General features: G+C 50.6%; 36 protein-coding genes and 3 tRNA genes (1 of these 39 only partly in view). 7 read left to right on the forward strand and 32 right to left on the reverse strand.

Going from position 1 to position 41822, the window contains the following annotated elements; genetic code table 11:
• From lon to ACO0LL_RS17700, 7 genes are all read right to left on the reverse strand, one after another.
• On the reverse strand, positions 1-2304 hold the 5' portion of the coding sequence (gene lon / locus ACO0LL_RS17670) for an endopeptidase La (RefSeq protein ID WP_422952147.1). Its footprint begins 114 nt before the window's first position; only the first 2304 of its 2418 coding nucleotides appear in the window; the start codon lies at positions 2302-2304; its stop codon lies beyond the left edge, outside the window.
• A 236-nt stretch (positions 2305-2540) separates the two neighbouring features.
• A complete protein-coding gene (gene clpX / locus ACO0LL_RS17675; protein WP_422952148.1) occupies positions 2541-3806 on the reverse strand; it encodes an ATP-dependent Clp protease ATP-binding subunit ClpX in 1266 nt (421 codons plus the stop codon).
• A gap of 268 nt (positions 3807-4074) precedes the next feature.
• Complete coding sequence (gene clpP, locus ACO0LL_RS17680) at positions 4075-4701, reverse strand: ATP-dependent Clp endopeptidase proteolytic subunit ClpP (protein WP_162040873.1); 627 nt, start codon at positions 4699-4701, stop codon at positions 4075-4077.
• 17 nt (positions 4702-4718) lie between these two features.
• Positions 4719-6068, reverse strand: a complete 1350-nt coding sequence (gene tig / locus ACO0LL_RS17685) for a trigger factor (RefSeq protein WP_422952149.1) — start codon at positions 6066-6068, stop codon at positions 4719-4721.
• Positions 6069-6096: 28 nt separating this feature from the next.
• A tRNA-Leu gene (locus ACO0LL_RS17690) sits at positions 6097-6183 on the reverse strand.
• Between the two features lie 317 nt (positions 6184-6500).
• Positions 6501-9599: an efflux RND transporter permease subunit gene (locus tag ACO0LL_RS17695; RefSeq protein WP_422952150.1), complete on the reverse strand. Its 3099-nt coding sequence runs from the start codon at positions 9597-9599 to the stop codon at positions 6501-6503.
• Positions 9596-10807, reverse strand: a complete 1212-nt coding sequence (locus ACO0LL_RS17700) for an efflux RND transporter periplasmic adaptor subunit (protein WP_422952151.1) — start codon at positions 10805-10807, stop codon at positions 9596-9598. The genes ACO0LL_RS17695 and ACO0LL_RS17700 overlap by 4 nt, the downstream gene beginning before the upstream one ends.
• A gap of 200 nt (positions 10808-11007) precedes the next feature.
• On the opposite strand from ACO0LL_RS17700, the gene hpnC reads away from it, so the two are divergent.
• On the forward strand, positions 11008-11817 hold the full coding sequence (gene hpnC / locus ACO0LL_RS17705) for a squalene synthase HpnC (protein ID WP_422952152.1): 810 nt from the start codon (positions 11008-11010) through the stop codon (positions 11815-11817).
• A gap of 350 nt (positions 11818-12167) precedes the next feature.
• Here hpnC and ACO0LL_RS17710 read toward each other — a convergent pair whose 3' ends face one another.
• Entirely contained in the window at positions 12168-12410 is a 243-nt protein-coding gene (locus ACO0LL_RS17710; RefSeq protein ID WP_422952153.1) for a hypothetical protein, read from the reverse strand.
• Between the two features lie 9 nt (positions 12411-12419).
• On the opposite strand from ACO0LL_RS17710, the gene ACO0LL_RS17715 reads away from it, so the two are divergent.
• Positions 12420-13124, forward strand: coding sequence for a M24 family metallopeptidase (locus ACO0LL_RS17715; RefSeq protein ID WP_422952154.1), 705 nt, complete (start codon positions 12420-12422; stop codon positions 13122-13124).
• Positions 13125-13226: 102 nt separating this feature from the next.
• Here the strand turns inward: ACO0LL_RS17715 and ACO0LL_RS17720 are convergent, their stop codons facing one another.
• Positions 13227-14075 carry a hypothetical protein gene (locus ACO0LL_RS17720; protein ID WP_422952155.1) on the reverse strand — a complete coding sequence of 283 codons (849 nt, stop codon included), beginning with the start codon at positions 14073-14075 and terminating at the stop codon, positions 13227-13229.
• Between the two features lie 236 nt (positions 14076-14311).
• Positions 14312-14488: a hypothetical protein gene (locus ACO0LL_RS17725; protein WP_422952156.1), complete on the reverse strand. Its 177-nt coding sequence runs from the start codon at positions 14486-14488 to the stop codon at positions 14312-14314.
• A gap of 16 nt (positions 14489-14504) precedes the next feature.
• On the opposite strand from ACO0LL_RS17725, the gene hpnD reads away from it, so the two are divergent.
• A complete protein-coding gene (gene hpnD / locus ACO0LL_RS17730) occupies positions 14505-15338 on the forward strand; it encodes a presqualene diphosphate synthase HpnD (RefSeq protein ID WP_422952157.1) in 834 nt (277 codons plus the stop codon).
• Positions 15331-16701, forward strand: coding sequence for a hydroxysqualene dehydroxylase HpnE (gene hpnE, locus ACO0LL_RS17735; protein WP_422952158.1), 1371 nt, complete (start codon positions 15331-15333; stop codon positions 16699-16701). The genes hpnD and hpnE overlap by 8 nt, the downstream gene beginning before the upstream one ends.
• Here hpnE and radA read toward each other — a convergent pair.
• The gene (gene radA, locus ACO0LL_RS17740) at positions 16698-18083 is read right to left on the reverse strand and encodes a DNA repair protein RadA (RefSeq protein ID WP_422952159.1); all 1386 of its coding nucleotides are present in this window, start codon (positions 18081-18083) and stop codon (positions 16698-16700) included. The two genes, hpnE and radA, sit on opposite strands and share 4 nt — an antisense overlap.
• A 189-nt stretch (positions 18084-18272) precedes the next feature.
• Between radA and lplT the strand changes: the two genes are divergently transcribed.
• Positions 18273-19535 carry a lysophospholipid transporter LplT gene (lplT, locus tag ACO0LL_RS17745; RefSeq protein ID WP_422952160.1) on the forward strand — a complete coding sequence of 421 codons (1263 nt, stop codon included), beginning with the start codon at positions 18273-18275 and terminating at the stop codon, positions 19533-19535.
• 63 nt (positions 19536-19598) lie between these two features.
• Here lplT and ACO0LL_RS17750 read toward each other — a convergent pair whose 3' ends face one another.
• From ACO0LL_RS17750 to tsaB, 4 genes are read right to left on the reverse strand one after another with little or no spacing between them, the layout of a single operon-like run.
• Positions 19599-20549, reverse strand: a complete 951-nt coding sequence (locus ACO0LL_RS17750; protein WP_422952161.1) for a DUF1853 family protein — start codon at positions 20547-20549, stop codon at positions 19599-19601.
• 5 nt (positions 20550-20554) lie between these two features.
• Entirely contained in the window at positions 20555-21496 is a 942-nt protein-coding gene (locus ACO0LL_RS17755; RefSeq protein WP_422952162.1) for a uracil-DNA glycosylase, read from the reverse strand.
• Positions 21483-21959: a ribosomal protein S18-alanine N-acetyltransferase gene (gene rimI, locus ACO0LL_RS17760; protein WP_422952163.1), complete on the reverse strand. Its 477-nt coding sequence runs from the start codon at positions 21957-21959 to the stop codon at positions 21483-21485. Before rimI ends, ACO0LL_RS17755 begins: the two co-directional genes overlap by 14 nt.
• An 11-nt stretch (positions 21960-21970) precedes the next feature.
• Complete coding sequence (gene tsaB / locus ACO0LL_RS17765; protein ID WP_422952164.1) at positions 21971-22681, reverse strand: tRNA (adenosine(37)-N6)-threonylcarbamoyltransferase complex dimerization subunit type 1 TsaB; 711 nt, start codon at positions 22679-22681, stop codon at positions 21971-21973.
• Between the two features lie 133 nt (positions 22682-22814).
• On the opposite strand from tsaB, the gene ACO0LL_RS17770 reads away from it, so the two are divergent.
• Positions 22815-23213 carry a thioredoxin family protein gene (locus tag ACO0LL_RS17770; RefSeq protein WP_422952165.1) on the forward strand — a complete coding sequence of 133 codons (399 nt, stop codon included), beginning with the start codon at positions 22815-22817 and terminating at the stop codon, positions 23211-23213.
• A 98-nt stretch (positions 23214-23311) separates the two neighbouring features.
• Here ACO0LL_RS17770 and ACO0LL_RS17775 read toward each other — a convergent pair.
• The 15 genes from ACO0LL_RS17775 to paaA form a co-directional block, all read right to left on the reverse strand.
• Positions 23312-23388 (reverse strand) — tRNA-Arg (locus ACO0LL_RS17775).
• A 207-nt stretch (positions 23389-23595) separates the two neighbouring features.
• Positions 23596-23672 (reverse strand) — tRNA-Arg (locus ACO0LL_RS17780).
• Positions 23673-23729: 57 nt separating this feature from the next.
• Positions 23730-25613 (reverse strand): potassium transporter Kup, encoded by a 1884-nt coding sequence (locus tag ACO0LL_RS17785; RefSeq protein WP_422952166.1) that lies wholly within the window; start codon positions 25611-25613, stop codon positions 23730-23732.
• A 192-nt stretch (positions 25614-25805) separates the two neighbouring features.
• Positions 25806-28631: an ATP-binding protein gene (locus ACO0LL_RS17790; RefSeq protein ID WP_422952167.1), complete on the reverse strand. Its 2826-nt coding sequence runs from the start codon at positions 28629-28631 to the stop codon at positions 25806-25808.
• A 236-nt stretch (positions 28632-28867) separates the two neighbouring features.
• The gene (gene paaZ, locus ACO0LL_RS17795) at positions 28868-30925 is read right to left on the reverse strand and encodes a phenylacetic acid degradation bifunctional protein PaaZ (protein ID WP_422952168.1); all 2058 of its coding nucleotides are present in this window, start codon (positions 30923-30925) and stop codon (positions 28868-28870) included.
• Positions 30926-30974: 49 nt separating this feature from the next.
• Entirely contained in the window at positions 30975-31574 is a 600-nt protein-coding gene (locus ACO0LL_RS17800) for a phenylacetic acid degradation protein PaaY (protein WP_422952169.1), read from the reverse strand.
• A 15-nt stretch (positions 31575-31589) separates the two neighbouring features.
• The gene (gene pcaF / locus ACO0LL_RS17805; protein ID WP_422952170.1) at positions 31590-32792 is read right to left on the reverse strand and encodes a 3-oxoadipyl-CoA thiolase; all 1203 of its coding nucleotides are present in this window, start codon (positions 32790-32792) and stop codon (positions 31590-31592) included.
• A gap of 37 nt (positions 32793-32829) precedes the next feature.
• A complete protein-coding gene (gene paaK / locus ACO0LL_RS17810; RefSeq protein WP_422952171.1) occupies positions 32830-34158 on the reverse strand; it encodes a phenylacetate--CoA ligase PaaK in 1329 nt (442 codons plus the stop codon).
• 60 nt (positions 34159-34218) lie between these two features.
• Complete coding sequence (paaI, locus tag ACO0LL_RS17815; protein ID WP_422952172.1) at positions 34219-34713, reverse strand: hydroxyphenylacetyl-CoA thioesterase PaaI; 495 nt, start codon at positions 34711-34713, stop codon at positions 34219-34221.
• Between the two features lie 26 nt (positions 34714-34739).
• The gene (paaG, locus tag ACO0LL_RS17820) at positions 34740-35531 is read right to left on the reverse strand and encodes a 2-(1,2-epoxy-1,2-dihydrophenyl)acetyl-CoA isomerase PaaG (RefSeq protein WP_422952173.1); all 792 of its coding nucleotides are present in this window, start codon (positions 35529-35531) and stop codon (positions 34740-34742) included.
• Positions 35532-36608: a 1,2-phenylacetyl-CoA epoxidase subunit PaaE gene (gene paaE, locus ACO0LL_RS17825; protein WP_422952174.1), complete on the reverse strand. Its 1077-nt coding sequence runs from the start codon at positions 36606-36608 to the stop codon at positions 35532-35534. It lies immediately after the preceding gene.
• Positions 36609-36642: 34 nt separating this feature from the next.
• Positions 36643-37158, reverse strand: a complete 516-nt coding sequence (paaD, locus tag ACO0LL_RS17830) for a 1,2-phenylacetyl-CoA epoxidase subunit PaaD (protein WP_422952175.1) — start codon at positions 37156-37158, stop codon at positions 36643-36645.
• 8 nt (positions 37159-37166) lie between these two features.
• Entirely contained in the window at positions 37167-37922 is a 756-nt protein-coding gene (gene paaC / locus ACO0LL_RS17835) for a 1,2-phenylacetyl-CoA epoxidase subunit PaaC (RefSeq protein ID WP_422952176.1), read from the reverse strand.
• 47 nt (positions 37923-37969) lie between these two features.
• Complete coding sequence (gene paaB / locus ACO0LL_RS17840) at positions 37970-38254, reverse strand: 1,2-phenylacetyl-CoA epoxidase subunit PaaB (RefSeq protein WP_110252930.1); 285 nt, start codon at positions 38252-38254, stop codon at positions 37970-37972.
• 28 nt (positions 38255-38282) lie between these two features.
• Entirely contained in the window at positions 38283-39272 is a 990-nt protein-coding gene (gene paaA / locus ACO0LL_RS17845) for a 1,2-phenylacetyl-CoA epoxidase subunit PaaA (protein WP_422952177.1), read from the reverse strand.
• A 197-nt stretch (positions 39273-39469) separates the two neighbouring features.
• Between paaA and paaX the strand changes: the two genes are divergently transcribed.
• Complete coding sequence (gene paaX / locus ACO0LL_RS17850) at positions 39470-40390, forward strand: phenylacetic acid degradation operon negative regulatory protein PaaX (protein ID WP_422952178.1); 921 nt, start codon at positions 39470-39472, stop codon at positions 40388-40390.
• 84 nt (positions 40391-40474) lie between these two features.
• On the opposite strand, the gene ACO0LL_RS17855 is transcribed toward paaX, so the two are convergent.
• Positions 40475-40909 (reverse strand): VOC family protein, encoded by a 435-nt coding sequence (locus ACO0LL_RS17855; protein ID WP_422952179.1) that lies wholly within the window; start codon positions 40907-40909, stop codon positions 40475-40477.
• 703 nt (positions 40910-41612) lie between these two features.
• The coding region (locus ACO0LL_RS17860; protein ID WP_422952180.1) for a hypothetical protein at positions 41613-41822 on the reverse strand (210 nt) is incomplete at its 5' end.

A 41822-nucleotide genomic window follows, 5' to 3' on the forward strand; every position in this document is an offset into this window, starting at 1 on the left:
TTCCAGGACCTTGTCTATCCAGCGTACCGGGATGATTTCCAGTTTGTTTTTGACATTGTCCGGGATCTCAGCCAGATCCTTGGCGTTTTCCTCAGGTATCAATACTGTCTTGATACCACCACGGTGGGCAGCCAGCAATTTCTCTTTCAAGCCACCGATAGGCAATACCTCACCACGCAACGTAATCTCACCTGTCATGGCAACATCAGCACGAACCGGAATACCAGTAAACACTGAAACCAGAGCCGTCGTCATGGCGATACCAGCAGACGGGCCATCTTTTGGTGTTGCGCCTTCAGGTACGTGGATATGGATATCACTCTTCTCGAACACATCTGCCTTGATACCCAGGCGCTTGGCGCGGCTGCGCACAACAGTGCGGGCTGCCTCTATCGATTCTTTCATGACATCGCCCAAAGTACCGGTACGGATGACACCACCTTTACCTGGCATGTTGACAGCCTCGATGGTCAAGAGATCACCACCAACTTCAGTCCAGGCTAAACCAACTACCTGACCGATCTGGTTATCCTTGACGGCGACACCAAAGTCATAGCGGCGCACACCCAGGTACTTGTCCAGATTTTTTGAATTGACCGTGGCTTTTTTCTCGGTCTTTTTGAGCAAGAGCATTTTCACGACCTTGCGGCAAATCTTGGAGATTTCCCTTTCCAGCGAACGCACGCCAGCTTCACGGGTGTAATAGCGAATGATGTCGCGTATTGCACTCTCAGCCACAGTGATTTCGCCTTCTTTCAAACCATTGTTCTTGATTTGCTTGGGCAACAGATAGCGTTGTGCAATGCTGGTTTTTTCATCTTCGGTATAACCTGACAGACGAATAACTTCCATCCTGTCCAGCAATGCTGGCGGGATATTGTAGGAATTGGACGTCGCTACAAACATCACATCGGACAAATCGAAATCGACTTCGATATAGTGATCCGAGAAAGTGTGATTTTGCTCAGGGTCCAACACCTCCAGCAAAGCCGATGAAGGATCACCACGGAAGTCAGCTCCCATCTTGTCCACTTCATCCAACAGGAACAAAGGATTACGCACACCAACCTTGGACAGGCTTTGCAAAATCTTGCCTGGCATGGAACCTATGTAGGTACGGCGATGACCGCGAATTTCTGCCTCATCACGCACGCCACCCAAGGCCATGCGCACAAACTTGCGGTTCGTAGCGCGGGCAATGGATTGCCCCAGCGAGGTTTTACCCACACCTGGAGGACCTACCAGACACAAGATAGGCGCTTTGAGCTTGTCGACACGCTGTTGTACTGCAAGATATTCCAGGATGCGTTCCTTGACCTTATCGAGGCCAAAGTGTTCGTCTTCCAATACTTTTTCGGCATTCGTCAAATCATTATTGACCTTGGATTTTTTCTTCCATGGCAAATTAACGATAGTGTCGATGTAATTACGGACGACAGTAGCTTCTGCCGACATAGGCGACATCATCTTGAGTTTTTTCAACTCATTCTGTGCTTTGTCGCGGGCTTCTTTAGGCATCTTGGCGGCCAGGATTTTTTTCTCCAGCTCGTCAATATCCGCACCTTCTTCACCCTCGCCCAGCTCTTTCTGTATCGCCTTGACTTGCTCGTTCAGGTAATACTCACGCTGGGATTTTTCCATCTGACGTTTGACGCGACCACGGATGCGCTTTTCAACCTGCAGGATATCAAGCTCACCTTCGAGCTGACCCAGCAAATGCTCAAGACGTTTTGCCACACTGAAAATTTCCAGGATGACTTGTTTTTGTTCCAGCTTCAAAGGCAGGTGCGCGGCGATGGTATCAGCCAGGCGACCAGCATCATCAATGCCGGACAGGGATGCCAGAATTTCTGGTGGAATCTTTTTGTTCAGTTTGACGTATTGGTCAAATTGCTGAACGATAGTACGGCGCATAGCTTCGACTTCCGACTCATCACCTTCATCGACGGCGATAGGTGTCAGGTCGGCAAAGAAATGCGATTCAGAATCATGGATCTTGCTGATGCGCGCACGTTGCGCACCTTCGACCAGCACTTTGACAGTGCCGTCGGGCAATTTCAGCATTTGCAAAATATTGGCAATACAGCCAATTTCATAAATATCATCTGCCGAAGGTTCATCCTTGGCAGCGGCTTTCTGGGCGGCAAGCATGATGCTCTTGCCCTGATCCATGGCGGCTTCTAAGGCTTTAATGGATTTGGGGCGGCCCACAAACAGGGGGATTACCATGTGCGGGAATACAACGACATCACGCAGTGGCAACAACGGCAATTGGGTTTGTTCGGTAATCAGAGTAGTCGTCATGGCGCACCTTTCATAAATACTGGTTAACAATGTTGGCGCACTGGGCGGAAACACAAGCCCATTCTGGAAAAAAACAATAAAAAAAGCCACTCAGAGAGCTTCTCCGGGTAGCTTTACGATTGAAGCCAGAATCGTTTTGTTAATCCATTGTACTTCGAATCAAATTAAAACGAGGCAAAATAAATAAAAATGGGGAGCTAAGTCCCCATTTTGTTACTTCGCAGCAAACAATACCATCAGGCGCCTGAAACTTTTGGTTGCTCATGGTAAATCAACAATGGTTTTGCGCCGTTAGTGATCGTACTTTCGTCAATAACAACCTTCTCCACATTCTGATGGCTAGGCAAGTCATACATGACATCCAGCAAGGCGTGCTCGAGGATGGAACGCAGGCCACGGGCACCGGTTTTACGCATGATCGCTTTCTTGGCGATGGCTTGCAAGGCAGCCGGACGAATTTCGAGCTCAGTGCCTTCCATCTCTAGCAATTTTGCATATTGCTTGATCAGGGCATTCTTAGGCTCAACCAGAATCTGGATCAGGGCAGCCTCGTCCAGCTCATTCAAAGTGGCGATAACAGGCAAACGACCAACCAGCTCGGGAATAAGACCGAACTTGATCAAATCTTGTGGCTCTGCATCTTGCATCACTTCGCTAGCACTCTTTTCTGCCTGGCTCTTGACGCTGGCGGAAAAACCTATGCCACTGCGCTCAGAACGGTCAGAAATGATCTTGGCCAGACCATCAAATGCACCACCGCAGATGAACATGATGTTGGTGGTATCGATCTGTATGAAATCCTGATTCGGATGCTTGCGACCACCCTGAGGCGGCACAGATGCCATGGTACCTTCAACCAGCTTCAGCAAAGCTTGCTGCACGCCTTCACCAGAAACATCACGGGTAATGGATGGATTATCAGATTTACGGGAAATCTTGTCGATCTCATCAATATAAACGATACCTTTTTGCGCGCGCTCGACTTCATAGTTGCAATTTTGCAGCAATTTTTGAATGATGTTTTCTACGTCTTCACCGACATAACCAGCTTCAGTCAGGGTAGTCGCATCGGCAATAACGAAAGGCACGTTCAACATGCGTGCCAGTGTTTGCGCCAGCAAGGTTTTACCTGAACCAGTAGGGCCAACCAGCAAGATATTACTCTTAGCCAGCTCGACATCGTCTTTTTTACCCAAGTGCTTAAGGCGCTTGTAATGGTTATATACCGCTACCGCCAGAATACGCTTGGCACCAAGCTGACCAATGACGTACTGATCCAGCAAGTCAGTGATTTCTTGCGGCGTAGGCAACTCAGTTTTCGCACTGGCAATATTATCAATCTCTGACACTTCGTCACGAATGATGTCATTGCACAAATCGATACACTCGTCGCAGATGAATACGGATGGCCCAGCTATTAATTTTTTAACCTCATGCTGACTCTTGCCGCAAAACGAGCAATAGAGCAACTTTTCTCCGCTGGAGGATTTTTTATCGGGCATGATACGTATATGAAATAAACAAAATTAATCTATAAACTGATGATTACACGCTGACTGGACAGAGTCTGGACTCAGGCCTCGGCCACGCATATTAAGCATTAATAATCTCAGCTTCTTGGTCTTGCATATTACCTGCAAAAACGTCTTTCGTCATGACATCAATATGCAACAATGGGAAGCAAAGAGACATTATAGAACAGAATAAAAAAACGCCCGGACCGTCATGGAACAGGCGTTTTTCTTTTGATAAGCAATGTGCTCGGAGGATTTAAGCGCGATGCGCCAGCACCTTATCGATCAGACCATATTCCGCAGCAGCATCTGCTGACATGAAATTATCACGATCTGTATCTTTGGCAATTTGTTCCAGGCTGCGGCCAGTTTTTTCAGCCAGTATGCCATTCAGGCGCTCACGCAAATACAAGATTTCACGTGCCTGGATTTCTATATCAGATGCCTGGCCTTGGGCGCCGCCCAGAGGCTGGTGAATCATGATACGGGAATTTGGCAAAGAGAAACGCTTGCCCTTGGCACCTGCTGCCAGCAAAAAGGCACCCATGGATGCCGCCATACCGGTACACAGGGTAGAAACGTCAGGTTTGATGAATTCCATGGTATCGAAAATCGCCATACCAGCAGATACCGAACCACCAGGAGAGTTGATGTAAAGTGAAATATCCTTATCAGGATTTTCACTTTCCAGGAACAGTAACTGTGCAACAACAAGATTGGCAGTCTGATCATTGACCGGACCCACCAGGAAAATCACACGTTCCTTGAGCAAGCGTGAGTAGATGTCGTATGAACGCTCACCCCTGCCGCTTTGCTCAATCACCATAGGCACCATGCCCAGCATGTTTGTGTCCAGTGCCGAATTACGGATGATGCCTGTCATGTGTTTTCCTTTATTTGTTACGCTTGTGCGTTGTTACCCATCAATTCGTCGAAAGGCAGAACTTTGTCTGTGACTTTCGCTTTACCCAGCACATAGTTAACGACGTTTTCTTCTAATACAAGGGCTTCAACTTCAGCCAAACGGTTGCGGTCGCTGAAATAATATTTAACGACTTGCTGCGGGTCTTCATAGCTTTGAGCAAAATCTTCAACTTGCGCTTTGATTTGTTCAGTTGTTGCTTGCAGATTGTTTGCCTTGACCAGTTCAGCCAGGATCAAACCCAGGCGAACGCGACGCTCAGCTTGTGCATTGAACAAGTCTGTAGGGAAAGGCACGTCTTTGACGTTCATGCCGCGTTGCGCCATGTCTTGACGTGTCATTTCTGCCAAACGTTCGCTGTCTTGCGTTACCAAAGTTTTAGGTACGTCAAATTCAACAACCTTGACCAATGCGTCCATGACGCTTTCTTTAGTCTTGGATTTAACACGGCCGCGTACTTCGCGTTCCAGATTGTCCTTGATATCTGCGCGCATTTTGACCAGGTCGCCATCTTCCACGCCCAGCATTTTGGCAAACTCGGAATCTACTTCAGGCATATGCGCCCATTCCAGTTTTGTCAAAGTGATCGTGAATTCTGCAGTTTTACCTGCAACATCCTTGCCATGATAATCTTCAGGGAAAGCCAGTGGGAAAGTCTTGGACTCACCAACTTTCAGACCGATAGTTGCTGTTTCGAACTCAGGCAACATGCGGCCTTCACCCAGTACGAAGGCGAAACCATCAGCTTTGCCGCCAGCAAATTCGACGCCGTCGATTTTGCCTACGAAATCTACTGTAGCACGGTCGCCATTTTGTGCGGACTGGTCTGCACCGCCGTCACCGTGCGCGCCCTGCTCACCTTTAACGTGGAAATGCACGCGTTGCTTGCGCAGGATATCGATGGTTTTATCGATTTCGGCATCAGTTACGTCAGATTTGACTTGCTCAACTTCAGCAACAGTCAAGTCACCAACGGTGATTTCTGGATACACTTCAAAAGTTGCATCGAATGCCAAGCTGCCTTCAGCCACGTCTGATCCAGACTTTGGCTCTATGCTTGGGTAACCAGCAACACGCAATTTGTTTTCATTTGCTGCAGCAGCAAAAGCCTGGCCGACTTTGTCGTTCAGTACTTCCGTTTCTACTTGATAGCCATATTGCGCAGCTACCATTTTCATAGGTACTTTACCAGGACGGAAACCAGGCGCTTTTGCTGTGCGTGCGCGCTGTTTCAAACGCTTTTCAACTTCCGATTGCACATCAGCGACCGGGAAGGAAATCGTCAAACGGCGTTCCAATTTATCTAAAGTTTCGACTGCAGTTGCCATGAAAATCGTCCAAATAGTAAAAATTCTGTGGTGCGAGGAGGGGGACTCGAACCCCCACACCATTGCTGGCGTCAGGACCTAAACCTGGTGCGTCTACCAATTTCGCCATCCTCGCGGGATGTATGTTTATGTTCACCGGCGCAATGCCGCCACACGTTCTGCACGGCCGTCACAAAAGCAAAGGGCGACCCGAAATTCAAGCGTCGCCCAAAACTGATGTATGTGGCATTACAACTCCAGCCCGATATTCTACTGGATTTTACCGGCATGTGCCTTATTTTTTTAAATACAAGCCCAATGCAGCAGCGGAAACACCATAAAAGGCTATAAAACACTATGTAGGGGCAGTATTGCGCGGTTTATCCAGCGATTCCGCCCCTGTCAGCATAGCTGTCCTGACAGGGGTGGAACCCCAAAATATCCCAGATACTCTTAAATACTGGTCTTCTTGACCCTGAACCATGCCGCATATAAAGCTGGCAAGAACAGCAAGGTCAGAGCAGTCGCAATAATCAACCCCCCCATGATAGCGACCGCCATCGGCCCCCAGAACACGGAACGGGACAAAGGTATCATCGCCAGCACTGCCGCTGCTGCCGTCAGGATGATAGGACGGAAGCGGCGTACTGCCGATTCCACAATCGCATCCCATGGTGCAGCGCCCTCACCTATATCGTGCTCGATCTGGTCAATCAAGATCACCGAATTACGGATGATCATACCGAACAGGGCAATCACACCAAGTTGTGCGACAAAGCCGAATGGACGTTGCAATATCAACAAAGCCATCGCCGCCCCCGCCACACCCAGAGGGCCGGTCAGGAATACCAGCAAGGATCTGGAGAAGCTATGCAACTGCAACATCAGCAAAGTAAAGATGATGAAAATCACAAATGGAACATTGGCTGCAATCGATTCCTGCGCCTTGCCACTATCCGCTGCTGCACCTGCCAACTCTATCTTGTAACCTGGCAAGAGGCTGGCCCTGATCTGATCCAGTTTTGGTGATACCTGGCTTGATACTGTCGGACCCTGTATGCCATCAACCACGTCAGACTGCACCGTCACCGCCCACTCACGGCCTTCACGCCAGACCACACCCGGCTCCCATACCAGATTGATACGGGCAACCTGAGACAAAGGCACAAATTTGCCACTGCCGGTTGGTACATTAGCATTACCCAATGCCTCTATCGTCGAACGCTCATCGACTGGCTGACGCACGACAATATCAATCAGTTTATTACCATCACGGAACTGACCAACGGTAGTACCCGTCAGTATGGTATTCGCAGCACGCATGACAGCTTGCGATGTAATACCCAAGGCACGCAATTTATCCTGATCCAGATCAATACGCACTACCTTGACTGACTCGTTCCAGTTGTCATTCACACCCACCGTATTTGGGTTAGCACGCATGACTTCTTTGACACGATCTGCAATTTCCCTGACCTTGTTCACTTCCAGACCCGTAACACGGAACTGCACCGGATAAGGAACTGGTGGACCGTTAGGCAAGAGTTTCACACGACCACGCACCTCAGGAAAATCTTTCTTGAAGGCTTCGATAATCGCCAGTCGCAAATCTCTACGCGCATTCAAATCCTTAGGCAAGACCACGATCTGCGACACGTTGGTTTGTGGGAAAATCTGATCCAACGGCAAATAGAAACGAGGACTACCCGTACCTACATAGCTGGTCACGCTTTCCACACCTTTCTGTTTTTGGATGAAGGCTTCAAACTTTTTAGCCTGCGCTTCTGTTGCCTGGAAGGATGAGCCCTCTGGCAACCACAACTCCACCATCAATTCAGGGCGGCTGGAGTCAGGGAAGAATTGCTGCTCAATGAACTTGAATCCATACACACCCAGCATGAACACGCCAAGCGTAATGACTATCGTCGTCTTGCGCCAGGTCACGCACCAGTTCACCAGCGCACGAAAGCGCGAGTAAAACGGTGTGTCAAAAATCTCATGCTCACTACCACCGCCACCTGCATGCGGCTTAACCTTCAACAGCAGGTAACCCAGATAAGGCGTAAAAATAACCGCAGCCAGCCATGAGATCAGCAAAGCCAGGGCATTTACCGAGAACATCGAGAAGGTATACTCACCCGCTGCAGATTTTGCCAGACCGATAGGCAAGAAACCTGCTGCCGTAATCAACGTACCTGTCAGCATGGGCATGGCAGTAGAAGTATAGGCAAAGGTTGCCGCATCAAAGCGCGAGAAACCTTCTTCCATTTTTCTGACCATCATCTCAACCGCGATAATCGCATCATCGACCAGCAAACCCAGGGCAATGATCAGAGCTCCCAGCGATATCTTGTGCAAATCGATATCAAAGATGCGCATGAACAGGAAGGTAATTGCCAATACCAGCGGTATCGTCAAACCAACCACCAGGCCAGGCCAGATATCGAGGCGGAAAGGTTTGGTATGCAAACCCAAGGCCAGGAAGCTGACTGCAAGAACAATGACGACCGCTTCTATCAGCGTACGGATAAATTCACCAACGGACGACTTCACGGCATCCGGCTGATTGGTCACCTGCTCCAGCGTAATACCTACTGGCAGTTTTGCCTTGATCTCTGCAACATCAACTTGCAGATGTTTGCCCAACTCTATGATATTGCCGCCCTTTTCCATGGAAATACCCAGGCCGACAACTTCTTTGCCGTTGAAACGCATTTTGTCTTGTGGCGGGTTCTTGTACTCACGTTTGACCGTGGCAAAATCACCAAGGCGGAAAGTCGTGCCATTAGCGCGCAACTGCAAATTCTCCAGCTCTTTCACCGTCATCAGCGCGCCAGAAATACGGACTTGCAGATTGTCTGTGGAGGTCGTTAACACACCGGTAGTTTCAACACCATTTTGCGAATTGATTTGCCCTACGATGGCATCAAAAGGCACGCCCAGTTGTGAGAATTTCTTTTGCGAGAATTCAATATTGATTTTCTCGTCCTGCACACCAAACAGTTCAACCTTGGATACAGAAGGGATACGCAAAAATTGCTGACGCACGAAGTCGGCATATTCCTTGACCTCTTCATACTTGAAACCATCGCCAGACAAGGCAAAGATGGAGCCATAGGTATCGCCGAATTCATCATTGAAGAAGGGACCTACGACACCCGGCGGCAAAGTCCCGCGTATATCGCTGATCTTTTTACGCACCTGATACCAGGATTGCGCCGTATCTTTAGGCGGCGTCGATTCGCGCAATTGCAGGATGATTAAAGTTTCACCAGGTTTGGAGTAGCTGCGTATCTTGTCTATGTAAGGCGTTTCCTGTAACTTTTTTTCCAGCTTGTCGGTCACCTGATCAGCCATTTGCAAAGCGGTGGCACCTGGCCAGATAGCCCGCACCACCATGGCGCGGAAAGTAAACGGCGGATCTTCGTCCTGCCCCAGTTTGCCATAGCTTAGTATACCACCCAGCAAAAGCACGACCATCAGATAGCGCGTCAGCGGAATATGCTCCAGCGCCCATCTGGATAAATTGAAACCACGTGAAGAATCACTCATTTGGCCGCTCCTGCGGCTGCCGCTGGTGCTGCCGGGGTGGCAGATGCTGCATCACTGGCCGCTGCCACAGACTTGGCCGGGGCTGGAGCAGTTTCCACACCGAGTATGGTCACTTTCTGACCATTTTTGAGCAGATTGGCACCCGCCGTCACCACTACCTGACCTGGCTTGACACCACCAGCCAGCAAGGCTTCTTCGCCAGAAGAACCGGCCACCTGAACCGGCACCAGCCTGACCACGCCAGACTCAACCACCCAGACTGAAGAAATATTTTTTTCCTGGAACAAGGCAGTCAAAGGCACTTTGATTGCGCTATTCGGATTTTTCGCATTGAAGCTGACATAGGCCGTCATGCCCAGTTGCACATCTTTGTTATCACCAGCAAGGCTGACCTTGGCAGTATAAGTGCGGGTGACTGGATCAGCCATAGGTGACAATTCACGCAATTTGCCAGGTATGGTTTGGCCGGGATTGGCCCACAAACGTACGTTGACATCCGTCAATTGACGGATGGAATTGACCTTGTCTTCTGGTACACCTACGATAACATCCATGGCCCCCAATTGGGCTACACGCACGACCGGTGTACCCGCTGCAACCACCTGCCCTACCTCGGCATCAATACCAGTTACCACGCCATCAACATCAGCCACCAGGCTGGTATAAGAAGACTGGTTGGACTGGTTTTTATAAGCTGCCAGCGCCTGTTCATAAGTTGATTGCGCCGATTTGTAGGCTACTTCTTTGCCATCCAGTACGGCAGCGGCCACAAAATTCTTGGAGCGCAACTCCTGATAACGCTTCAATTCAGCCTTGGCCAGATCACGGTTACTCTCAGCCGCCGTCAAGCCCGCCTTGGCCTGAACCTGTGCCAGCGCCAGGTCCTGAGGGTCAAGCTGCATCAATACCTGGCCGCGCTTGACCAGGGTACCGGCATCCACTTTACGGGCAACGATTTTGCCCGGCACGCGAAAACCCAGGCGTGACTCTATGCGTGGACGCACTTCACCGGTCAGCTCGGCATTGATATCTATATTGCTGCTGGCCAGGGTAATGGTTCTGACCGGGCGTATGTCTTCGGTTTTCTCGGCAGGTTTGGAGCAAGCCAGCAATAGTGTTGCAGATGCAAGGATGAAGGCAAATGGGACAGCGCGCCTTCCAGCAAACTGCCTCGCTTGAGGATGGATGGTAGTTTCTGGTGTTAACACAGGAGTTTTCCTTTACTATGCTGGCTTTCCGGGCCGGAACAAAACGGGCAAAAATGACAATGCGATTTTATTAATATTTAATATTGACTGCGTGCTACTATCAAGTAACTGACTTTGCGGTTAGTAATTATAGTTAAGCATCTTGTTTTTGCCAATGACTTTTCGGTCATTAAGACTTTTCATGGAATTTAGCTCAATAAATGTCGGTTAACCATTACGAAAACTTCCCTGTTGCCTCCCTCTTGCTTCCTGCCCGCTTAAGGCCAGCGGTCAAGGTCATCTATGCTTTTGCCCGCAGTGCCGACGACATTGCCGATGAGGGGGATGCCAGCCCGGAGCAAAGGCTGGCGCAACTGGCAGAATATGAACGCGAACTCGATAACATAGAGAAAAATAGTAGCAGCGAATCACAACTATTCAAGGCACTGGCTGAGGTGATACGTGAATATAAGCTGCCTTTGCAAAGCTTTCGCGATTTGCTGTCGGCATTCAAACAGGATGTTGTCACTACCAGATATGCAGACTTTACCGGACTGCTGGATTATTGTGCCCGCTCTGCCAATCCGGTCGGCACACTGATGCTGCACCTGTATGAACAGGCCAGTACTGAGAATTTGCGCGATTCAGATGCCATCTGCAGTGCACTGCAACTGATCAATTTTTGGCAGGATGTCACCATAGACTGGCAAAAACAAAGAATTTACCTGCCGCTGGATGACTTGAGCCGGTTTGGCATAGGAGAACAGCAAATTGCCAGTGGTATGCAGAATGAGGACTGGCGCAATATGATGCGCTTTCAGGTGGCACGCGCCAGGAATATGATGCAATCAGGCAGCGGACTGGCAAAACGCCTGCCCGGCAGGCTGGGATGGGAATTGCGCCTGGTAGTACAGGGCGGTTTGCGCATACTGGAAAAAATTGAAGCGGCGAATTACAACGTATTTCAGCACAGGCCCAAATTGACCAAGACCGACTGGATCAGGCTGGCATGGCGGGCAACACGTATGTGAGGTAGGTTTGTGAGGTAGGTATGTGAGACATGTGAGGCATGTAAAACTGAACGCGAAGTCCGGCTGATACAAATCAATACAGATCAATATAGATCAATCGCCTCACCTGGCAAACGTTTGCCCGCACCCGCTGTGTCTGCAAATTGCAGCAACATGTAAATCATTATTGTTTTTGACCAATAGCAATAGGAGATACGTGGGATTGAACTTAAAATCAATCTATCAATCACACCAACAGCAAACCCATGGCGACTCTTTCATGAGCAAGCGGGTCTGCACAGGATTCTGGAGTTTGAATGCGAACTTGTATAACTTGTATATATCGATGTGTTTTCCTACTATCTTTATTGTCACTCAACGGCTGCACCGTCATTGCGATTGCTGATGCCGCCGTCTCGACTACCGTTAAAGTCGGCAGTGCCGTCGTTGGCACCGCAGTAGATGTCACGCGCGCTGGCGTAAGGGCAGTCACCAGCGATAGTGATGACAGCAGTGGAGACAATCAGGACGGCGATAGCGGCAATACCGACAACGAATCCTCCAGCAAGCACCATAAATAATAGATAAGCTCCCGCATTTTGTACGATAGCCAACTCAATATCATGCCCACAGCATTGCAAATTGCCAAGCACAGGGAAATACAGGCAGCTGCCAAGACGGTACTGGCACGTCTGGCTGGCATGATCACTGCTGAAGACACAGAACAAAGCATCGCCGACAAGGCCTATTCCATGTTGTGCGAATCAGGTTACTCCAAAACGTGGTACCACCAATGCCCTGCCCTCGTGTTGCTAGGGTCACGCAGTTGCGTTTCCATCTCTGGCAGCGACTATCAACCCGGCAAGGAAACCGTTGGCAAAGCCAACCTGATTACCGTGGATTTGAGTCCGGTCCACGATGAATACTGGGGAGATTGCGCACGCTCCTTCCCGGTTGAAAATGGCAGGGTAACGCACACACCGCAATTGCTGGAGTTCCGTAACGGGCTTTGCTTCCAGCAGCACCTGCATGCGCAAATGCTGGAAACCGTGACACCCAAAACCACGTTTGGTCAGTTATTTGACTGGGCCAATTTACGAATACGGCAAAATGGCTTCGTGAACCTGGATTACCGCAACAATGTCGGACACAGCATCGTCACAGACCGCGACCAGCGCCAATACATCCATTCTGATAACAGCCAGGAGTTGGGAGAAGTCGCCTTTTTCAGCTTTGAACCCTTCATACGCCTGAAAGGCGGCAAATGGGGCTTCAAGCATGAAGGGATTTTCTACTTCAATGAGCAGGGCAAGCTGGAAGAAATATAAAAGCGAAGGGAGCTTGCATGCCTATGCAACTGGCCTTGCAAGTAAAAAAGCTGGACAGATGTTAATCTGCCCAGCTTTTTCATTTATATCAACTACCTGCTATCAAGTCTTGGCGCAATCTACCACTGCATTTCTTGAGGCAGCAGGATTAGACGCATCGACCACACCAGTACCATTAGTGACCTTGCAAGTCTGACCGGTAGCCTGGGTATCAACCGTGATATTGAATGGCTTGCCACTCAACCAGCTCCAGTTAAACTGATAATTACCTGGTGCACTGACGGCAAATTTATCAGCAAAACCATCTACTGTATTCACCATGGTCAACACGGTGCCTGCTGTCAGGCCATTGACGGTAAATTGAACTGGCACGGCAGGTACACAAGACACCAGGGCCGTCAGCGAAGCTGCAGGATTTGCGTTATTGACCGTACCAGTGCCGTTAGCGACTGTACAGTACTGCGATGCGGGCGGGATACCTACAGTCACTGCAAACGGCTGGCCGCTAACACCATAAGATGCAAACTGGAAGCTGCCATTGGCCGTCACCGTAGTAGTTGCCAACAAATTATTGAGCAATACCATGGAGCTATTGTCAGCCATGCCAGAAACCGTACCACCCACTGGCACATTCGGCACACAGGTTACGGCGATGTTCTTGACTGCTGAATCACTGGACATCTTGCCTGTGCCATTGACAACCGTGCAGTTCACAGAATTTGGTTGGGTCAGCACAGTGATGGAGTAAGCACCATTGCTGGCAACATTGAATGAGAAAGTACCATCTGCCGTCAGCGTCTGGGTGTAATTGGCTTCATTGCGCAAAACCAGAACATCACCAGTACCCAGACCAGTGACATTACCGCCAACTGTCGTATATACAAAGCCACCACATCCAGCGAGGACTATGCCTGCGCCAACGATCAATGCTGCAAATTTCGATTTATTCAAGATATTCGTCCGAATGAGTAATTATTTTCAATGCCGCGCCGATTTTCCATGGCGCTCTATCGCTCTATAACGCGCCGCCTATTATACGTTTAGTCCCGGATAAGAAGGCAGTTCTTCGTTTTCATTACAATATGTTACGATAAAACAGACTAATCCCGGCATCAAAATACACTTCTTATACAAAACCCATGGCTTTGCCTATCCAGCAAAAAAACGGCCTTAGCCCATCTACTGACTCACTTTATTAATAATAATTTCATATTTCTACTGTAAACTGCGTAGAAATCATCCTTACTGGCCACACAATAAAGCGCAAGAGATTTGTGAGCTTTGCCACAGTTTGTTAACATAGCTACTTTTTTGGCTTTATTTTGGGCCTTAATTTTGGCTTTAATTTTGGCTTTATCCGCCACTTCTTACTCATTCAGCATGTCTCCAGACGAATATTGCCAGCAAAAAGCTGCACAAAGTGGCTCCAGTTTTTACTATAGCTTCCTGTTTTTGCCCCAGGCCAGAAGGCGGGCAATCACCGCCCTGTATGCATTTTGCCGCGAAGTCGATGATGTTGTGGATGAAAGCACTGACGATATGGTGGCCCGCAGCAAACTGGGCTGGTGGCGCAAGGAAGTGCAGGCGATGCTGGCGAATCAGCCTACACATCCGGTGACCAAGGCTTTGCTGCCGCACATGGCAGACTATCAGCTGGATGGAGCACACATGCTGGCGATTATCGATGGTATGGAAATGGATTTGAACCAGACCCGCTACCTCGACTTCAATGCGCTGCAAAAATATTGCTGGCATGTTGCTGGCGTCGTCGGCATTTTATCAGCCAGTATTTTCGGCATCACCAATCCGCAAACCCGTGAGTTTGCTGAGAAACTGGGCCTGGCTTTTCAGATGACTAATATCATCCGCGACGTCGGTGAAGATACACGCAAAGGCAGGATTTACCTGCCCGTCAATGAGCTACAGCAATTCAATGTCACTGCAGCCGATATTCTGAATGCCCGCCATAGCACGCAATTTGAAACCCTGATGCAGTTCCAGTATGAGCGCGCACAAAAGCTGTACGAAGAAGCCTTTGCCCTGCTTCCGCCGGAAGACCGCAAGGCGCAAAGAACTGGCCTGATCATGGCGGCAATTTATCGCGCCCTGTTGGTGGAAATACAGCGTGACGGTTTCCATGTACTTAATCAGCGCATCTCGCTGACACCGATACGCAAACTCTGGCTGGCCTGGAAAACCTACGTTCGTGGCTAAAAAAGAGGCGCTGAAAAACAAGTCAGTCGCCGTCATCGGTGCTGGCTGGGCTGGTTGCGCGGCTGCCTGTGAACTGGTACAACAAGGTGCTACTGTCACATTATTCGAATCCAGCCGCAATCTGGGTGGACGTGCGCGTGGTGTCACCGTGCACGGGCAAGAACTGGATAATGGCCAGCATATTTTGCTGGGCGCCTATACCCAGAGTCTGCGCCTGATGCGACTGGTTGGTGTCGATCCTGAAACAGCGCTATTGAATTTGCCGCTGCAAATGGTGTATCCCGCGCTGGAAGACGGCATGTCATTCATTGCCCCTCGCTTGCCTGCTCCACTGCATCTGTTACTGGCCCTGATCAAATCCAGTGGCCTGAGCTTTGCTGACAAAATGGCGCTGGCCAGGTTTTCATCCACCGCACGCTGGATGGGCTGGCGTCTGAATGAAGATTGCAGCGTGCTGGAATTACTGGAACGTTTTGACCAGACACCGCGGCTATGTCGTTTGATGTGGATACCACTCTGCATCGCCGCCCTGAATACCCCGCCAGAACGTGCCTCAGCCCAGGTATTCTTAAATGTGCTGCGCGATAGTCTCGGAGCAAAACGAGCAGCATCCGACATGCTGATACCCCGGCTGGACCTGAGCAGCGTCTTCCCTGAAAAAGCGGCTGCATACGTACGCGCACACGGCGGGCAAGTCTTAACAGCCCATACCGCAATAGGCCTTGTGCGAAATGAAGATGGCAAATGGCAAGTACAACTGAAGCAGGAAGAAGCACAACTATCGCTCTATGATGCAGTCATACTAGCCTGCGATTTTGCCAATGCAGACAGGCTATTGTCCACCTTGCCAGCCAAAGACCAGGCAGTACCCTTAGCTACAATGACTTACGAACCTATCACTACCTGTTATCTGCAATATGGGTCAAACGTCAGATTTCCACGCGCCATGCTGGCCCTGCTTGACGATGTGACTCAGAAAAAATGGGGACAATATGTATTTGACCGTGGTCAGTTGCAGCCAGATCAGGCGGGCTTGCTGGCAGTGGTCGTGAGTGTGTCGCAAGCTGCCACGGAAATTGACAGACATGAACTGGCAATGGATATTGCCGCACAACTGGCGCAGAGTCTGGGCATGCCAGAACTGGTGCAGCCCATCTGGCATCAATGCATCTCGGAAAAACGCGCCACTTTCAGTTGTGCGCCTGGTCTGAATCGGCCAGACAATCACACTGCTTACACTGGCCTGTATCTGGCAGGTGACTATACCAAAGGCGACTACCCTGCCACGCTGGAAGGTGCAGTACGCAGTGGCATAGCAGCCAGCCAAGCTATCGCCAAAGATTTGAAAGCGTCAAAAATCTAATCCGGGATTTCACTATCCACATCGCGAATTCTGGACAGGGCCTCTTCTATCCTATCGACCCCTATGATGGTCAGGCCTTCGATTTTTTGCTTGGGTGCATTTGATTTGGGGATCATGGCGATGGAAAAGCCCAGCTTGGCCGCTTCGCGCAAGCGCTCCTGCCCGCGTGGCGCTGGGCGTATCTCACCCGCCAGCCCAACCTCACCAAATACCACCAATCCACGGGGTAAAGGTTTATTGCGCATGGAAGAGTTAATCGCCAGCAGCACAGCCAGATCGGCGGCAGGCTCGGCAATTTTGACACCGCCCACTGCATTGATAAAGACATCCTGATCAAAAGCCGCCACACCGGCATGCCTGTGCAGCACTGCCAGCAGCATGGCCAGCCGGTTTTGCTCCAGACCCACTGACAAGCGGCGTGCATTGGGCGCATGTGAACTATCAACTAAGGCCTGTATCTCTACCAGCAAGGGCCGCGTGCCCTCTTGCGTAACCATGACGCAAGAGCCGGCGACCTGGGTATCATGTTGCGACAGGAACAAGGCCGAAGGATTGGACACCCCTTTCAAACCTTTTTCCGTCATGGCAAACACACCAAGCTCGTTGACGGCACCAAAACGGTTCTTGATGGCCCGCACCAGGCGGAAGCTGGAATGAGTGTCCCCCTCAAAATACAAGACCGTATCAACGATATGCTCAAGCACCCTTGGCCCGGCCAGTGCACCTTCTTTAGTAACATGGCCGACCAGTATCATGGTGATGTCCATGGTCTTGGCAACACGCGTCAATTGTGCCGCACATTCGCGCACCTGGGCAACTGAGCCAGGCGCAGAACTCAGGGCATCTGAATACATGGTCTGGATAGAATCAATGACCACGACCTGTGGCTTATGTTCAGCAAGGGTATTGAGAATTTTTTCCAGTTGTATCTCAGCCTGCAATTGCAAGTCTTTGGCATCCAGTGACAGGCGCTTGGCGCGCAGGGCGATTTGCGCGCCCGACTCTTCACCACTGACATACAAGACCTTTTTCTTTTGAGCCAGATTAGCCAGAGCCTGCAACAGCAAAGTAGATTTACCGATGCCGGGGTCGCCGCCTATCAATACGACACCGCCTGCTACCAGTCCACCACCCAGCACGCGGTCGAATTCATCTATGTCCGTACCAAAACGTGGCACATCGAGTGCTTCAATCTCTGCCAGGTTCAAGACCGGTGCAGATTGCGCCAGCCCCTGGGGTTTGGCACTAAAGCGATTGCCAACTGATTCAACGATGGTTTCGACCAGGGTATTCCATTGGCCGCAAGCCGGGCACTGCCCCGCCCACTTATTAACAATACCACCACACTCGGTGCAGGTAAAATTGGTTTTTGCTTTTGCCATCGTCAGACCTGAAGAAATTTTAAAAACATGCAGCAGCGGAAACTGCATGCATACCAGCCATAAAAACACTGATATTTTAACCAGTATTCAGCAATTAGCTTGCCTTATTTCACTAATTCCGCACAATTTTCATGGTATAAAGCTGCCAGTGACATTTTGTAGCAGGTAGACATAGAGCATGAATAAAGCATGAAGAGCGGTTTTTATACGATCATGGCGGCGCAGTTTTTTTCTTCGCTGGCCGACAATGCCTTACTGATAGCCGCAATGGCACTGTTGACGTCCATGCAATCTCCAGAATGGATGTCGCCGCTGTTGAAGTTGTTTTTTGTGCTGTCCTATGTTTTGCTGGCCCCCTTTGTTGGTGCCTTTGCTGACTCCCTGCCCAAGGGCAAGGTCATGCTGATTACCAACATGATTAAAGTCGGTGGCTGCGCCCTGATGTTTTTTCATGTACATCCCTTGATCGCCTATGCCGTCGTCGGCTTTGGTGCTGCAGCCTACTCCCCTGCCAAATATGGCATCCTCACCGAACTATTGCCACCAGAAAAACTGGTAGCCGCGAATGGCTGGATAGAAGGATTGACCGTTTCATCCATTATCTTTGGTACGGTATTGGGTGGTGCGCTGGTGAACTCAAAAGTCTCGACAGTGTTGCTCAACTTTGACTTTCCTCTCATCGACTTTAATATCACTACCCCGTCCGAGGCAGCGCTGTGTGTAGTGACTGCCTGCTATGCCACGGCTGCATTATTCAATATGCACATCCCGGATACTGGCGCACGTTACAAGCACCAGCAGCGCAATCCTGCCAAGCTGGTGACTGAATTTGCCGAGTGCGTGACTATTCTGTGGAAAGACAGACTCGGTCAAATCACACTGGGCGTCACCACTTTGTTATGGGGCACTGCAGCAACCTTGCAATTCATCGTCTTGAAATGGGCTGAAAAATCCCTGCACATGACGTTGGACAGAGCCGCCATCCTGCAAGGTGTAGTTGCCATCGGGGTTGCTCTGGGTGCCGTTGCCGCAGCCCGTTTTGTACCGTTGAAAAAATCCCTGAGCGTCATGCCTCTGGGGGTAGCCATGGGCCTGGTAGTGATCACCATGATCTTTGTACATACGATCTGGATCGCTTATCCATTACTGATACTGGTGGGTGCACTGGCTGGCTTCTTTGTGGTTCCCATGAATGCCTTGTTGCAGCATCGCGGCCACGTATTGATGAGCGCAGGACATTCGATTTCTGTGCAGAACTTCAATGAAAACCTGTCTGTCCTGACCATGCTGGCGCTGTATACCTTGCTCAACTCCATGAAGATAGACATCATGGTCATCATTGTATTGTTTGGCCTGTTCGTTTCCAGCACTATCTATGCCGTCATACGCAAGCACATGGCCAATCAACGCGAGTACGATTCACTGGCACTGATAGGCGAGCACAAGCACTGATCAAGCGAAGGGCGATTACAGCCCTGCTGCATGTGCTTTTGATTGAGCGTGATGAGCAGTGCGCTAAGGAATGCGCTTCAGCTTAACCATGTCGGCCTGTATAAACCAGTCATCCGGCACCACCATACCCCGGCGGTATTCCTGCATCAGCCCCTGGTTTTCTTGCATCAGGGCGAGCATGAGTGGCGCACTGGGAGTAGCAAAGTAAGTTTGCATGTCATTCAGTATGCTTCCCTTTTCCTGCACTGCATTCTTGTCTGACTGTGCGGGTGCCAGCCACTCCAGCCTGTCCAGCAACAAGGCATGTTCAAAATCCAGCGACCGCACTTCTGCTTGCGTCCATATCGCTCCACGGCAGTGATTCTGTGCCAGCCTGATGCTAAAGCTATCAACTGTTTGTTCGTCGCGGTAAAACAACCAGCCCAGTATCAGGGCTTGCGCACTTTGCACTGCCCCAGGCAAGACTTGCTGTGCCAGCGGATGTGCTGACAATTGCAATTGCTGCCCCATGATCTTGTGCAGCTTGGCACCCAGGCTGTCTGCCAGATTGGGGCCAAGATAATCATATAAATCTGGTACCCCTGCCGCATCGGTATGGAACAAATAAAATTTTGTTGCCAGCTCCAGATGCTGCAGACCAGCCTTGGTCTGCAATAGAAAATCAAACTCCCCTATGGTGCTGGCCCCTTTGTTATGTACCTGCAAACCGTGGGCAGCTAACAAGCCGTGCGCAGTTAAATAGAATTCGTAGAGCCTCTCCGCATACAAACCGAGCCGGCGTGAGGGATGGCGCTGCAACAAGTCCAGCAAAGGGGCAGGATTAGCGTCAAGCTCTGCCAGCCATTGGGGCAATACTTGAGCATCAGAAAAAACTGCGCTTGCCAGTTTACCTTCCCAGGAAACATCATGGGTATCCAGCAGACCCGGCGCTGTCAGCATCCATGCCAGTGCCCGCACATGAGGATTGTGGAGATGCTGCCATTGCCGGTGAAATGCAGCTTGTGCGCTCTCCATATGGCTCAATGTGCTGGCAGTGCTTTAATAGCGAGACACAAATCTGCCCAGGCTTTGGCCTTGTCCGCAGGTTTGCGCAAGAGATAAGCCGGGTGATAAGTCGCCACCACCGGTATGCCATTGAATTGATGCACCTTGCCACGCAACTGTCCCACCGGGGTTTCAATATCCATACCCAGCAAAGACACGGCAGCAGTCTTGCCTAGTGCGACAATGATTTGCGGTTTGATCATGGCGATCTGTCTGTGCAGGTAAGGCAGGCAGGCAGCGATTTCATCGGCAGTCGGTGGCCTGTCCTTGCCTTGTGCATCTGTCGGACGGCATTTGACGATATTGGCGATATAGCTTTGCTCACCACGTGGCACGCCCAGGGACTTGAGCATATTGTCGAGCAACTGTCCGGCAGCACCTACAAATGGCAAACCCTGCAAATTCTCGTTATAGCCCGGTCCTTCACCGACAAACAGCCATTTGGCTTGTTTGTCACCGGTGCCAAATACGGCTTTTTTCCGGCCCTGGCACAGGCCACACTGACGGCAGCTTTCCACCATGGGCTGCAATTCATCCCAGGATAAAGTAGCGATCGCAGGCTCACTATCGAATGACGGGACAGGCTGCACTTCTTGCGGCATCCAGTCATCTGCTTCAGGCGGGCTTTCAAAAGCCTGGGCTAAAGACGGGGCTTCCGGCGGGTGTTTGTGCGGCACAATCTCTGTTTCAGTCCACGCCGTATTTACGGCTGGGGCTGGGGCTGGGGCTGGGGTTACTATTATTGGCTCGGCAGTTTTCGCAGCAACAGACCCAGACTCAGGATCAGGCCCGACTTCAACTCCAGCCTCCAAGGCAGGTACAAGCGCAACTTGCTCTGCTTCGCGCAATAACCACATCGGGCCCAAACCGAGTTCATGCAAGGCTCTTTGCCTGTTATGACTGTCAAACGTTTGCATCAATAAGCCTCCGCATTACGATCGCATCTTCGCGCTGATTATCATGCGCGGGGTAATAGCCCTTGCGCACACCGATAGCGGCAAATCCAGCGCCTTCATACACAGAAATGGCGCGCGCATTGCTGCGCCGTACTTCGAGCAAAATCGAGGCATGGGCCTGCTCTCTGGCATAAGTGAATAGTTTGTCCATCAATAATTTTGCATGGCCTTGTCCCTGATATGACAGATCGACTGCAAAATTCAGCAAATGCAGCTCATCCAGTATCGGCATCACGACAAAATAGGCAAACAAATCCAGTTCTGCATTCCTGAAACCAAAAGCTTCATAGCCACTGGAAAAAGAGTCAGTAAAATTCCCACGTGTCCAGGGATGCGCATACACCCGTTCTTCTATGCTGAGTATGCTATCGACATCAGCAAACCCCAATTTGCCATAATGTGGTGTGATCAATTTCAAATCCATGACCAACTCCATTACACAGGCGCCTTGGCTGCCTGGAGTTTAACTTGTTCACGCTCAGCGGTAGTCAGGGCAATTTTATTGCGCAGGTACAGGGGCTGCGCCTGGTCTGCAGGCAGGCTAAGACCAGCGGCGAAATCCAGTTGTCCCAGTATGCCGACTTGTTTTGCGTGCGGCATACATAGCACCACTTGATATTTTGCCTGCTCAGACTCAGGCAAAGTCAGGCCATTGCCCAGTACCAGCTGCGGGTTTTCCAGCGTGATGGCCGCCAATGCAGCATCCAGCCCTATCAGCGCGGGAGCACTTATTTCTGTCCAGCCAGCCACGTCATCAAAGCGGTATTGTGCCCAGTACACTTCATTCATGCGCGCATCGAGTATGCAGACAAATTCATTTGATGTTGCCTGCTCGCGCGCGGCTTCAGCCATGGCCAGCAGGCTCACCACGGGCATCACTGGCAAGTCTGCACCATAGGCCAGACCCTGCACAATGCCGCAAGCTGTGCGTATGCCGGTAAAAGCACCGGGGCCACAGCCAAAGGCAATAGCATCGCAATCCTGCAAGCGCACACCCGCCTCGGCAAGCAAAGCCTGTATGGCAGGCAAAATACCCTGGGAGTGTGTCTGAACACCGCTGAGTTCGCGGACAAATATGCCACCATCAGTCAAGATGGCTGCGGTGGCGAGCTCGGTAGAGGTTTCAATTGCTAAAATTCTGGTCATACGCGTATTTTACCGTGTTCCACCTGTTTCAAGACTGGCTGTTTGCCAAAGCTTATGCCTTGGCCATGCCTGGTCATGCCTTAATTACGCTTCAGTTCATCACTTGGTTTAAAATTACGTGATGAATACCATCATGAATACCGAAGATATTTCCGCAATAAAGGCTGACCTGGCAAATAAAGACTGGTTAATCGCCTGCCTGTGCGCCGCCTGGTGCGATACCTGCAATTTTTACAGGGCGTCTTTTGACGAACTGATGATTAAACATCCTGACAAATGCTTTGCCTGGATAGACATAGAAGATCAGGCGCATCTGGTGGATGAAGTGGATATAGAGAACTTTCCTACCATCCTCATACAGCATCGCGACCAGGTGATTTTTCTTGGCACTGTATTGCCAGACGCAGCCCAGTTGCAACGTCTGATTCTCTCCATGACAGAAGAAACGCCAGGCCAGCAAGTCAAGCGCAGCGCCTTGAACCAGGCAGCCCCGGAAGACTGGAACATACGGGAACTGATACTCGCAAGCTAAGCATATGCCGCGATCTGCTGTAATCAGGCAGATCAAGTCAGTTTGTTTCCATCGCAAAAAGACAAAAGGGACTAGATTTGCATCTAGTCCCTTGAATCTGGTGCGGCTGGCAGGAATCGAACCCACGACCCCTTGGTTCGTAGCCAAGTACTCTATCCAGCTGAGCTACAGCCGCGAAAAACAAGATTATAGCCGGACTGGTGCAAAATGGAAAGCCCCTAAAGCCAGATTATTTTTTAGCTTAATTAAAAGGCATTTCCTTGAAGCCAAGCCGGATACCAAGCCTGATATCCCCACGTCTCTGCCATATTTCTATGGAGATATCAAAAATCGCGAATAAAAAAGACAAAAGGGACTAGATTTGCATCTAGTCCCTTGAATCTGGTGCGGCTGGCAGGAATCGAACCCACGACCCCTTGGTTCGTAGCCAAGTACTCTATCCAGCTGAGCTACAGCCGCGAAAGACCGAGAGTATAGCACAGGCATTTTGGTTTGATAAGTGCCCGTGCCAAGTTTTTAGATTTCGACCTGAGAACCCACTTCAATGACACGATTACTCGGTATCTGGTAAAAGTCAGCCGCATCACGGGCAATACGGGACATGGCAACGAATACGCTCTCACGCCACATCGCCATACCACTGCCAGGGCTGGAAATAATGGTTTGACGAGAAATAAAGTAAGAAGTTTCCATAGGTTCAAATGTCAGACCAAAGGGTTCGCATAAAGCCAAGGCACCTGGAATATCCGGCTCATTCTTAAAGCCGTAGAACACGTCAATTTGGAAGCAGGCATTCCCCAGATCAGCAACCTTGACACGCTCTGAAGTGGCTACCCAGGGGATTTCGCGGTTATGCAGGGTCAGGAAAATCACTCGCTCATGCAAAATCTTGTTGTGCGACAGATTATGCAACAAGGCATGCGGTACACCATCGGCCTCGCCACGCAAGAATACCGCTGTTCCTGACACTCTAATCGGTGCAGAGACAAACAGGGATTCAAGAAAATCTTCTAATGGAATTGCATGCTTTTTCAGATTATCAAAGACCAGTTCGCGACCACGCTTCCAGGTCATCATCAGGGTAAACATTACTACACCTAATATCACCGGGAACCAACCGCCTATGCCGTGGAATAATTTAAGTACGTTGGCAGAAAACAATGAGACATCAATGAACAAGAAGAAACCGGTTGCAAGGAAACACAATACAGGATTGTATTTCCAACCATAGCGTATAACGAAAAAAGTAAGCAGTGACGTCACTAACATAGTTCCTGTCACGGCAATACCATAAGCAGATGCCAGGCTTGATGATGAGCCAAATCCCACCACAGCAGCCACGACAGCAGCAAGCTGCAACCAATTGACTGCAGGAATATAGATTTGCCCTATTTCTTTCGATGACGTATGGACAATTTCCATCCTTGGCATGATGCCGAGGGAAATCGCTTGTTTGGTCATGGAGAACGTACCTGAGATCGTGGCCTGTGAGGCAATCACTGTCGCCACCGTGGATAAAATAACCAATGGGTAGATGCTCCAGGCACCAAGTTGCTGGTAAAACGGATTGCCAACTGCATCTGGATTTGCCATCAGTAATGCCCCTTGCCCAAGATAGTTTAAACCCAAAGAAGGGAAAACGATCATGAACCAGGCGGCACGAATGGGTTTGCTGCCAAAATGCCCCATGTCTGCATACAGTGCTTCTGCACCCGTAAATGCAAGCACAACAGCGCCCAAAGCCAGAAATGCCAGCCCCTTGTTCAAGGCCATGAAAGCAACGGCATGCATAGGATTGAGCGCCCATAAAATGCCGGGCATTTTAGCAATGTTATAAATCCCCATCCCTGCCAGCACAAAAAACCAGACGACCATGATGGGACCGAACCACTTGCCTATCCCTGCAGTACCCTTGTATTGCACAGAATACAAAAGTAAAAGCACGACTAGCGTAATCGGTACTACGTAGGGTGTGAATGCAGGCGTGGCCACCTCCAGCCCTTCAATAGCAGACAACACCGAAATCGCTGGCGTAATAACGCCGTCGCCATAAAACAGGGCCGCACCAAACAAGCCAAGAACGAGTAAAGTGAAATGAGATTTGGCAGATTTGCCAACAGATTCTAGCGCTAAAGCAGTCAGCGCCATGATACCGCCTTCACCACGATTGTCAGCTCTTAGTATCAGGGTGACATATTTGACCGCAACGATGATGATCAAACCCCATAGTATCAGGGATACGACACCAAAGATATTCGCCTCATTGAGTGCTAGACCATGCTCTTTTGAAAACACCTCTTTCATCGTATAAAGAGGACTCGTACCTATATCGCCATAAACGATGCCGACAGCAGCCAGGGTCAAGCCCGCCAGGCTGCTTTTTGTGTGTTGATTAGCCAATTGTGTACCTTGTTATTATTGGTGCATTGCACAATAGGTGAATTCGTTCAGATTTTCAAGTAAGTGCAACAAAAAAAGGATACTTGACAAGGATCAAATTCAAGCGTTGATTTTTTCTAAAGACCTGACTTTGTGCATACTGTTTTTAACAATTATTGTTATTTCACAAACTCAAACAAAATTCAAAAAAATTCAAACAACGAGAGGCAAATCCAGATAAAAACTGGTGCCACTTCCAAGACTACTTTTAACGCTGAGTTGTCCGTGCAAAATCGAGGCAGTGATGTTGTAGCAGATATTCAGCCCAAGTCCGCTACCTCCCTGCCCCAGTTTGGTGGTAAAGAACGGGTCAAAAATCCGTTTCTGGTTTTCTTCGGGTATGCCTTCTCCATCATCGCTAAAGACGATCAGGACGCGCTCTCCATCTACCGTGCTGACATTGATTTCCATGTGGCCCGCCTGCCTCTTGTCAAAGGCGTGCAAGATGGAATTTTCCACGAGATTGCTGATCACCTGGCCCAAAGAGCCTGGATAGCTGTCCATATGAATGTTGTATGGCACGTTCACTTGTATGCTGTGACCAGTCTGGGTAATGCGAATGTTGAGGGTGGCGATAATATCGTGCAAGACCTGGCGCAGATCAAAGCTGCGCCTGTGCTCAGAGGTGCGATCTACCGCCACCTGTTTGAAACTGCTAACCAGTGTCGCAGCACTGCTCAGGCCACGCATTAATATTTCTGACGAGGTTTTAACCTCTTCACAAAAATTATTCAAGTCTGAGCGGCGCAAGGTTTGCCCTGCCAGTTTGCTGCTGAGGAAGCGGCTACCATCCTGCAAGGTGCTGGCAACCAGCAGGCAATTCCCAATCGGCGTATTGAGTTCATGCGCAACGCCCGCTACCAGCGAACCCAGGGCCGCCAGTTTTTCCTGCGCCAGCAAATGCTCCTGGGTTTTTTGCAAGCGCATATAAGCATCCGCATTACCGAGAGCAATCGCACCATACGCGCATAGCGAACGGAAAATCATTTTTTCCCTGTCGCCATACACATGCTGACGCGAAGACTGTATGGTCATCGCACCGAGTATCCTGTCGCCTATGATCAGCGGCGCAAACAGCATGCTGTGTACCATTTCCGTACCAGGTATCAGGCCGGGCAATTCGTCCTCGGCAGCCAGCTCAATGGCAACTTCACGGCGCTCTTTGACGCAGCGCACAGAGTTCGACACGGGGCTAGACATGTAAACGGTATCTGGCTCTATCGGCATACCATTTTCGACACCAAAAGCCGAGGTCATGCTTTGCTGATCATCATCCATCATGTAGATGACAAAGGCGGTCACATGCAGCAAGTCGTGCACGTGGCGATTCAAGGCTTCAAAGACTGCCGCAGCATCCAGGCTGGCAGTAATTTCTTGCCCTATGGTTCCCAATTTTTCCAGCACGATGCTGGTTTGTTGCAAGACTTTGGCACGTTGCGCTTCTGCTGCTGCCAGCTGACGCAGATGCTCACTCTCAGCCTTCATGCGCTCAGTCTGCTGGCTCAGTTGCATGGCATTGAGCCGGTTCGCAGAAGCAAGCTTGTTACTTTTTTCGCGGGCAATGAGTGCCAGTTGTCCAAACTCATAGGCCTGGCGAAAATTGTCGGCAGCCGCATAGGCATGGGCAATTTCTTCATACAGGTCTGGCGGTATGGTAAACCCGCTGATATTGTCAGCGAGGTCAAGTGCCATGCGCAGATAATGCAAGGAAGCGCTGGCAGCTTGCATTTGTGCAGGTTCAGGCAAGCTATGGCGCGTGTATAAAGCGGCGAGCACACGCAAGACTTCAATATGCCGGTAGCCATCAGTACTCTGGCGCGCCAGCGTCAATGCTTCAAGCGCGACAGCCAATGCCGCCTTGGCCTGTCCTTGCATGGATAAGGCATTGGCATAACCACGGCGTGAGCCTATACGAAAATCCAGATGATTCTTTTTATCCGCCCAGGAAATCAATTCATGAAAAGTGGTCAGCGCAGTTGCATAGTCACCCATGTCCAGTGACAAATCACCGAGATAACGCAAGGCCAGTAAATGGGCGCGTGCCCCTACCACCTTCGCCAGTATGGGCAAGGCATTTTCAAGCATCTGCTTGGCAGCATCCAGACGGCCCAGCCTGCGCAGGGTCTCTGACATCTGCACCAGGCAACTGGCTATGCTGTTGGGCCATCCGGCCGCTCTGGCCAGATCAAGCCCATCCTGTATCCAGTGCAAGGCAGACTGATGATCACTCATGCTGTTAAAGGCATCACCTATATTGCTGGCAGCAGTGATCATGCGACGCTTTTGCCCATAATTTCTGGCGAATTCAAATACCTGTATGCCACGCCCTGCGGATGCACCAAAGTCGCTGGTGAGGGAATAGGTATACATTAAAAATTCGTTGATATAACTGCGCAGGAAAAGATCGCTACTCTGGCTTTCAGGATTGCGGCGTTCACCCCAGCGTTCAAGCGCCAGAGGCAAGTTGCGCAACACCAGTTGATTGGCCAGCAGGGATTCTGCGGCGGTTTCGCGCATCTTGTCTTTTGCCACAAGGGCAAACTGAACAGCCAGGCCAATTTCTGCTTCAACTACTGGCACCTCGCCTTTTTGCAAATTAACACTAGCAAGCAAAAAATGCGCATCTGCAGTACAGCACGCAGCCAGGTCAGAGTCATTACCAGTTGACAGTTCCAGAGATTGCACAGACAACTGTGCCGCCTGATCAAACTCGCCAAACAACCATGCAGCTTCAGCACGGATCAGCAGCAAGCGGGCGCGTATGAGCCGTGCAGCGCTGCCTGCATCACTATCATCAGAAGGAAACAATTCGCCAGTGAGATTTTCCGTGGCCTGGGCCAGCTTAAGTGCCCTCAGAGTGTCACGTTGGCGCAAGTGCCAGGCAAGCTTTAGCTGCAGGTCCAATAATTCCATCCCACGCAAACCTGGCAATTCGCGTTCCCACTGCTCTACTTCGTCATTGGTAACGAATATGTCCATGGGGTGAAATTAAGGAGGTTGGATGATTTTGACGGCTTGGGTATTGAAGAAATAGTATCAGATCAGGCAAAAATTTGAAGATAATCCCGAAGCCAGAGTAGCGCATTTGAAGAATATTGACAAAACCTTACACCGAAAAGTAACACAGGCTGGTATTTCAAATGAATTTCTCATTGAAATACCAGCCTGCTCATTAGCTTAAAGATAATTTATTAAAATTCAAACAATCTTTATGTCTATGCGACTGCCGTGTCTGATTTTTTGGCTACCAGAGTCAAAATATCATAGGACGCCACCAGTTCATTATCCTGATTAGTCACTTCCACATCCCAGGCCACCACCCCCTGCCCTACACCCTTGGCATCTTTCTTTTGCCTGTCTATCTTGCGCTTGCAAGTCAGGCGTGCACGGATGGTGTCACCTATGCCTACCGGTTTGATGAAACGCAGGGTGTCGAGGCCGTAGTTGGCCAGTACAGGGCCAGGTGCAGGAGACACAAATAAACCGGCAGCAGCCGACAACACAAAATAACCATGCGCAATACGCTTGCCGAAAGGGCTTTCTTTGGCAGCGATCTCATCGAAATGCATGTAGAAAAAGTCACCGGACAAACCACCAAAGGCAACGATATCTGCTTCACTGACAGTACGCCTGTGTGTCAGCAAGGACATGCCAATCTGCAGGTCTTCAAAATAGCGGCGGAAGGGATGGACATCAGATTCCAGTACAACCGCTCCACGTACGTGCTCTGCCGTCACTGCGGCCAGCATCGTAGGTGATCCCTGCACAGCGGCTCTTTGCAAATAATGTTTGACTGCCCTACTACCACCCAGTTCTTCACCACCACCGGCACGGCCAGGGCCGCCATGCTTCAATTGTGGCAAGGGTGAACCATGGCCAGTTGATTCTGGCGCTGATTCGGCATTCAAGATCATCAGGCGACCATGGCGTGCCGCCATATGCGGTATCGCCATGGCGGCGATATGCGGGTCTTTGGTGACCAGGGTAGCTACCAGGCTGCCGCAACCTTTTGCCGCCAGCGTCAGAACCTCCTGCATATCCTTGTAAGGCATCAGGGTCGTCACCGGGCCAAAGGCTTCAATCTCGTGTACTGCCGAATTTTCCATAGGCTGGCGGCAAACGATCAGGGTCGGTGCAACGAAAGCACCCTGTTCGAGCCCTTCCCCTTGCAATTGCACTGGCACAGCACCGCCGCAAATGATTTGATTGCCTGCTGCCAGTTGTTGAATACTGGCGAGTACATCGTGCTGCTGGGCACGACTGGCAAGCGGCCCCATGCGTACACCTTCGAGACGGGGGTCACCTACTATTGTTTTATCCAACCTGGCGCGTATTTTTTCTGCCACCACATCCAGTTGCGCAGCGGGCACCATGGCCCTGCGTATGGCCGTGCATTTTTGCCCGGCCTTGGCTGTCATTTCACGCACCACTTCTTTGACGTACAAATCCAGTTCCTCATCACCTGCTTCAATATCCGGCCCCAGTATCGCGCAGTTCAGTGAATCAGCTTCGGCATTGAAGGGGATGGAACGGCGCACGATATTTGGATGCACCTTCAATTGCGCTGCCGTGGCCGCAGAACCGGTGAAGGTGACAACGTCAGTTTCTTCCAGCAGATCAAGCAAGTTGCCAGTGGAACCGATGATCAGTTGCAAACTACCTTCAGGCAGCAAACCACTGGCATGAATTTGCCTGACCAGTGCCTCGGTAAGATACGAGGTCGCAGTTGCCGGTTTGACTATGCAAGGCATGCCCGCCAAAAAACTGGGCGCAAATTTTTCCAGTAAACCCCAGACGGGAAAATTGAAGGCATTGATATGCACTGCCACACCCTGACGCGGAACCAGAATGTGTGTGCCTGAAAAATGCCCCTGTTTGCCTAAAGGCATGGCCGGGCCTTCATGTACCACATTCGCGGACGGGAATTCATTCGTGCCTATGCTGGCGTAGGCAAATACGGTACCTGCGCCACCTTCTATATCTATCCAGCTATCACTGCGGGTTGCGCCTGTGTGGGATGAAATTACGTATAACTCCTCCTTATGTTCAGTCAGGTATTTGGCCAGAGTGCGCAAAATAGAAGCACGCTGCTGGAAGTCCAGCGCAAGCAAGTTTTTCAGGCCAATCTTCCTTGCATAAGTCAACGCTGCACCAAAGTCCAGGGCTTCGGCATGGCTGGCGTAGATCGCACTGCCATCAATGGCGCTATGCAGGATTTGTTGTGGCTCTGTACCGGTCCATACACCAGCTATCCAGCTTTGCAAAATTTTCATGGATTACTCTCTTAAATAATCAAATATTCAGGATCAGGACTTGGTGCCATCAGGTCTTAGTACTATATGTTGGCAAGCCTGCCGCCAGCGCAATGCGCGGGCGATTTTCTTCGACTGCGGTCAGCGCTTCCACTTCCTGCATACTGGCGAGTGAGCGTCTGGTCAGTGCATGGTATTGCGCCGTGCCTTCGGTCTTCCAGGCGATTTCTTCATCACGCAAAACACGTGCAATGCGGGCTGGTGCGCCCATGACCAGGCTGCGTGGCGGCACGTCCATACCGGCTTTGACAAAGGACATGGCAGCGACGATCGACGATTCACCAATGACGGCCTTGTCCATGACCACGGCATTCATGCCCACCATGGCGTTTTTACCTATGCGGCAGCCATGCAGTACTGCGCCATGGCCGATATGCCCGTCCTGCTCCACCACGGTGTCGCTGTCAGGGAAACCATGGATGACACAGGTATCCTGCACATTCGCGCCGTGTTCCAGAACAATGCGGCCAAAGTCGCCACGCAGGCTGGCAGACGGGCCGATATAACAGCCAGGCCCGACGATCACATCGCCTATCAGCGTGGCGCTGGGGTGCACATAGGCGCTGGGATGCACCACCGGTATCAGGCCATCGATTGCATATATAGTCATGCAGCTTCCTTAGCTTCAGGCACGTTCTATGATGAGGGCGATACCCTGCCCCACGCCTATGCACATGGTGCACAAGGCATAACGGCCATTGATGCGTTCCAGCTGGTTCAGTGCTGTAGTTACCAGACGCGCACCAGATGCACCAAGTGGATGGCCTATCGCTATCGCACCACCATTTGGATTGACATGTGCAGCATCATCAGCCAGACCAAGATCACGCGTGACTGCCAGACCTTGTGCCGCAAAGGCTTCGTTAAGTTCGATGACATCCATCTGCGCCAGGCTCAATCCTGTCTGCGCCAGCAGCTTACGTGTTGCAGGTGAAGGGCCAAAACCCATGATGCGCGGAGCCAGACCAGCTGTTGCCATGCCGACGATACGGGCACGTTGTGTCAGGCCATACTGTTTTACCGCCGCATCGGAAGCCAGCAACAAGGCACAGGCACCATCATTAACGCCGGATGCATTGCCGGCAGTGACTGTGCCATCTGGTTTGACCACGCCTTTCAGGCGAGACAGCATGGCGATATCTGTATCCGGACGTGGGTGTTCATCGGTAGTGAACAAAATGGCTTCGCCCTTTTTTTGCGGGATGCTGACGGAAATAATTTCTCCGGCAAAAAAACCGGCAGCGTGGGCTGCCGCCCAGCGTTGCTGGCTGCGCAGGGCAAAGGCATCCTGGTCAGCACGGTTAATGCCAAATTGTTCGGCGACGTTTTCTGCCGTTTCGGGCATGGAATCTATGCCATATTTTGCCTTCATCAAGGCATTCACAAAACGCCAGCCTATAGTCGTATCTTCGATTTTTGCGGCACGTGAAAAAGCACTGTCGGCCTTGGCCATGACAAAGGGTGCGCGCGTCATGCTCTCCACCCCACCAGCAATAATCAGTGATGCCTCACCTGATTTGATCGCACGCCCGCCTATGCCTATGGCATCCAGGCTGGAACCGCACAGGCGGTTGATGGTATTGGCTGGCACATCTACCGGCAAACCTGCCAGCAATGCGGCCATGCGGCCAACATTGCGATTATCTTCACCGGCCTGGTTGGCACAACCGTAGTACACGTCATCAACCATTTTCCAGTCTACGCCAGCATTACGTTCCATCAATGCCTTGATCGGCAAGGCTGCCAGATCATCTGTACGTATACTGGCCATGGCACCACCGTAACGGGCGAATGGGGTCCTGACAGCGTCGCATATCCATGCTTCCATATTTTTGTCTTCCTTTTATTTTATTTGCTTTGAATGCTCAAGCCTTCTTGCGATTGTCCACAACACGCCTGGCCTTGCCGACCATGGTGCGCTCTATGCTGTTGGCGGGCAGTATGCTGACATGGCAACTGACGCCTATAAAAGTCTTGATGTGGTGTTCAAGCTGCTGGTGCAATTGCTTCACATCCTGCTCTGACAAAATGCCTGATACTTCAGGCCGCAGTTCTGCCACGATATCAAGCTTGTCCATATGACCTTCCCGCGTCACTACCAGTTGATATTGCGGTGCCAGTTGCGGGTGTTTGAGTATCAGTTCTTCTACTTGGGTGGGAAATAAATTCACGCCACGGATGATGAGCATGTCGTCAGAGCGGCCAGTGATCTTTCCCATGCGACGCATGGATCTTGATGTCGGTGGCAGTAAGCGTGTCAGGTCTCGGGTGCGGTAGCGTATGACTGGGAAAGCCTCTTTACTCAGAGATGTGAAAACCAGCTCACCCTCTTCACCATCGGGCAAAACTTCACCCGTTTCGGGATTGATAATCTCCGGGTAAAAATGGTCTTCCCATATGACAGGACCATCCTTGCTTTCTATGCATTCACTGGCGACGCCTGGCCCCATGACTTCTGACAAACCATAGATATCAACGGCGTCAATACCTGCACGCGTTTCAATTTCACTGCGCATGGCATCGGTCCATGGTTCAGCACCGAAGATGCCGATTCGCAACGAGGTGTTGGCAGCGTCTATGCCCTGGCGCGTCATTTCTTCTATGATATTGAGCATATAAGAAGGCGTGACCATGATGATGGATGGCTGGAAATCCTGTATCAGTTGCACCTGTTTTTCTGTCTGACCACCAGACATGGGGATGACAGTACAACCGAGGCGCTCTGCGCCATAATGCGCACCCAGACCACCAGTGAACAGGCCATAACCATAAGAGACTTGCACAATATCGCCAGCACGACCACCGGCAGCACGTATAGAGCGCGCCACCAGATCTGCCCAGTTATCAATATCTTTTTGCGTGTAACCAACCACCGTTGGCTTGCCTGTGGTGCCACTGGATGCATGCACCCTGACCACTTTTTCACGCGGTACGGCAAACATGCCGAAAGGATAGTTGTCGCGTAAATCCTTCTTGCCAGTGAAAGGAAATTTCGCCAGGTCAGCCAGGGTTTTCAAATCATCGGGATGTACGCCCGCCGCATCAAAACTGGCGCGATAATGCGGAACGTTGTCATACACGTGTTGCAAGGTCCATTTCAGTCGCTGCAATTGCAAGGCCTGAAGCTCGTCCTTTCTTGCCGTTTCTATTGCGTCTAAACCCTTAGCTATTTTTCTGTCTGTGTTGTCTGCCATGTTTTGTCTCCCGCTCACTTATCCTGATTTCGTTTCTATGATTGATGGCTAAACACAAGTTCAGGTTGGAATTGCGTTTTCCTGCAATACCAGACCTGGTACAACTTCCGCATTCAGCTTATGCGACTTGCCACGGAACAGCGCGATCAATTGGCCATGCTGATTAGTCAGGCGCGCATCGTAGATGCCGGTACGGCCAGTCAATGATTGTTCTGTTGCAGTCGCGGTGATGACATCACCCTCACTCCCTGGTGACAGAAATTCTATGCTGCATCCGGCAGCAACAGTCACCTGATTGCGGCTATTGCAGGCGAAGGCAAAAGCACTGTCGGCCAGGGTAAACAAATAACCACCATGACAGGTCTTGTGCCCATTCAGCATATCAGGTCTGATCACCATGCTGAGTGTTGCCGTACCTTCAGCTACATAAGCTATCTGCATATTCAGCCCGCGCGTTGCGGCATCGCTGGCGAACATGGCGGCGGCAGTGAGTTCTGCCATGTGCTGACTGTCTTTGGCAAATTGCTTACTTACTTGACTGATCTCTGTGCTCATCTATGCTTTTCCTTGGCCTATCAAACTTACTTGCCAACAAAATGGGGCGCGCGCTTCTCTACAAATGCCGCGACGCCTTCGCGATAATCCTGGCTCTGCCCCAGTTCACGCATCATATTGGTTTCCAGAGTCAATTGCTGCTCCAGAGTATTTTGGGGGCTGGCGTAAATTGCCTGCTTGGTGAAGGCCAAACCTTTGGTTGGGGCAGATGCAAAATGCGTGGCCAAAGCCATGGCTTCGGTCTGCAACTGATCATCATCCACACATTTCCAGATCAGGCCCCATTGCTCTGCCTGTTCAGCGCTGATTTTTCCACCTAGCATGGCTGCGCCCATGGCTCTGGCTGTACCCAATGCGCGCGGCAAGAAGTAAGTGCCGCCAGTATCTGGTATCAGACCCAGCTTACAAAAAACCTCAACAAAACTGGCCGAGCGTGCAGCCAATACGATATCGCAGGCCAGCGGCAAATTGGCACCGGCGCCGGCTGCTACACCATTCACTGCGCAAATAACCGGGATGGGCAAGGCACGCAAGGCAAGTACCAGCGGCGCATAATATTTTTCTACTGACTCACCCAGATCTGGAGGTGCACCGTCGGCACTGACGGTACGGTCAGATAAATCCTGACCTGCACAAAAACCGCGCCCGGCACCTGTCAATACCATGACGCGAATCGAGGCATCGGCACGTAAGGTAGCCAGTGCATCCTGTATTTCCAGATGCATGGCAACGTTGAAACTATTCAATTTTTCAGGGCGGTTCAGGGTCAGGTGGGCAATACCGTCACTGATGTGAAACAGGATGTGGGAATAGTCCATTCAATTCTCGCTATCAAAATCCAGAGTCAGGGTATCGCTGACGGGGAAACTCTGGCAGGTCAGCACAAATCCGCGTGCAACTTCATAATCTTCGAGGGCGTAATTCCTATCCATATCGACCTTGCCTTCCACGACTTTGGAGCGGCAGGTAGAGCACACACCGCCCTTGCAGGAATAACGCATATCATGCCCCAGCTTCAGGGCGGCATCCAGTACAGATTCCTTATCTTTTTCCATGTCGAAATGCGTGTGATGACCATCCATGATAATCGTCACGGCACAGGACGATTTGCCTGGCAAAGGCTTGGCGCTGGCGACATGCCGGTGCGCCGGTATGCTGGCGGCAAACAACTCGACCTTGATCTGCTCTTTGGGCATGCCACGCTGTTGCAAGGCTGCGCTGACGGCATGCATCATTTCTTCTGGCCCGCAGATGAAGGCAGCATCCATGTCATCTATGCGTATCCATTGATCAAACAAGTTCAGGCATTTTTCAGCGGTGATGCGGCCATTAAACAAGTCTATATCCTGCTGCTCGCGGCTCATGATGTAGATCAGGTTCAGGCGCTGCAAATAACTGTCTTTCAATGCTGCCAGCTCCTCCTTGAACATGACAGTCGATGATGCCCGGTTACCATACACCAGAGTAAATTTGCTCTGCGGTTCTGTCTGCAGTGTAGTCTTGATAATGGACAGCAAAGGCGTGATGCCGCTGCCAGCAGCAAATGCCAGATAGTGCTTTTCATGTTCAGCAGCTAGCGGCAAATTGAAATGCCCCATGGCGGGCATGACTTCGATCTCCATACCTGGGCGCAAGCTGTCATGTACCCAATTGGAAAATGCACCACCTTGCACGCGCTTGATGGCAACCCGCAACTGCCCATCCTGTACGGCAGAACAAATCGAATAAGAGCGCCGCACGTCTTCGCCTGCTATCTTGGCACGCAAGGTCAGGTGCTGCCCTTCACGATAGGCAAATTGCGCCTGCAGATCCGCTGGCACGGCAAAACTCAAGACTACGGCATCACGGGTTTCTGGCCGTATCTGGCTGACTGTCAGCGGATAAAATTTGCTCATGTATTGTCGTCTCCTTTTTATTTTTATTATTCGCTCAATGCGGTTTGAAGTAATCAAAAGGTTCCAGGCAAGACTTGCATCTATACAGCGCCTTGCAGGCAGTTGATCCAAACTGGCTGACCAGTTGGGTATCGACAGAGCCGCATTGCGGGCAAGCGATGGCTGGATGTAGTTCACGATAACGCTGGATGGAGGAGATATCCACTACCTGTTGCTGTGGTGGCGCAATGCCATAGCCGCTGAGCTTTTGCTTACCTGCCTCTGTCATCCAGTCGGTACTCCAGGCGGGTGACAATTGATAAACAATGCTGGGCGGCTTGATGCCATGCGCCTGCAATACCTTGGCTATTTCTTCGGCAATCACATCCATGGCCGGGCAACCAGAATAGGTCGGCGTAATCGTGATGACACACTCGCCCCCCTGCCATTCCACCGCGCGGATAATGCCCAGGTCCGTCACCGAAATGACCGGAATTTCAGGGTCACTGACCTCCCCCAGCCATTGCCAGATCTGCCCTGTGCTGGCAGGTGGATTTAGTACGTAGTCCATGGCAGACACTACCATAGCGCCCCCGGATAGGCACGCTGCAAGAACTGCATTTCTGCCAGCAGGTAACCCATGTGTTCAGTATGCACACCTTGCTTGCCACCCTTTTGCATCCAGCTATTGGCATCAGGCAGACGCAAAGTGGCAGCATGCATGACATCGACCAGATGGGTATCCCAGGCGGCTTTCAAATGTGAAGGTAAAGGCGCTATGTCTGCCGCATGCATGGCGACGTCGACCTGATCGTCCATAAACATTTCGCCAGTGAAGCGCCACAATTCTTCTAGAGCGGTCTGCATCATTTTCTGACTCAATTCAGTACCATCACCCAGACGTACCACCAGGTCGCTGCTGCGACGCAAATGGTAAGTGACTTCTTTCAGTGATTTTTCTGCGATGGCAGCAATCTGCTGATCGGTAGATTGCTTCAGCGCTTGCAGATAATGGTAATGCCAGGTGTCAAACAGGAATTGCCGCATCAGGGTGTCGGCATAAGTACCGTTAGGCTGTTCGAGCAATAAAAAATTATGAAAGTCGTGGGCATCACGCAAGAACGCCAGATCATCTTCGGTACGTCCCTTGCCTTCCAGCTCTGCCGCATAGGCATACCAGAGCCTCGCCTGGCCTATCAGATCCAGCGCCACATTGGTCAATGCCATGTCCTCTTCCAACGCAGGCCCCTTGCCACACCATTGCGACAAACGCTGGCTGAGTATCATGGCATGGTCTGCCAGACGTAAAACATGATTGAACTTATCCTCTGACATCTCAATTCTCCAGAATTATTTAGCTATGATGTATAGACAGAGTTCAATTACAGATTCTTGACTTCATCCGGCATGGGGAAGAAGGTTGGGTGTCGGTAGACCTTGCTATTTGATGGCTCAAACAAAGCTTCTTTATCGCCGGGGCTGCTGGCAAAAATATCACCAGCCCGTGCCACCCAGATGCTGACACCTTCATTGCGTCGGGTATAGACATCGCGCGCATGGTTGATCGCCATTTCTGCATCAGGTGCATGCAGGCTACCTACATGTTTATGCGCCAGGCCGTGCTGGCTACGGATGAATACTTCCCACAAGGGCCATTCTTTGCTCATGATCTGTCTCCTACTCTCTTATCTATTTTTATGCGCTTTTTTTATTTTCTTGCTGCTTATCGGCATGGGCCTGCAAGGCATCGCGGAACCATGCGCCATCGTCATAGGCTTTGACACGGGTACGCAGGCGTTCACGGTTACAGGGGCCATTGCCTTTCAAGACCTGGTAAAACTCATCCCAGTTGATTTCACCAAAATCATAATGGCCGCGTTCTTCATTCCATTTGATAGCAGGGTCAGGCAGTTCCAGTCCCAGGTATTCAATCTGTGGCACGGTCTGGTCCACCATGCGCTGACGCAGTTCATCATTGGAAAAAAGCTTGATACGCCATTGCGCAGATTGAGCGCTATTCACCGATGCAGCATCAGGCGGGCCAAACATCATTAACGCTGGCCACCAGTAACGATTCAATGCATCTTGGGCCATGGCTTTTTGTTCTGCTGTGCCACGGCACAGTGTCATCATGATGTCGTAACCCTGGCGCGCATGGAAAGATTCTTCCTTGCATACGCGTATCATGGCGCGTGAATACGGGCCGTAAGAGCAGCGGCACAAAGGTATCTGGTTGATGATGGCTGAGCCATCAACCAGCCAGCCTATCGCCCCCATATCAGCCCAACTCAGGGTCGGGTAATTGAAGATGCTAGAATACTTGGCTTTACCGGAATGCAAGTCGGCCAGTAGCTCATCACGTGATACACCCAGGGTTTCAGCAGCGCTGTAAAGATACAAGCCATGCCCAGCTTCATCCTGGATTTTTGCCAGCAAAATGGCTTTGCGTTTTAAAGTAGGCGCGCGCGTGACCCAGTTACCTTCTGGCAATTGACCAACGATTTCGGAATGCGCATGCTGGGAGATTTGCCGTATCAGGGTTTTTCTGTAGGCGTCCGGCATCCAGTCTTTGGCTTCAATACGGATACCGGCATCGATGCGCTCCTGGAAAGCGCGCTCGGCATCGCTCAACTCTTCTGCAGTTTTGAGCTTGCTCAAGCCGGTCTCGACTAATTGTGCATACATGAAACACTCCTTGGCATCCTGAGGATGCGAACATGGAAGATTGATCTGCGTCAAACAATTATATGATACAGTTTTTATTGATGTTTAATTTTTTTTGTATCATTTTAATTTTTTAAGGTATTTGCCCCTCATCAGCTACACCATAGGTAAAATCTGGACAACAACCAATACTCACATATCATCACCTACACAGCCGCATGCAGACCAGCACTGCCATCCAAACCTGGATAGACCAGCAACTAACCAATAATCCGCCAAGGGCAAAGTCCCTGGTGATGACGGTCTTTGGCGACGCCATTGCGCCGCATGGCGGTACGATATGGCTAGGTAGTTTAATCTCATTAATGAGTCATTTTGGCATTAATGACAGATTAGTACGTACCAGCGTGTTCAGACTGGCCGAAGAAGGCTGGCTGGAAGCCAAACGGGACGGCCGACGCAGCACTTATCAACTGGCAACCGCAAGCTATGCCAGGTTCCAGCATGCCTACAAGCGCGTGTATGTGCCACAAACTGGCAAGTGGGATCACTACTGGACGCTAGTCATCATGAGTGGCGACGATACATCAACCGGCAATAAAGCCAGCCTGAAAAAAGAATTGCTGTGGGAAGGTTTTCGCATGATTAATGCCGGGGTGTTTGCCCATCCCCAGGCAGATACTGCAGCCTTGCAAAATGTGCTGGGACGTAACGGTTTCGCCGGATTATGCACGGTATGCCGCACCAGCGATTTGAATTTGCCCAATGCCCGCCCGCTACCATCACTGATCGCCAGCCACTGGCAGCTCGATGAAGTGAATATCGCCTACAAGAATTTTATTGAAGCATTCTCGCCACTGAAAAAACTGGTGCAAGGACAGCATTTGCCTGAGCACGCGGCCTTTGTTATCCGCAGTCTGCTAATACACAGTTTTCGCCGTACCCAGTTGCACGATCCCAATTTGCCGAGCAGTTTGCGTCCCGAAGGTTGGCTAGGTGATGAGGCGTACCGGTTATGCCGCGATTTATACCGGGCTTGTTTCCGGCCAGCAGAAAACTTGTTGAGTCAGGCGCTGGATCCTGAACATCGACAGGATGGCGGTTTGAGTCTACAGGAAAGGTTTGGCGGGCTTTTTTAAAGCCATGAATTTGCTTTATGTCCTTTTGCCTTATGCCATATTGAAAGCGATGCGTTTGTTGAAGCAACTGCTTATAGTCACGTCTCAGGGCAGTTGCTCGGCGAGCGCAACAATAATGCCCTCAGGTCCCCGGATATAAGCCAGCTTATACGTATTCTCATACTGCATTTCGCCAATCAGCTCGGCCCCGTGTTCAAGCATGCGGGCCACAATATCGTGAATACCATCGACGGCAAACATGATGCGACGCAGGCCCAGCGTATTCACCGGCGCATCCACAGGCCCGAACCTGATCGCTTCCGGTGTGTGAAATTTATCCAGCTCAATTCCTTGTCCATCGGGAGTCCGCATCATTGCAAGAGTTGCGCGCACATCCTTGAGACCGATCAAGCTACCTATCAAAGGGCCTTCGACTGTAGTCTCTCCCTCAAGTGTGAGGCCAAGCGCAATGAAGAAGGCTTTGACGGCTTCCAGATCATCGACAACGATGAGGATGTTGTCCATACGTTTAATTGTCATAGGCTTTCTCACCATCTAATTGCTGAAGCACATGCTCGCCACACTTGATGTGTGGCGAGTTCTCATCCAGGGCATTCATCGTCATACAGAAGTTATCATAAAAGTCGGATGGATTCTTTCCAGACCTGTGGTTTGTGAATGCAAACTCAATCAAATTACTTAGCAACAACATGGATTGATATTGACGGTAAGTCGATGCAAGAGATTTACGCCAAAGAAAAAATGATACTCAAATAGTAGCCACAAGAAATCCACGCATACATCATAAAAGGCTCGATTAATGCAAATCCTGAAGCGAACATCTACGTGATCCACGAAAGCCGCTGGGCTCCTGCCTACGCAGGAGCGACGGTTTAAAGGTGCATCGTTGAAATGTGTGCATGTAGATGCAAAGACTTGAACTAACCAGCAAGTTGATCAGCGACGCTGGCCGCGAACCACATAGGTCGCAAGAGAGCTACCCTCAAATTCGTCGCTCCAGCGCAGGCTGGAGCCCAGTGTCGTTGGTTGAGGTGCCGTGCGGTGAGTAAGAGAGCGATGGATAGTGCGCGCAGCGCACCCTACTGAGATGAATTGGATACCAGCACTTCGAGAATGAAATACAAAGGGTGTGAGTCACAAAGTAAAAACAGAGAAGTTCGCATGTTTTTGCTGTTCTTTTGCCGTTCTCGCCTTTCTCAGTGTCGCTTTGTGTCTCAGTGCCTCAGTGTTGAGAGGTCTTGACGTAGTTTTTGATTCTTTTGATGTTTGTTACTGCTAGAAGCTTGGTGTGTTTTCCGTTCGCACAAAAGCAAAACCCCCACTCAATTAAATGAGCGGGGGTATGCGGAATAAAAGCCTGACGATAACCTACTTTCACACTGGTTGCAGCACTATCATTGGCGCGTAATCGTTTCACGGTCCTGTTCGGGAT

The sequence above is a fragment of the Undibacterium sp. TC4M20W genome (assembly GCF_049340245.1).
Taxonomy (GTDB): domain Bacteria; phylum Pseudomonadota; class Gammaproteobacteria; order Burkholderiales; family Burkholderiaceae_D; genus Undibacterium.

Bases quoted from the DNA above. Each gene is read 5' to 3' on its own strand.
- paaA (WP_422952177.1), bottom strand. From the start codon at position 39,272: ATGTATGCACAATTAGTCGAGACCGGCTTGAGCAAGCTCAAAACTGCA.
- ACO0LL_RS17695 (WP_422952150.1), bottom strand. From the start codon at position 9,599: ATGAGTGATTCTTCACGTGGTTTCAATTTATCCAGATGGGCGCTGGAG.
- ACO0LL_RS17715 (WP_422952154.1), top strand. From the start codon at position 12,420: ATGCCCACAGCATTGCAAATTGCCAAGCACAGGGAAATACAGGCAGCT.
- paaB (WP_110252930.1), bottom strand. From the start codon at position 38,254: ATGAGCAAAGAATGGCCCTTGTGGGAAGTATTCATCCGTAGCCAGCAC.
- hpnD (WP_422952157.1), top strand. From the start codon at position 14,505: ATGTCTCCAGACGAATATTGCCAGCAAAAAGCTGCACAAAGTGGCTCC.
- clpX (WP_422952148.1), bottom strand. From the start codon at position 3,806: ATGCCCGATAAAAAATCCTCCAGCGGAGAAAAGTTGCTCTATTGCTCG.
- lplT (WP_422952160.1), top strand. From the start codon at position 18,273: ATGAAGAGCGGTTTTTATACGATCATGGCGGCGCAGTTTTTTTCTTCG.
- ACO0LL_RS17855 (WP_422952179.1), bottom strand. From the start codon at position 40,909: ATGACAATTAAACGTATGGACAACATCCTCATCGTTGTCGATGATCTG.
- paaG (WP_422952173.1), bottom strand. From the start codon at position 35,531: ATGGACTATTCCCACATCCTGTTTCACATCAGTGACGGTATTGCCCAC.
- paaD (WP_422952175.1), bottom strand. From the start codon at position 37,158: ATGGACTACGTACTAAATCCACCTGCCAGCACAGGGCAGATCTGGCAA.
- tig (WP_422952149.1), bottom strand. From the start codon at position 6,068: ATGGCAACTGCAGTCGAAACTTTAGATAAATTGGAACGCCGTTTGACG.
- pcaF (WP_422952170.1), bottom strand. From the start codon at position 32,792: ATGGAAGCATGGATATGCGACGCTGTCAGGACCCCATTCGCCCGTTAC.
- ACO0LL_RS17770 (WP_422952165.1), top strand. From the start codon at position 22,815: ATGAATACCGAAGATATTTCCGCAATAAAGGCTGACCTGGCAAATAAA.
- paaE (WP_422952174.1), bottom strand. From the start codon at position 36,608: ATGAGCAAATTTTATCCGCTGACAGTCAGCCAGATACGGCCAGAAACC.
- ACO0LL_RS17800 (WP_422952169.1), bottom strand. From the start codon at position 31,574: ATGACTATATATGCAATCGATGGCCTGATACCGGTGGTGCATCCCAGC.
- paaZ (WP_422952168.1), bottom strand. From the start codon at position 30,925: ATGAAAATTTTGCAAAGCTGGATAGCTGGTGTATGGACCGGTACAGAG.
- ACO0LL_RS17750 (WP_422952161.1), bottom strand. From the start codon at position 20,549: ATGGAGAGCGCACAAGCTGCATTTCACCGGCAATGGCAGCATCTCCAC.
- paaK (WP_422952171.1), bottom strand. From the start codon at position 34,158: ATGGCAGACAACACAGACAGAAAAATAGCTAAGGGTTTAGACGCAATA.
- hpnC (WP_422952152.1), top strand. From the start codon at position 11,008: ATGTCGGTTAACCATTACGAAAACTTCCCTGTTGCCTCCCTCTTGCTT.
- clpP (WP_162040873.1), bottom strand. From the start codon at position 4,701: ATGACAGGCATCATCCGTAATTCGGCACTGGACACAAACATGCTGGGC.
- ACO0LL_RS17790 (WP_422952167.1), bottom strand. From the start codon at position 28,631: ATGGACATATTCGTTACCAATGACGAAGTAGAGCAGTGGGAACGCGAA.
- radA (WP_422952159.1), bottom strand. From the start codon at position 18,083: ATGGCAAAAGCAAAAACCAATTTTACCTGCACCGAGTGTGGTGGTATT.
- paaC (WP_422952176.1), bottom strand. From the start codon at position 37,922: ATGTCAGAGGATAAGTTCAATCATGTTTTACGTCTGGCAGACCATGCC.
- rimI (WP_422952163.1), bottom strand. From the start codon at position 21,959: ATGGATTTGAAATTGATCACACCACATTATGGCAAATTGGGGTTTGCT.
- paaI (WP_422952172.1), bottom strand. From the start codon at position 34,713: ATGAGCACAGAGATCAGTCAAGTAAGTAAGCAATTTGCCAAAGACAGT.
- paaX (WP_422952178.1), top strand. From the start codon at position 39,470: ATGCAGACCAGCACTGCCATCCAAACCTGGATAGACCAGCAACTAACC.
- ACO0LL_RS17755 (WP_422952162.1), bottom strand. From the start codon at position 21,496: ATGCAAACGTTTGACAGTCATAACAGGCAAAGAGCCTTGCATGAACTC.
- tsaB (WP_422952164.1), bottom strand. From the start codon at position 22,681: ATGACCAGAATTTTAGCAATTGAAACCTCTACCGAGCTCGCCACCGCA.